We start from the raw sequence: 54,932 nt of genomic DNA, 5'->3' as shown, positions 1-54,932 counted from the left end.
GTCGACCTCGTGGACGGTCAGCAGGTCGCCCTCGCGGATGTAGCCCAGCGCGTTCAGGAGGTCTGGCCGGTCGTCGGTGGCGAGCTTGCCGCTGGTCTTCTCCTCGAAGACCTTCAGGCAGATCGGGCCGAGGGCGTCGTGCTGCCGCTGCGTGTTCTGCTTGTCGGTGCTGACTCGGACCAGGCCGATGAGCGCCATCAAGAGCGCCTTTCGTTCATCAACATGACGTGTGAGATAGCTGAACACTACTGGAAGATGAACGGCCAGATGAACGATTCTGCGAGACGGGCGGCTCTCTCGGACGTGCTGTCGCCTGCGTTCGCCAGACGTTTTCGTTAGATGAACGCCCGGGAGCGCCGTTGGCGGGTCATGTTTTCGTCGGCGTCCTCGGCGGCGTCCGGGTCGCGGAGTTCGCGGATGGTGCCCGGGGCGGTGGCGCAATTGAGGACAAGTCCGAGCACTCCGAGTTGGTTCTCCAGTCCGCGTGCGTAGCCGCGTGTATAAGCAGGATCTTCCGTACAGGACCACGACGTGCTTATGTGATCGTCTCGTCCAGGGTCTGGTGGCGGCCGGCGGTGTATTCAGTGGTGAAGATCTCTTCGCCCAGGATCTGGCGACAGGTTGCGGCGATTCTGTCGGCGTCGGCACGTTCCGCTGGGGACTGCGGGAGGGCGGTGGCCTCGCGGGACGCAGCCGCCGCACCGAGGAGCCGGGCGGCGTGGGCGTGGGCGCCCGCGAGGGCCACGGCCCCGGCCAGGCCCTCCGCGGCGGCGACCGCGCCGTGCGGGGCGTCGAGCTTGCGTGCCGCGCTGTACGCCTCCAGGTGCAGGGCGCGGGCGGCCTCGGCGTCGCCGCGTTCCTCGGCGGTGAAGCCCAGTTCGACCAGGACCATCGAGAGGTACAGGGGCTCGGCGCCGCCTCCTGACTTCGCCCGCCGTACCAGGTTGCCGAGGTGTTCCTCGGCGAGATCGAGCTCGCCCTGCCTGCGGGCGGCGTAGCCGAGGCCGATCTCGGCGAGGATCTCGCCGCCGGCGTAGTCCTGTTCCGTGGCGAGGCGGAGGGCGCGCTCGCACAGCTTCCAGGCCTTCGCGTAGTCGCCCAGTTGCACGTGGGTCCAGCCGAGCCAGGCGAGTTGACCGCTGACCTCCGGCCACAGGCCCAGCTCCTCCGCCATGTGCACACCTTCCTCGTGCAGCCTGGCGGCGCGGTCGTTGTCGCCGGTCAGTTCTGCCAGGCCGCCCAGCCAGCCCGATGCCTGCAGTTGACCCCATCGGTCGCCGAGCTCGGCGAACAGCTCCGCGCTTCTGGTCGCTGCCCGCTCGAGTACGGTCAGGTCGCCGCGTACGTGCGCGAACTGGGCGCGAGTGCTCAGCGCCGCCGCCTCGCCCCACCGGTCGCCCGCGACGCGCAGGGCCTCCAGAGCCCTGTCGAGCAGGTCTTCAGCGGCTTCCATCTCACCCAGGTTCACCAGCGCGAAGGCCAGGAACCACGCGGCCCTGGCCCGCTCGCCCAGCTCTCCGGCGAACACCTCCGCTGCCTGCTCCCGGCGTGCCACCCACTCGGCACTCCCGCCCTTCAGAACGGAGATGCCCATAAGCCACGCCATCGCCACAGACCGCACCCCGCCACCCGCTGCGGTGAGGGCGGTTTCGAGTGAGCGACTGGCTTCGGTCAGGCGGCCGCGGAGGTACCAGTACCAGGTGAGGGCATTGGCGAGACGGAGGGTCAGCTCCGGGTGAGCGCCGTCCACGACGGCGCGGAGGTTGGCGGCCTCCGCGTCGAGCAGGCCAAGCCACTGGCGCTGGTTGGGGCCGTAGAGGTGGGGGGCGGCTCGTTCAGCGAGATCGGTGTAATAAGCATGGTGGCGGTGCCGTACCTCATTCAGGTCGCCCGCCTCTCGCATGCGTTCCACGCAGTAGGCGGCGACGGACTCCAGCAGGCGGAAGCGGTTTCCCGCCCTGGTCACCAGCGACCTGTCGACGAGACGGGCGAGCAGGTCGAGGACGTCATCGGCGGCCACGCCGTCGCCGGGGCACACGGCCTCGACCGCCTCCAGGATGCACCCGTCGGCGTGTACGGCCAGGCGGCGCAGCACGAGCCGCTCCTGCTCGGTCAGCAGCTCCCAGCTCCAGTCGATCATGGCGGTCAGCGTCTTCTGGCGGGGAGGCGCACCCCGATGCCCGGTCGCCAGCAGCCTGAAGCGGTCGTCCAGCCGGTCCACCAGGCCGTCCACGCCCAGCGCCCGCACCCTGGTGGCGGCCAGCTCCAGCGCCAGCGGGATCCCGTCCAGCCGCCTGCACAGCAACGAGACGGCGGGGGCGGTCGAGTCGTCGAGCCGGAAATCGCTCTGCGCGGCCGCCGCCCTGGCCGCGAACAACCGGACCGCGCTGTCCTGCTCCAGCGGCGGCACGTTCCACACCACCTCGCCAGGCAGCGCCAGCGGCTCCCTGCTCGTCGCCAGGATCCGGAGTTCCGGCGCGGCCCGCAGCAACGCCTCCGCCAGGTCCGCCACCTGTTCCACGACGTGCTCGCAGTTGTCCAGCACCAGCAGCACCCGCCGGTTGCGCAGCGCACGCGCCAGCCGGTCGCGTGCCGAGAGCGGCTCGCCGCCCGGGTCGCGGATCTCCATGACCGCCATCACGAGCTCGGCCACCTCGCCGGACCGGGGCATGGAGGCCAGCTCGACCAGCCAGACACCGTCGGCGTGGGCGGAGACCAGCCGGCCCGCCGTCTCCACGGCCAGCCGCGTCTTGCCCACCCCGCCGGACCCGCAGAGCGTCACCAGCCGATTCGTCCCGAGCTGTGCGGATACCGCGGCCAATGACTCGTCCCGTCCGATCAGCTCGGTGAGCGGAGCGGGCAGGTTGGTGGCGTGCCGTACCGCTGGAGCGAGGTCAGGGTCCTGGGCGAGGATGGCCCGCTGCAACTCGGCCAGCTCGGGGCTGGGGTCCAGGCCGAGCTCCTCGCCGAGCCGTTCGCGCAGGTCGGCGTAGCTGTCCAGCGCCTCGCTCTGCCGTCCGGCCCGATACAGGGCCTTCAGGTGTACGGCACGCAGCCGCTCACGCAGCGGATGCCGTGCCACCAGGTCGGCCAGCTCCCCGGCGAGCAGGGCGTGTTCTCCCAGCTGCAGCCGGGCCTCGGCGTGCGCTTCCACGGCGGTCAGGCGCTGCTCCTCCAGCCGGGCGATCGCCGCCCTGGCGAACTCCTCGTCGGCGAAATCGGCGAACGCCGGGCCCCGCCACAGGGCCAGCGCGTCGGCCAGCAGCGCGGCCCGCGTTCCCGGGTCTTTCGCCGCTTGGGCCTGCTTGGTGAGCTCGGTGAACCGGCGCGCGTCCACGGCGTCCGCCTCCACCTGCAGCAGGTAGCCCGCGGGCCGGTGCGCCACCAGATTCCGATCGCCCAGCGCCTTGCGCAGCTGCGAGACCCTGACGTGCAGCGTGGCCGATGGCTTGGCGGGGGCGTCGTCTCCCCACAGGTCGTCGACCAGCCGGTCGGCCGACACCGGGCGGCCCTCGTGCAGGAGCAGGTCGGCCAGGAGCGCGCGGACCTTCAGCCCACGGATCGTGACGGGCACGCCGTCCGCGTCCCACACCATCAGCGGGCCAAGCACCCCAAACCGCATGACCGTCACCCTATGCCGGAGCGGTAGGTGCGGTGGAAGGAAACGGTAAGGGCCGCCCAGCACAGTAGTCACATGGCAAGCAACGAACGGCTGCGGGTGGCGGTGATCATCGGTAGCACCAGAAGCGGCAGGTTCGGCCCGACGGTGGCCGAGTGGTTCGCCGCCCAGGCCCGCAGGCGAAGGGAGCTGGAGGTCGACGTCGTCGATCTGGCCGAGGCGCGGCTGCCCGAGGTCCTCACCGACGAGGACGAGGAGCTGCCTGCCGAGGTGCGGGCGCTGGCTCCGCGGCTGGCCGCGGCGGACGGCTTCGTGGTGGTGACCCCCGAGTACAACCACAGCTTCCCCGCACCGCTCAAGACCGCCATCGACTGGTACTACGCGGAGTGGCAGGCCAAACCGGTCGCCTTCGTGTCGTACGGCAGAGAGTCGGGCGGCCTGCACGCGGTCGCCCAGCTCCGTGAGATCTTCGCCGTGCTGCGGGCGGTGGCCGTCACCGAGGCGGTCAGCCTGCCCTGCTACTGGGATCTCTTCGACGCCGACGGCTCCTGGCCCAAACGGGGCGCGAGCTGCCATGCGGCGGCCGGAATCACGCTTGACCAGCTGTCATGGTGGGCCCGTACGCTGCGTGACGCCAGAAACGATTACCAATGGAGACAACAATGAGGAAAGTCATCGCTTCGACCTACACCACGCTCGACGGCTACATCGACGAGCCGCAGAACTGGTCGTTCGACTACCGGACGGACGATGCCACCCAGTACGCCCTGGACCTGATGCGCAGGTCGGACGCCCTGCTGGCGGGGCGGGTCACCTACGAGGGGTTCGCGTCGGTCTGGCCGACCAGGCCCAGCGACGAGTTCTCCGACCGGATCAACGGCATGCACCATTACGTGGTCAGCGACACCCTGGAGAAGGCCGACGTCTGGGGCACCTCCACCATCATCAGGGGCGAGAACCTCGTCGAGGAGGTCACCAAGCTCAAGCAGCAGCCGGGCGGCGACATCATCATCTACGGCAACGGGCAGCTGACCGACGCGATGTCGCAGGCCGGGCTGCTCGACGAGTACCACCTGTGGGTGCACCCCCTCATCCTCGGTGAGGGGGAGCCGCTGTTCAGGCGTGAGTCGAAGGCGAAGCTGAAGCTGCTGGAGAACAAGACGTTCAGCTCCGGCCTGGTCATCCTGGTCTACCAGCCCGAGCAGTAGACCAGGATGACCGTTGCGAACCCGCCTCGGTTAGCGGAATCCGCCGAAGGCCACCGCTGTCGTGGAGGGTAATCGAGGCCCGCCCGCTGGGGTGACGGTCAGATGCCGGACCAAGAAACGCTGGGCGGCCCCCTGCGTCCCGGCCGGCCTCGAGCGCCGCCGCGAGACTCCGGACGAGACCAAGGCCGTGGCCAAGACCACCCTGCACCGGCTGCTGTCGCGCCGCGACATCCCGCTGCGGGAGAAGACTCTGTGGCGGATGCTCTACGAAACGGCGGCCAGGGCCGCAGAGATCCTCGCGCTCAACACCGAGGTTCTGGCACCTCACCGCCGTACCCACTAATCAACCGAGTGGCGGCTCGCCGCAGCTATAGGAGTTCCGGGCCAGGTACGCGGCCGGCGGTGCACACTGGTGGGCATGGCGACGGCGGAATTCGGGCGGGCGGTGCGCCGCTGGCGCGACCGGGTCTCACCCGAGGCCGCCGGACTGCCCGCCGGCGGGCACCGGCGCGCGGCCGGGCTGCGCCGTGAGGAGCTGGCCCTGCTGGCCGGGATCTCCGTCGACTACGTCACCCGCCTCGAACAGGGCCGCGCGTCCAACCCCTCAGCGCAGGTCGTCGAGGCCCTGGCCAGGGCGCTGCGGCTGTCGCCGGCCGAGCGGGCGCACCTGTTCAGGCTGGCCGGGCTGGCGCCGCCGGGCCCGGAGACGGTGCCCGCGTACATCACCCCGAGTGTCCAGCGGCTGCTGGACCGGCTGACCGGGACACCTGTCGCGGTCTATGACGCGTCCTGGACGCTGCTCACGGCCAACCCGCCGTACGCGGCCTTGATGGGCGATCCGTCCGGATGGCGGGGCAACCAGCGCAACGGCGTGTGGCGGAATTTTCTGGGCGAGGGCAGCCGGGTCCGGCAGACGCCGCAGTCCCGGCGCGCGTTCGAGGCCGCGCTGGTGGCCGACCTGCGTGTGGCCGCCGGCCGTTATCCGGCCGATCAGCGGCTGCGGCGGCTGGTCGCGGAACTGCGCGCCGGCAGTGACCGGTTCGCCGAGCTGTGGGATTCCGGCGCCGTCGGCCGCCACGAGGCCGCGCGCAAGACCATCGATCATCCGCTCGTGGGCCCGCTGACGCTGGACTGCGACGTGCTCACCGTGGCGGGCAGCGACCTGCGCATCATGATCTACACGGCCGAGCCCGGCACCGGGGACGCCGAACGCCTCGCCCTGCTGACCGTGCTCGGCACCCAGGCACTCAGTGGAACGGCTTGAAAACGCTGTCGAATGCGTGTTCCATTGGGTGTTGTGGGTTGGGACGCGCTTTCGCTTGTTGACGCCGCCGACGAGCGTCCGCTGATCGAGCGGCGTGCGGTGGCGCGTGATGGCTTCTTTGAGCTGCAGGCCCGCACGATGATCGAGCGGGTGCCGCAGGCCGCGGGCATCGCCCAGCGGTGGGCCGTCTCCCCCTACCGTGGCTGCGCCCATGCCTGCCGCGGCTGCGGCGCCCGCGCCGGGCATCGGCGGCTCGGGCTGGACGCCGGGCGTGATTTCGACACCGCGATCGTGGTCAAGCCGAACGCGGTGACCAGGTTGCGGGCGGAGCTGGCCCGCTGGGACGGCCAGGAGCTGGCTGTGGGGGTCAGCGGCGACTGCTATCAGGCGGCCGAGGAGACCTACCGGCTGATGCCGGGGATCGTCGCGGCGCTGGGTGAGGCGGCGGTGCCGTTCACCGTCTACACCAAGAGCGCGCTGGTGTTGCGTGACGCCGGTCTGCTGGTGCGGGCGGGGGCGCGGGTGGCGGTGTCGATCGCGTTCGTCGACGAGCGGATCCGGCGGGCGGTGGAGCCGGGCGCGCCCGGTGCGCAGGCGCGGCTGGAGCTGGTGTCGGCGCTGGTGGAGGCCGGGGTGGAGTGCCGGGTGCTGATGGCGCCGGTGCTGCCGCTGCTCAGTGACGCCGCCGACCAGCTGTCGGCGACCGTGCGCCGCATCGCGGCGGCGGGGGCGCGGGCGGTGGAGCCGGTGGTGCTGCGGCTGCCGCCGGGCACCCGCCAGTGGTATGAGCAGTGGCTGGCGCAGGCGCATCCGCATCTGGTGGAGCGCTATGAGGAGCTGTACGACCGGGCGGGGCTGCCCTCCCCCGGCTACGAGCAGCGCATCACCGGGCAGATCGCGCAGCTGTGCCAGGTGTACGGGATGGGGTGCGGGGCGCCGGTCGCCGAGCCCCGGGAGCCGCGAGCCGCGCAGCTCGCCCTGGTCTGACGGCCCCGAAAGCGCCCAGAAAGCGGCCACGGAAAACGGGTGGACGGCGCTGCTAGCGTGCCGTTCATGAACGTGATCGATGTCGATGCCTTCGTGGCCGACGGGTTCGCCAAGGTGGAGGCGGTGGTGCCGCGCGAGGTCGGGGACGCGGCCAGGGCGTTGTTGTGGCAGCGGATCGGCCTGTCCCCCGACGACCCCTCGGGGTGGAGGCAGCCGGTGGTGTGGACCGCCGATCTGACGGGTGAGGGGCCGTTCGGGCAGATCATGGGCAGTGCGCGGCTGCGCGCGGCGCTGGATGCGGTGGCCGGCGCCGGAGGGTGGGTGCCGCGCGGCAGCCTGGGCAACATCCCGGTGCGTTTCCCGCGGGTGCCTCCGGCCGACGATCGCGGCTGGCACATCGACGCCAGCACCGCCCGTCCGGACGGCACGTTCGGGGCGAGCGGGCGGCCGCAGGCGTTGCTGCTACTGGTGCTGCTGTCCGACGTGGGGCCGGACGACGCGCCGACGCGGGTGCGGGCCGGGTCGCAGCGTGATGTGGCGCCGCTGCTGGACGAGCGCGTGCTCGATGTGATGCGGCTGGGGCCGCTGTTCGACGGGGCGGGGCGGGATCGGCCGGTGGCGCTGGCCACGGGGGTGCCCGGTGACGCGTATGTGGTGCATCCGTTCACCGTGCACGCCGCACAGGAGCATCGGGGTGGCGAGCCACGGTTCATGGCGCAGATGCCGGTGTTCCTCACCCGGCCGCTGGCGCCCGGTGACGGCACGCCGCTGGGACGGGCCGCCGGGTTCTCCTGAACTGCGTCGCGTACGACCAGGTGCCCACGTACCGGCTGGTCAACGAACAGACCCGCACGTGCAGCGAGCCCCGGGACGGCGGCACCGGCAGCGGGAGAATCCTGGTCCAGTGGGACTGCCGGGCCGGTACTCGGCGGCAGGACTGGATTCCCATCTGATGGGATGGGCGCCTGCATTCGCGGGCGCGGTGCAAGGTGACGGCTCGCCACGACCCGCTGCTGCGGCGGCGCGGCGAGCCGTCCGCCCTTTGCCCGGCGTCCGGCCCGGTTCGGGCGGCTGCGGCTTGCCGCAGAGCCGGGACTGGATTGGGCGGGGCTCTCAGGCCCGCATGGCCGCCATGGCCTTGCACGCGTCGGCGCAGGCCCTGCACTTGTCGGCACAGCCCTTCATCGTCGCGTCACCGCTCATGGCCATGCACGCCTCGGCGCACTTGGCGGCCACCTGAGCACACATCCGGGCCATCTCCATCGCCATCGGCGACCGGCGCATCGTCATGTCCGCACACAGGCGGGTGATGTCCGAACAGTCCATGAGCGCGCCCATCATCGCCATGTCGACATGCCGGCCACCCTGCTGCAGGCAGTAGCTCATGGTCTGCTCGCAGGAGCTGTGACTCTCCATGCACGCGTCGATGCACCGCTGCATCTCAGGACTCAGCTGTCCCTCGGTTCGCATTGTTCCTCCCGTATCGACGACCGCTCCCGTGCCGGGCCGCGGTCTGGTCGTCGGATACCCCAATACGGACAGAAAGGACTCAAAGGTCAGAAGCTTTGGCGCACGATGACGCGTTCGTGAAGCAACCGGACGGGCGGCTGCTTCCAGCGAGACGGAGCGGGCGACCAAGGAGCCCTAGGACCAGCGGAGTCGCAAGGGCGGACCGATGACGGCACCGCCGTTGCGGCACCGGGGCGGGTGCGCGTGTCAGGCTTTGCCGTTCAGGGCGCTGCCCTTCTTCCACTGGGAGAACGACATCTGCCAGTAGCCCCAGCCGTTGTTCCACTCCAGTTCGCGGTTGGTGCCCTTGATGTCGACGACGTCGCCGCGCTGGAAGTTGTTGTAGAACCATTTGGCCTGGTCGGGGCGGGAGTTGATGCAGCCGTGGCTGACGTTGCGCACGCCCTGGGCCCAGACGTTGTCCTTGGCGTGGACGTACTCGCCGGAGTTGGAGATCCGCACCGCGTGGCCGATCATGACGTCGTAGTAGCCGGGGTCGCCCTTCTTGCGGCCGGGGGAGATCATGCGGACGGGGTTGCCGCGTTCCATGGTGAGGTGGACGCCGGAGGTGGTGGTGTATTCGCGGGTGGTGGCCATGCCGGCGCTGATGCGCATGGTCTGCACGCGCTTGCCGTCCTTGTAGACGTACATCATGTGCTTGGCGGCGTCGATCTTGCTGATCTGCTTGGCGCCGATCTTCAGGGTGGCCGAGTAGTCCTCGGTCCCGTACAGGCCCTTGCCGCCCTTGATGCCGGTGATGCGGGCGCTGAACTTCACCTTCTGGTGGGCGGGCCAGTATTTGGCGGTGCGGTAGATGGCGACGGTGTCGTTGATCCACCGCCAGGCGCCGTCGACGGGCTTTTCCGCCTCGACCTCCAGGGCGCTTTCGATGGTGGCCTTGTTGGTGACCGGCTGGTTGAAGGTGACGATGATGGGCGCGCCGACGCCGACGGTCTCGCCCTTGGCGTTGGGGGTCACGTCGGCGATCTGCAGGGCGCGTTCGGGCTTGACGGTGGTGAAGGTGCTGGTCTGGGTGGTGGCGCCGGCCGTGGCGGAGACGTCGTAGCTGGTGGAGGGCTTGAGCGGGGTCTTGGACACCCACCTGGTCTTGTCGGTGTTGTAGGCGCCGTCGAGCTGCTCGCCGTCGGCCTGCACGTTCACGTCCTGCAGGGCGCCGCCGGCGGCGGTGACCACGACCTTCTTCTCAGGGCTGACCTTCGCGCTGCCCTCGGCCGGGCTGATCTTGATGGTGGGGGCCTGGGGGGTGGCCGTGGCGGTGGCTTCGGGCGCGCCCGGGCCGGCGGCCGGGGTGCCGCTTGAGCACGAGGCCGTCAGGGTTGCCGCCGCGAGGAGCGCGGCTGCGGTGGCGGGCTTCCGCCAAGCGGGCGCAACGTTCAAGGCTGTCCTTTCCCCCTTGGGTACCACAGGCACCCCAAAAACCTTAATGCTCCTGCATGTAAGACGAGGAATCATTTGGGAGAGTTCGGTCACATTTCCATCACTTGTACCTGGGAGCCAGAGCCGCAGGTCAGTGCGCCGAGAGGCGGTGGGTGAGGCTGGTGTGGCGGCGGCCCGCGCCGCGGGTGCGCACCGCCTGGGCCAGCGCCCGCCGTGAGCCGACGATCACCACGAGCGTGCGGGCGCGGGTGATGGCGGTGTAGAGCAGGTTGCGCTGCAGCATCATCCAGGCGCTGGTGGCCAGCGGGATGACGACCGCGGGGTATTCGCTGCCCTGGGAGCGGTGGATGGACACCGCGTAGGCGTGGGCCAGCTCGTCGAGCTCGTCGAAGGCGTACTCGACCGTCTCGTCCTCGTCCGTCAGGATGGTGAGTTTGTGCTCGTCGGGCCGGATGTCGGTGACGATCCCGACGGTGCCGTTGAACACCCCCGCGGCGCCCTTGTCGTAGTTGTTGCGCAGCTGGGTGACCTTGTCGCCGACGCGGAAGACGCGCCCGCCGTAGCGGCGTTCCGGCATGCCCTCGCGGGCCGGGGTGAGGGCCTCCTGCAGGGCGGTGTTGAGCGCGCCCGCGCCGGCCGCGCCGCGGTGCATGGGGGCCAGCACCTGTACGTCGCGGCGCGGGTCGAGGCGGAACCTGGCGGGGATGCGGCGGGCCACGACGTCGACGGTCAGGGTGGCGATCTCCTCCGGCTCCTCGCACGGGAACAGGAAGAAGTCCTTCATCCCGTCCAGCACCGGGTGGTGGCCGGTGTTGACGCGGTGGGCGTTGACCACGACGCCGGACTCCTGTGCCTGGCGGAAGATCTGCGTCAGCCGTACCCGGGGGACGTCGTCGGCCGCCAGCAGGTCCTTGAGCACCTCGCCCGCGCCGACCGACGGAAGCTGGTCCACGTCCCCCACGAACAGCAGGTGCGCGCCGGGGGCGACGGCCTTGACGAGCTTGTTGGCCAGCAGCAGGTCCAGCATCGAGGCCTCGTCGACGACCACGAGGTCGGCGTCCAGGGGGTTGTCGCGGTCGAAGGTGGCCTCGCCGCCGGGCCGCAGCTGCAGCAGCCGGTGCACGGTGGTGGCCTCGTGGCCGGTCAGCTCGGCCAGCCGTTTGGCGGCCCGGCCGGTCGGGGCGGCCAGGATGACGCGGGCCCGCTTGGCGCGCGCCAGCAACACGATGGAGCGCACGGTGAAACTCTTGCCGCAGCCGGGCCCGCCGGTCAGCACCGCCACCTTCTCCGTCAGCGCCAGGCGCACGGCCTGGCGCTGCTCGGCCGCCAGCTCGGCGCCGGTCTGGCCGTGCAGCCACGCCTCCGCCCTGGCCCAGTCGACGTCGGCGAAGGTCTTGAGGCGGTCGTGGCCGGAGCGCAGCAGCGAGAGCAGGCCGGAGGCCAGCGACAGCTCGGCGCGGTGGAAGGGCGGCAGGTAGACGGCCGGTACGACGTTCTCGCCCGCCGGGATGGGCTCGCGCACGACCCCCTGCTCGGTCACGAGTTCTTCCAGGCAGGTGCCGATGAGCTCGGCGGGCACCTCGAGGATCTTGACGGCGTCGCCGACCAGGTTGGGGGCCGGCAGGTAGCAGTGGCCGTCGTCGGCCGCCTGCGACAGGGTGTAGCGCAGCCCGGCCTTGACGCGTTCGGGGCTGTCGTGCGGGATGCCGACCGCCTGGGCGATGGTGTCGGCCGTCTTGAATCCGATCCCCCACACGTCGTCGGCCAGCTGGTACGGCCGGCTCCTGACGACGGAGATCGACGACTCGCCGTACTGCTTGAAGATGCGCACCGCGATCGAGGTGGACACGCCGACACCCTGCAGGAAGATCATCACCTCTTTGATGATCTTCTGTTCGTCCCAGGCGGCGGCGATCATCTTCGTCCGCTTCGGGCCCAGCCCCGGCACCTCGGCCAGGCGCTGCGGCTCCTGCTCGATGACCTCCAGGGTGGCGGTGCCGAAGTGGTCGACGATCCGCTCGGCCATCTTCGGGCCGATGCCCTTGATCAGGCCGGAGCCGAGGTAGCGGCGGATGCCCTGCACGGTGGCCGGCAGCACCGTGGTGTAGGACCACACCTCGAACTGGCGGCCGTAGCGGGGATGGGAGGCCCAGCGGCCGCGCAGCCGCAACGACTCGCCGACCTGGGCGCCCAGCAGGGGGCCGACGACCGTCAGCAGCTCGGGGCCGGAACGTTCGGTGGCCACCCGGGCGATCGTGTAGCCCGTCTCCTCGTTGGCGTAGGTGACGCGTTCAAGTGTTGCGCTCAAATAAGTAGCAACATTTTCTGCATCCGCGTCCGGGCTCACCTCGGGCCTCCCCACACCGATGAGACTAGGGCAGATCTTCATCACCGCGACACCGGCCGCGAAGCTGAGCCAGCGATCTATCATCAACACGTGACCACTCCTCCTCTTTCCGAATCCATTCCGGCCCGCACCTCGCGAGCAAAAGCGCTGGCATCAGCCGGTTGCCTCTTGGCCCACGCTCGTGCTGAACGCGACGCCCTCTCCCCTGCCGAAGCGGCCAGGCGCGCACACCGGCCGGGACGCACCTCCCTGGAGGACCTGGAGGCTTCGATTCGCGCCCAGCGCGAGCGAGCACGGACCACCACGGCTACCTCTGCGGCTTAAAGCCAGCTATTCCGCTTGCATTAGTTGCCCTGCGCCACCCCTACAGGAACCGCCTCGCAGGGGTGGCGCCACAGTGAAGCGCCTCAGCACTTCTGGCAGTAGCAGCGCAACGGAGCGCAGTACCCGCCACCAGGCTCCGGCAGCCCAGCCAACGCGGACGGAGTGTGATCGGCGCAGCGCCACCCCTGCAGGTAGAACCTCGCAGGAGTGGCGCCACAGTGACGCGTCTCAGCGCCTGTCCAGAGTGAGCAGGGCTTCACATCACCTCTTCGCCGCTTGCAACGATCAGCGACGCCGCCATCGGCGCCAGCGCACCCCCGAACAGGTCGAGCTGGTCGACCGCGGCGGCCTGGCCCTCGTCGCCCGGCAGGATCGCGGTCGCGTCGACAGTGCAGCAGCGCCGGGGCTTATCCAGCGGACAACAGCGCTTGGCATGGTTCACGCAGCACGACCCCAGGTGATACTGGCACCCGTCCGCCAGCCGACCACCTGCCCGACGCGCGACGTACCATCCGTAGTCGTGCCGCGCGGCCAGCTCGCGGGCTTCCGCGCTGCTGTCGGCCTCCAGCACGATGCGCCGCAGACACCCGCCCAGCTCACACGTGATCGCGATGACGGCGCGTTTCCCGGACGCTGCCGGGAAACGTGCGGCGTGGAGCGTCAACGCGGCGGCCACGGTCTCCACCGCGTACCAAGCGTCGTCGGCGCACGTGGCCAACGTCGGATGCTCTGTGCACGTCACCAGGACGCGGGCGGTCATCAGCTAACCCCCGTGATGTCGCGCCACCCCTTGACCTCACGCGCGCCGAGGCCCGGCATGCGCGACTCGACAACCTGCAGGGCCAGGTGAGCGGCCTGGAACTCCGCAGCCGCGATGCCCGCGCAAGCCGAAGCCTGCGCGGAGTACGCCGCTCTGGATTCCCAGCTGCTGGCCTGGTCCGCGTACTTCGCGAGCGTCTTCGCTTCTGCGAGCGCTTCCAGAGCAGCCTGGGCGTGCTCCGGGCCGGTCATTTTCCTGGGCATTTTGCCTCCTTGGGGTGTGAGATTACGCCAGCAGAAGAGCTTGCAGAATGGGACTCGTTGTGGCAGTCGTGGCCGCACCGGTTGTACCTGCAGCCGCCGCAGCGTCCACGGCTGCACGGGTCGGACAGGCTGGTCTGCCATGCGCGCGGGACGAACGTCAGGTTCTCAGTGTTCGGCATCATCGGCCCCTCCTCGGGCCTGGCTGAACGGCGTGAACGGGAAGCAGCACCAGGGCGGCGATGGTCGACACGACCAGGGCCACGCCGCCGACCTCACCCCACACGGCCACGGCGAGAACCGCCGCGCTGAACAGCGCCAGCGACCCGCCGACCGGACGGCCGAACAGGATGACCACCGCGACCGCCACAGCGACGACCACCGGCACCAGCACCTCGGTACCCGGCGTCGGCCGACACAGCAACGCTGTCGCCAGCACAACCGCCAGCCACGACAACGTCACGGCCGTCACCCGCAATGCGCTGTCGAACCACCCGGTGGACGGAGCGGGAACAACACTCATCACTGGACCTCCTTCACAAGCTGATACGAGTCGCCAGACTTCCGCACCCGGCCCGTCTTCTCCAACGCCCGCAACGCGGCCGGAACCTCACCGAGCGGCACGTCACCAAGCCGCCCCCGCGCCGCGACGCAGACCGCGCCGATCTCCTTCGGGCCGCTGATCAGCGCATGCTCGACCACGGCCTCCACGTCCCCCGACGACCACTGCGGCGTCGCGACCGTCGCCGGCGTCGCGGCGGCCGGGTCGCGCGGGTCTATGCCGCGCCGCACCAGGTCGCGGTACTCCTCGTAGAAGCTGAGGGTCATCTCGTCGAGTTGCGCGGCCGCGGGGGTGGACGAGATCCCGAACAGGTCACGCGAGATCGACGCCCGCCACTTGCCGCCGGGCCGGTTGTCGATGCCCTTGGTGTAGCCGAGGCCGCGGGTCTTCTGCGTCGTGCCCTCCCAGAACTCGGGCAGCTTCGACGGGTCGGAGGTGAGGCCGACCATGTTGTAGTCGACGCTGGAGCCCGTTCTGAAGGCCGCGACGGAGCCGCCGCCGGAGAGATTCGAGCGGAGGGAGTTGGAGATCGGCTTGCCGCCGAAGTTCTCCAGGCCCAGATTCTGCAGGAACACGTCGATAGCGCCGCCGGGCTTGCGCCACGTCTTCGCGGCCGAGGCCAGCAGCTCGGTCGCGTCCGCGCCGTACACGTCGTCCTTGAGCAGCATGGACAGCTCTTCGACCACGACATACATGAGCTTGAGGCCCTGCATGTCCGGGTCGCCCGGCACGAAGAACGGCTTGCCCCGCCGCTCGCGCCCCTGGTCGTCGACCCAGGGGACGTGCGCGACGAAGTGGGCGCGGCGGCCCATGACGTAGTCGAGCGCCAGCAGCTCCTCCCAGCACGCCTGCACGCCCTCACGGCTGATCGCGGTGCGGCCGTTGAACTCCGGCTGCGAGCTTCCGTCCTGGTTGTCCAGCAGCACCGTCACAGCGAGGGGACACTGATGCACCAGCGCGATCTTCGTGCCGCCGAACGCGGACTTGCCCGTGCCGGTCGAGCCAGCGTTGATGCCCATCTGCGCGCCCGCGTCCGTCGTCCAGAAACTCCAGTGGGTGGGCTTGAGGTCGAAGAACCACCCGACCTGCGCCGTGCCGGTCCTCAGGTCGATCGCCGCGGCGTAGTCCTCGATGTGACGGACCTGCCGCAGGTTGTCCCCGCGCTCAACCACCGTGACCCGGGCGCCGGAGTAGTCGCCGCCCGGCGCCGGCCCGAGCTCGATCTGGTCCAGGGGGACGCGGCGGCCGGACGCGATGGTGCCCTTGGCCTTGTCCATCTTGTCGAACTCGGTCTTGCCGGGCACGCCGACGACGACGGCAGTGAACCCGCCCGGGACGGGCCCCGGAACGGCGAGACGGGTACCGGCGAACGCCACATGGTTCGGGACGACGGTCTCGTCCCACCACCCTTGGACACCCGACACGGTGCTCTTCGGCAGGGCCTTCGGCCGGGCGGCCGGGCGGCCCACCGACCGGTACAGGCCGTACCAGTAGGGCACCGACACGATCACGCCGACGACCCACAGCACCAGCGCAATCAGCCCGTACGGGCCGACGAACGTGGCGACCAGCAGCCACAGACACGCCGCCGCCGTCCGCTTCATGGCGGGCTTCTGGCCGCGCCGCCTCGCCTTGACCAGGGTCGTCGCTGCGGCGAGGACGACGGCCGGCCCGGTGACCGTCAGGCCGAGGCCGGTCGCGTCGGCCAGGACGGCGGTCGTCTGGATGGTGGCCAGCCACACCACCGGCCGAGCGAACGCCATGCGCCCGCGCTGCCGGTGCTTGATGCGTCGGATGGCCCGGCGCACCTTCCGCGGTGCAGGCTGCTCCGTCTCGGGTTCGATCTTCTTGGCGGCGATGGCGGCCATGAGGGGGTGCTCCCTTCCGAGCGTCGGGTTGGTCGCTCTGCTCTGGGCACCCGCCACGACCGTGCAGCCGTGGCGGGCACCCGCAACCTCAGCGGTCACGCGGTGGCGACAGCCGCCGCGTCCTTCGCGATCTGCGCCGCGATGCTGGCGGCCTGGTTCAACAGGTCCTGCAGGACGGCGGCGTTGCCGATCAGGTTCGAGTGCTGGGCGATGGTGTCGCCCATGGAGGCGACGAGGTTGTTGCTGGTGACGCTGAGGGCATTCAGCTGCTGTGCGATCTGCTCGTGAGCCTGCGAGTAGCTGGTCAGGCCGGTTGCTTCCTGGGCTGCCATGTCGGTTCCTTCCGGTTGCGGCGCCTGCTCGGCGCCGGGGTTGTCGGTTGCTGCTTGCGTTTGTGCTTGCGTGTTGGCTTCGGCGGGGGCGGCCCGGGAGAAGCGCAGCTCCTGGCCGCAATCGCACTTGGTCACGGCGCTGTTCTGGCCCGCCTGGATCATGACGGAGTGCTTGGCGCCGCACTTCTCGCACTCAGTGGTCGCGATGATGATCGTGTTCGTGAGCAGCTTGGTCCCGTCCGCCACGGGCGGCGCTACATAGGTCTGATCGTCGGTGTGCACGACCTCGTCGATGACCTCAGCTTCGACCTCGAGCGTCTTGTACGCGTCGCGGCCGCCCTTGGCGGCTTCGACGATGATGCGCTGGGTCGCGCCGATGGTCTTGGCCGCGCCGTACACCGCCCCGCCCGCCGTCACCACCGTCACGCCCAGCAACTCCAGCACGGCCGACATGGCGCGGGCGCGCTTGGTGCCGCGCTGCTGCAGCGCCTTCTGCGCCCGGTCGTACGCCTGCCGGGTCGCTTTGTAGCCGTTGCGGAACTCGGTCGCGGCCTGCTTGCGGCCTGCCTTCCACGCGCCGGCGGCGACAGCGCGGGCGTCCGGCCGACGCCACAGGATGACGCCAGCGATGAGCGCGGCGACCACCAGGGCGAGGATGACCATCATCATTTCGACCCCTCCACCTGCGTCTTGAGGGTGTTGGCGTTGGAGGTGAACTGCGAGCTGACGTAGTCCCACGTCGGACCGGACGTCATCACGACAACCGTGATCAGCGCGGGCAGGGCGAACAGGCCATACTGCGACGGCCTACCGATGTCCCAGTCGGAGACGCCGATCAGGACGCCGATGAAGACGACCACCAGGCCGAGGAACCCGGGGACGCCGATCCACACCGTCAGGCCCCAGTCAGCGCCAAGGCGGACCAGCCACGCGACGACGCCGATGAGGCCTACCCCGCCGAGGACCATGAAGATGGCGACGATGAAGTGGATCTTCCTGAACAGCTTGCTGTGGTGCATGACCACGATGGCCGGGCCTGCGAACATGAGGCACACCACGAGGCCGCCGAAGACTACGGCAACGGAGATTTCCATGAGGGGTTTGCCTTTCAGACGAGGATGAACGTGACGAGATACACGACCGCGCCGACGACCACCACGGCGGCCAGCAGCGTCGGGTACCGGATGATCAGGAGGAGGGTCTGCACGGTGACGTTCGCCAGGACGACCGGCACCCCGTACAGGCCGTAGAGCACCCGCAGGGCGATGGCCTCGCGGACGAACTCCGGCGGGGAGATCCAGTACTGCCGGGCCAGCGTCGCGATCGACGCGGGCCGCTGCCCGAACAGGCCGTCACCCACCACCATGTCGTCGAGCAGCTTCTCCAGGCGGGGCAGCAGCTCGGCGGCGGTGGAGACCAGTGACCGGCCGGGCTCGGCGTCGTCGTCCGGCTCGGCGGGGGTGGCGTCGTCGGCTGGCGCGGGGAACGGGCCGATGACCACGTTGTCCTTCGGCTCGTCGCTGTCGTCGGCAGGCAGGCTCAGCTCATACACGGGCGCTTCCCCCCTTTCGGGCCTTGAGGTGGTCGGCGTGCTTGGTGTTCAGGTCGTCGGCGATGGCCTTCATCTGCTTGGCCAGGTGCAGGCTGTCCGCGTGGGCCTTGGCCGGGTCACGCTTGGCGAACTGGGTCAGCTCAGCCGCGACCCAGCACGCGGCGAACCAGAAGCGGCGCACGCCGTTCCGCTCGCCGTCGATTCGGCCGGTGTGGAAGGCTCTGCGCTCTTCCGGGCCGGTGCGATTCCTGGCCAACTTGCTTCTCCTCCTGCTTACGGGCTGTGATCTTTGGTAGGCTGCGCCTCGCGCGCGTGCATGCGCAGGCGTGCGCGCTGCGCAGCGCGGGTGCGCGTTGGGCCGTCCGCGACGCTGCCGGTCAGAGCCGGGCGGGCGTCGGATCGACCCTGCAGCCGAGTCACGGAACGTCACCTTCCTGGGCTTCCTCGAACAGCTCCGCGATCTCGGCGTCCCAGTTGATCCGGGACTCTTCGGCGCCGGACGGCACGAGCTTCAACGTCTCGGCCAGGTACGCGCGGACGTTGGCGGTCGGCACGCGGAACGTCAGCGGCTCCTCGGGGTTCCACCGCAGCGTCCACAGCGTCCACATCGGCTCGCCGGACGGCTGGACCTTCAGGTCGTCGCAGGCGGCCAGTTCGTTCAGGCCCTTCGTGAGGACGTCGCGGGGCACGTCCAGCGCGACGACGCCGCCGCTGACGTACACGCTCACGAACCACGGGTCGGCCGGGCTGTAGTGGAGCCACGCGGTGAGGAAGCGGGAGTCGTTGTCGGCCTGCCACATCGGCAGGCACGTGCTGAGCTTGATGAGGTTCGCCTCGGGGTCCATGTCGTGTCCTTCGCGGTGCCGGGTTGGTTGGGGTGTCGTGTCATGCCGCGTTGGGCGCGGCGCCGGATGCCGTGTCACCGGGCGTGTCACCGGGTGTGTCACTAGCTGCGCCAGCCGTGCCATCAGGTGTGCCACCGTCTGTGCCATCGGCCGTGCCACGCGGTGCCAGTCCGGCCTGTTCGATGTAGCGGTACGCGGTGCGCCTGCTGACGCCGTACTCCTCAATGGCCTTGTCACGTAGGTCCGTGACATCCATGCCGGGGTTGGTCTTGGCGAGGTCGTGCAACCACTCGATGCGCCGCTCAAGCTCCTCGCTGCTGGGCTGCGCAGGTGTGCCATGACGCGAGCCATTCGGCTTGCGTGGCACGTCCTTCGGGGCACGTGACACGGTCGGTCGGGGGCGTGTCGCAGGGGGCGATGGCACAGCCGGTGCCGTGCCACCAGGCGTGCCACCGGCTGTGTCACGGGGCGTGCCACCGGCTGTGTCACGGGGCGTGCCACCGGCTGTGTCACTCCCGCTGTCGATCGGCGCAGCGCCGTTGAGGTGAGCAATAGCGCTTGCGTCAGGCGGCGGCAGGATTCGACCCCTGCTGAAGTCGCGCAGCTCCGCCATGGCGTCCGCGGCGACACGGTCCCGCTCCTCCCGCGCCGCGGTGTCGTCGGCGAGCTGCTGCCAGAACGAGCGCGGCCGGAGCTCGGTGAGCTGCGCCGTGTTGTAGAGCGCGCCGATCTGAGCGAGCATCTGTTCCTGCTTGGCCTTGTCCTGCACCAGGCCCGTGTGCTCGACCGCGCGATCCATCGCCTTGTCGAGCTGGGCCAGCGCGCGGCGCTGCTTGCGGGCAGAGGCGCCGGCCTCGCGCAGCGCCCGGGCGCGCTTCGCCGTGAGGGCGACGCGGGTGAGACGGCGGTGGGTGTCGACCTCGGTCGCGGTGCGGTCGGATGACTCGGCCAGGCCGACCCGGACGAGCACACGCTCAGGGGTGAGCCGCCAGTTGATCCGGGTCCGGCCGGTGAGCCGCTGCCGCTCGATCGACATGCCGCGCTCCCACAGCCACGCCGCGACGAGCGGCGCGGCCAGGCGGAACACGGCCTCGGGGAAGCTGGCCGAGTCCATCGCCGACAGGACGGCCGACAGGCCGGTCAGCGCCCACACGGCCAGGCCGTCGACGCCTGCCTTGTGGTTCTCCCGCATGTTCCGGCGGGCCCGCACCGCAGAGGTCACCATCGCGACCTCGATGAACGCGAACAGCAGGAACCGGAGCGGGCCGTCGAAGCCGAGCACGTCGCCGGAGAACCGCCACATGCCTTGCGCGGAGACGCCGGTCGCGATGGACGCGGCGACGATGGTCATGGCGTCCTCGGTCGGGCGCGTCGTCCACCAGTGGCGGGCGATCCGGATGAGGGCGCGACCGCCCAGGAACGCCAGCACCAGGACCGCCAGCGCGACGGCGACGATGACGGCCGAACTGATCGGGTTGTCGGTGGCGTAGCCGAACACGTCGGCGGCGTAGTCGAACAGCGTGGAGGGGTTCACGCGGCTTCCTCTGCGTCGGTGCCAGCACTACCGCTAGCAACAAGAAGATGGAGGCGCATCCAGGGCGCGAGTCCGGCCCGGATGCCGTGCGGCTCGTAGCCGTGCTCCAGGAGGAGGCTGCCCTCCTCGGCCAGGGTCACCTCCAGGCACTCGTTGAGGGTCGGGCAGCCGAAGCAGCGGGCGGCGGCGGCCTGCTCGTAGAAGCGGCGCTGAGTCGTGGCGTTACCAGCGGGTTCGACGTCGGGGAACCAGTGGTCGGGATTTGCGCCGGTCGTGGTGCATAGACCTGACTCGTCGATCAGGTCAGTCAGGGAGCGGAGTCGTGCGGCAAGATTCGGCGCGGGGGGCTTGGTGCATGTCATACTTCTCACAGACCTTTCAAGGGTCGTGTTCTCCTGATCGGGTTGGTTGGGAGTCGGGGCGGCCTCCGGTGCGGGATGGGTACCCGCAGTGTTCCGGGGGCCGCTTTCTTTCGCGTTCATCACGCTCTGTTATTCAGATAACATCGCGTACTGAGAGCATGATTAACTACGACACGATCAATTGTCAAACGCGTTGTGGCAGCATCCTGTGATCGAGGCACAACACCAGCAGGAGAGGGCGCACCGTGACATCAAGGCGCGAAGAGATCGCGAACGACCTTCGCGAGCTCATCAACAACGGCACCTACGCGCCCGGTGACGTGCTGCCCAACCAAGCCGCCATGATGGCCAACTACGACGCCTCATCGGCCACCGTCAGCGCCGCCGTGAAGGCCCTCCGCGACGAGGGCTCCGTCTGGCGCAAGGCCAACCGCGGCCTCATCGTCCAGGACACCCGGCCCCTCTACATCCACCTCAGCATGACCACCCCGCCCAGCAACGGACTCGGCCCCTGGGAAACCGCCTGCCGCAACGCCGGACGCACCGGCAACATGCAGCTCATCTCCGTCACCCGCGTGCCAGCCGACGCTGACGTCGCCCGAGCCCTGCAACTCAGCGTCGGCGCGACCGTCGTCCGCCGCGACCGGCACGCGCTCGTCGACGGCCAGGCCGTCATGCTCGACACGGCGTACTACCCGCTCGCCGTCGTCGACGACACCCCCGTGGCCGGCAGCGGCAAGGTCGACGGCGGCATATTGGCCGCGCTCATCGCCTTCGGCGTGCTCGACCCCGCGACCGCCCGAGTCCGCGAACTCATCGGGGCCCGTACCGCGACGAAAGACGAAGCCGACACGCTACGGCTCCGGCCCGGCGTGTCCGTCCTGACCGCTGAGCGCGTCACCCGAGACGGGGAAGCCCAGCCGGTGGAGCTGCTGCACCGGGCGGCGAACGAGAGGCGGATCCGGTTCCAGACCGACGACCTGCCGCTGAGGAGCATCTGACCTACGCCGCCACGCCCCGATAGGTCTGCCACATGCAGGCGGCCTCCGCCATCCCGGCAGTCCAGGACGTCGAGGCCGCCCCTTCGATCTCCTGCCACAGGCGCACGCTCGCGGCCGAGAACACGTCAAGTCCCTCGACCGGCGCCCCCTCCCACGCGGGCAGGCCCGATACGGCGCGCTCCGCCTGCTCGGCAGTGTGCCCACCCGCGATGAGCCGGATCACGAGACAGGCCGGGTCGATCCACCCCGCACCCTTCGTGGGCCACGCCCAGTCGATCAGCAGCGCCCGCCTTCCGCTGATGAGCACGTTCAGCGGGTTGTAGTCGGTGTGCAGGAGCCGACCCCCGACGAACCACGAGGCTTGCTCAGGCTCGGTGACGTACGGCCCCCATCGGTCCTCGGCCGTCTTCAGCGGAAGGTCCGGGCACTGCATCTTCCCAAGCGCCGCCATGGTGTGCATGAGCCGGGGTAGGTCCGCCGAGTCAGGCTCGTACACCGCGTGACGACCCTCGACGGCCTCGAACCCGAGCAGGTCCCATTCCTCCTCGATGCGCCACAGCACGCGCGGCGCAACCCCGGTCACGTACGGGTTGACCATCCATTCCATGTCCTGAGTCCACCGCCGCGGATAGGCGCGGCGCAGGCCCTTGACGAACACGGGCCCAACCTCGGTGGACAGCAGCATCGCCACCGACGAGTTGAGACCCTCCGACACCGTCCGCGCCGACCGGACTCGCCCGGTGTGCTTCTCGATGGCGCCCCGGGTGGCAGCGGGCAGGTCCTCCCAGTCGACTCGCGTCAACGCCATGGGTTCTCCGTTCTCGCGCAAGGGGCCGCCCCACGATAGCCCGTAGGGCGGCCCTCACCTGCGCACCTTTCCTAGTAGGGCTGATCGTCGCTCGACGAGCACGAGCACTTCTGCGGGGCCAGGAGCATCTCCAGGTCCGTGATGATCTCGACCTCAGGCTGAGGCGCGGGCCGCGGGATGAGATCGACGAGCACGGCTGTCATGTGGCTGTCACCTCCTCTCGCTCTCGGTGCTGGCAGTAGTTCGCCAGCGGCGATTTCGCCTTGCGGTAGAGCTGCACGAGCGGCATGCACGTGCCGCACGTGCCCTGCAGGGTGCAGCCCGTGCAGCCGCCCTGCCGCAGCAGCAGCGAGTCGGCGATGTCGCCGAGCCGGGCCAGCCCGGCGGCGCCCTCCTCGACCAGGCGCACGTTCGGCTCCCGCCCGATCTTGCAGATGGACGCGATCCCGTGCGGGTCGACGTGGAAGAACGTGTGCCCGGCGTTGCAGCCGGTGAACGGCTTGCGCTTACGCAGGTGCTCCACCGACTGTGAGGGCAGCGTCTCCGCGCCGCCGTAGATGGTCGGCGACATGTTGACGAACGTCACGTACGGGACGCCCCATCCGTTCGCGAGGGCCTCCATCTGCGCCACCTCGTCGGCGCTGTGGTTGGTGACGATCAGCGAGAACTTGAGCGGCAGCCCGGCCTCGACGGCGGCACTGACACCCTTATGGAACTTCCGGAACGAGCCCGGCCGCCGAGTCAGGCCGTCGTAGCTCGCCTCCGTCGCGCCGTACACGCTGACCGTGATCTCGTGCGGCCGGTGCGTGGTGAGCAGGTCCAGCACCTTCGGCTCGTGCAGCTTGGACCCGTTCGACAGGATGGACAGCATCATGCCCAGGTCGTAGGCCAGGCCGTACGTCTCGCGAAACAGCTTGTCGATCGTCGGCTCGCCGCCGGTGAGCTGCAGCCACAGCACGCCGACGTCCCGCAGGATGTGGAGCATCTTCTCCCGGTCGGGCCAGGTCAGGCCCTTGAATTCCTTGATGCCGAGGTAGCAGTGCTCGCAGTCGTAATTGCAGCCCAGGTTGAGCTCGTACGTCGCGCGCACGTACTCGTAGCCGGTCACTGGCCGGACCAGCACCGCGTCACCGAACGGGTGCAGGGGCATGTCCCGCCCCCACAGGGTGGTCACCGCGTCGGCGAACCACGCGGGCGGGTCGCCTGCCTCGGCTAGCTCCTGGTACTTGCCTTGAGAGATCCGCAGTCCGCCCCCACGGCCGGGGCAGAGCACCAGGTGTTCGCCGTCGAGGTAGGGGCTCACGATGAGGTTGTGCATCGGCGCTCCAATCGTGGATGGTCAGGTGGCGTTCATGACGCCCGGCTCTTGTGCTGGTGGCCTGCGGCGAGGTCGTGCCACACCGCGTAGGCGCGAGCGAACACGCCCCTGGCGGTCTCTTCCTGTTTCTCGCCGTCGCCGGTCCAGCGCAGGACGAAGTACTCGCCTCCCTCGGAGGCCAGCTCGTATTCGCCGCAGCATGACGTCTCGTCGACGCGTAGGCGCGGCGCGCGTGGGATGTGCGGTTCCCAGTCGTACATGGTGGATCCTTCCGGGTGGCGCGGCGGTGGACCTGGTGGTGTGGTTGAGGGCCCTCACCGCCGCGCCTGCTTGTGTGGTGGCCCCGCCGCGGAGGATTCGCCCGTGGGTGTGGGGCGGGGGCTGCGGGGCCACCCGCCCGGCCTGTCGCCATCTCGCAGGCGGCGGGCCGGGCCGCTCATGTCGGCCATGGGGAGCGGTGGACCAGGGCGGACTGCCAGGCAAGGGTGGACGACAGCTCTACGGCGTCGCTCCGCCGGATCCTCTTGACGACCCCGGCGTCCACCAACTCCTGTGTCAGCGGTTGTCTCAGCTCGGCGGCCCCCCACTCGCCGCCCATGAAGTCGCGCTCGCGGTCGATGTCCCAGCCCGGGTAGGTGGTGCGCAGCTGGTCCAGCTCGTCGTCCGTCACGGTTCCCACCGGTACATGTCGATCACCTTCGTCGCTGGGGAAGCTTCAGGCCGCGTCCGGACCCAACAGGCCCTCTTGCGTGCGCAGCCGCCCAGCCAGGGCCGCGGCGTCGTCAGCGGCCACCGTTTGAGCGAGGCCGGCGTCTATCTCGGCGGCGTGGAGCCTACGGCGGCGGGTCGCGTAGCACGCACCGGTGTTGCTTCGCCAGAGAGTCCAGTCGCCGCTATAGGCGGCACGCAGATTGGCCAGGATGTCGCCAGTGACGCTGCTCATGGACGCAGCATCGTGCGTAACCGCTGGACAGCGCGCCGTCACCCCTAGACACCTAGGGACATCTTGCAGTCAACTAGATGCCCACGGATGTCCTAAGGCAGGATGCCGCCATGGTGAACGAACGCCTACGCCGGACCATGCTCCGTGCGGGGCTCGACCCCCAACAACTCGCCGACCTAGCCGAGGTCAGCGTCAAGTCAGTCGAGCGCTGGCTCCACGGGACAGTGGTCCCGTACCCCAAAACCCGGTACCGGGTCGCCGCCATCCTCGAAGAGGACGAGTCGTATCTGTGGCCGGACGCCATCGACAAGGCGTCACTCGTGGGCGCCGAAGTGATCGCCTCCTATCCACGTCGCAACGACGTACCCCGCCATCTGTGGACGGAGACGCTCCGCAACGCCGAACGCAACGTCGACCTGCTGGCGTTCGCCGGTCTGTTCCTGACGGAGGAACACCCCGACTGGCTGCCCACGCTGGCAGGCAAGGCAAAAGCCGGTGTGCGGGTGCGGCTGCTGCTCGGCGACCCGCACGGCGCGCAACTCGCCTCCCGCGACAGTGAGCACCAGATCGGCGGCGGTGTTGCCGGGCGGGTCACGTCGGTACTCGCCTACTACGGGCAGCGCATGCCGCCGAGCGTGCAGATCCGGCTACACGACACGCCCCTGTACAACAGCATCTACCGGTTCGACGACGAGATGCTGGTGAACGTCCACGTGTACGGGCTGCTCGCCGCCTACACGCCCACGATCCATCTGCGCAGGATGGACGGGGCGTGGTTCAACACCTACCTGGAGTCGTACGAGCGGGTATGGGCGTCGGCCCGGCCGTGGGAACGAGGTGAGGCGGCGTGACGAAGAAGACGAGGCGTGTCGACTACTGGCAGGATCCCGACGCTCCCAAGCCGACCAGCCGTAAGGCGTCCGCGTCGGTGTTCGTCCGCGACGAGGCGGGCCGTCTGCTGCTGCTGCGCCGTGTGGACAACGACTTGTGGACGATCCCCACGGGCGGCGTGAAGAAAGGCGAGACGGTCGCGCAGGCCGGGGTGCGGGAGTGCCGGGAGGAGACGGGCCTCGACGTCGAGGTGACCGGCCTCGTCGGCGTGTTCTCCACCCCGGACCACGTCATCGTGTACCTGCACGGAGACAAGGTGGACGAGGTGCGGCAGCCCATCAACATCTGCTTGCGTGCCCGTGTCGTGAGCGGCGAGGTGCGGCCGGAGCCGGCCGAGGCGCGCGAGGTTCGCTGGGTCGAGCCGGGCGCCCTCGACGACTACCCAATCCATCCGGCGATCCGGCTACGGATAGACGGCGGTCTTGAGGACGCGGAACCGTACATCGGCTAGCCTCCGCGCGGCAGGCTCTACCGCCGCGCCTCATCGACCACTTCCTCGGCGGGGTGGACCCGGAGCAGAGCTGAGGCGCGGGCTCTCCCCTTCTAGCCGTCCCGTTGACGCTAGCGGTAGTGCATGCGGCAAGATGAAGCGATCACACGCCTCACCTGGGAGATTCCATGACGCAGAGCGCACCAGAAGAACTCAAGACCGAGATGGTCCGCATGTACGGCGAAGGCATGAGCATCCGCGCCATCGGCCTGGCAACCGGCAGGAGCTACGGATGCGTCCACAAGGTCCTGGAGGACAGAGGCGTCACCTTCCGGTCGCGCGGCGGCAACCGGAAGAAGACGCCCGCAGCAGCAGAAGTGAGCGGCAACTAGCTGCTGAAACACGGAAAAACGCCCCGCTCCTCCACAAGGGAGGAGCGGGGCGTTCCCGTTCGATCACGGCTACCGCTGCGCCGAAGGCAGGTCCGGCCGCGGCGTGTGCCGGGCCTTGAAGCCGGCCACGGCCGCCAGCGCGGTCGGCACCAGCGGCAGGACGATGGCCTCCACCCAGTCAGGCAGCCACGAGATGAGCGACGGATCAGCAGAGACCACCTGCAGAACCGCCATACCGGCCACACCGGACAGGTACGCGGTCAGGGTCATGGCCTTGACCTTGGTCTCGACCGGCCGGGAGTACGTGGGCTCCGGATCAGCATGCATGCGCCCCTCCTCAGGGACAGGCCCGCCACCACGGCGGGACGAATCGATAGATGCCAGCTGTAGGGCTAGCGTCAAGCCGGGGACTTACGGATGGGAAGTGCGGCCCGGACGAAACAGTCCTTGGCCTCCAGGAGCTTGCGCAGCCCCACCGTCAGCTCCGTCCCGTCCGGCAGCGCGTCGATCATCGACTGGGCCAGATCCGCAGCCGGTTTGGCCACCGCTGGAGAAACGGCGGCAGGTGGTCGTACTCGAAATATCTGGCGATGGCCACCGTGGCGGGGTGGCGTCCTGCGACGTTCATGAACTCTCCTCAGGGGATTAAGCCAGCAATACCGCTCGCGTCAGGTGAGCGCGGCCTCCCAGCAGGCGGCGTCCCAGACCAGCGGGTCCGAGCCGGACGGGATCTTCTTCGCCGCCTTGAACTGCTTGACCTTTTCGATCAGGTCGGTGTCATGCGGGTCGTAGGTCATGCTGTGAAGGTTCGACGGCTCGTACCCCCTCGCGAAGAGAAGACCGCGCATCGTCTTCACGTGCCGGTTCTCGTCGCCGGGCTTCAGGACGGGCAGGTTCTTCACCAGGGCCTCCGTAGTCAGGGTCTTGCTCGGGATTTGCGGGGTCGGCTTCGGAGCGGCCGAGGCGGGACGGGGGGCGCCCTTCTTCACCCAGGCGTACAGCGGCGCGCCCGGGCAGCTCGTCGCGAAGCCGTCCCTGTGGCCCTTGATCTCGTTGCCCGCGTTGCCCTCATCGCGCAGGTACTCGATCGCGTCCCGGATACCGTGCAGCAGCAGGTCGTTCGGCTTCGTGAAGCCCGACGAACCGACCAGAGCGAGGACGGCGTAATGCGCCGTATTCAGGCCAGCGCCGTTGGCGGCCGGCAGGTGGTACGGGCCGCGGCCGACGAACACCCGGCGATGCGGACAGGCGATCATCGAATAGCCGATGTCCATGTACGGCATTTCGCGCGCACCGGCCATGTGCTCGGCCTGGATCTGCTGGACGAGCTTGCCGCAAATCTCGTGGTCGTCCACGATCTTCGGGTCGACGTGCCCGCCCGTGTAATGGACCTTCACACCCTCGGTGCCGGGGATTCTGGTGTAGGCCGCCGTGGGGGTTCTCGCTCCCCACGTGCGGCGGCTGACGAGCTTGATGCTCACGGGTACCGCCCTTCTTGGTTGGTGTCTCCTGGCTGGTCAGCTCCGGGTGAGCTGGATCAGCGCGATCACCGCGCCCGCCACGGCGACCAGGACAGTGACGACGGCGATGATCTGCCGGGTGCGGTCGGTGAGCTGTGAGCGCGTCACCGCCTCACGCTCGACCACGTCCAGACGTGCCTCCATCGCGACGTACCGAGCTTCAGCAGCGGCGCGGTCCTGCTCGACGCGCTTGGCCAGCTCGGCGTGCCTGTCGTCCACCTGGTCCAGGCGCTGCAAGATGAGCGCTGTGCTGCCGTTGGTCTTCTCGAACCCGACCTCGACGAGGCGCCGCAACGTCTCCAACGCGAGTGCCAGGTTCGGCACCTCCTCACTCACACAGCACCGCCCGTAGGCTGCATACCCATGAACGCCGTCGCCGGCTTGGCGAAGAAGTCCGGCTTCTGACCGGTCTGGCGCTGCCACTTCACCGCCATGCGCCGCGACTCCACCCGGATCGGGTCCAACCTCGCGGCGCGGATCGGATCGAGCGGATGCGGCGGCGCGACACGGTCGGAGCCGACATAGACGAGCGCGGCCTGCCGGTCGGCGGAGGGCGCATTCTCGAGCCGGACGCGGTGCCGCTTGACCGCCTGCATCCTGGCCAGGTGCGCCTGCAGCCGCTCAGCGTCCGGCACGCCGGGCGTCCAGCACGTCGGCAGCCCCCGCACCTCGGCGAGCAGCTTGGACGTGGCCGGGTCGATCTGCGCCAGCGGGTCATCCTCGTTCGGCAGGTACGGCTCGTGCAGGATGACGTCCAGCAGCGTGTCGGAGTCCGCCGGGTCGATGCCGTACTCGGCGGCCCGCCACTCCAGCGTCGAGTGGGGGAAGGTGTGCAGGATCCGGCCGCCGTCCGGCCGGACCGTGGCCACCCCCCATAGCGGTTCGGCACCCTGCGGGTTGGTGCGGTCCACGTCCCGCTTGATGAAATGCATGGGGCTGTAGCCCAACTCGGCGTCCCACACTGTCCAGATCTGTGCCATCACGCGTTCCCGTCATGTCGGAATGACCACCAATAGATCGCCTTGCCGGAACGCACGCCGCCGCCCTCGGACCAGGAGATGGTGAACGAGGTCTGGCCGGATGCCTCGATGCACCAGTAGAAGTTCGGGTCGAGGCCCGGGTTGCCGATCATCGCGCCGTCGCGCACCACGGCGACGGGGCCCATGTTGCCCTGCATAGTCGGGCCGTAGTTGATCACCATGCCGGTCCAGCCCGAGTCGGAGATCCTCGAACCAGAGTGGATGCCCCACGTGTTCACCGCGAACGAGCTGTCCCACCACTTGCCGTAGTGGGTGGTCCGCCCGGACCCGTCGAACCACAGGAATTGGTTGTCCGATGTGTCGTTGTCGTAGCCGATGCGCGAGTAGTCCTCGGCCGATTCCAGGAACCCGCCGTTATCAAGGCCGGTTGCGGGATCGCGAACGTACAGGCCAGTCCAGCCGGCCGCCACCGTGAGATACGACTGAGCGGATCCGCCGCTGTTGGTACCCGACGTGACCTGGAAAGTAGCCTCGCCCGGAAATACGTCATCCCGAGTGAAGATCCGGGAGTAGTTACTGTTGCCGTCTGGGTAGAACCGCATGTCCAGCGTCGTCGGGTCGATGACGATGCGCTGGCCGGTCGCCCCCGTGCGGATGACCGACCCGGTGATCGTCTTGCCGTTGATCGCGTCCGCGGCGATCTTCGCCGCTGTGATCGCGTTCGCGGCTATCTTGTCGGCCGTGACCGCGTTCGCCGAGATGTGCGCCGCCTCGATCGCCCCGGCCTTGATCTTGTCCGCCTCGATCGCGTTCGCCTGGATGTGGCCAGCCTGGATCGCCAGCGCCTGAATCAGAGCCCCAGTGATCGTATTCGCGGTGATCTTTGCGTCGCCCGGGATCGTCCCGTCGATGATGTGCTCGGCCCCGTTGATGACCTCGCCGATCACGTCGGTGTCCACCAGCGGCACCGTGGCGATCACCCCGGACGGAGTGGCCGCCGACTCGTTACCCGACCGGTCGACCGCGGTCAGCCACACCTCGCGCGGCTCGCCGTACGGCTGATCCGGGATCACCACGACACCGGCCGCTGTCAGATACCCGACCTCGGCCGCGCCCGGCGCGAGCGGGTCCTGCATCCACACGCGGACCCGCTCGAAGTCGGCCGGCATCGTCGCGTCGCCAACGCCCAGGCCGTCCCACGCGACATGGATCACGCCGAGTCGGGTCGTCAGCGTCGGCGCAGACGGCACCGGAGGAGGTGTCCCGTCGTTCGGGACGACCACGGCGACCGGCTGGCTGAACACGCCCTTCGTGCCGTCGTTACCGACGCCGCGCACCTTGAACGCGTACTTGGAGTCCACGTTCAGCGGAGACACGCTAGCCGACAGGTCGCCGGACGCGGTCTGCGCCACCAGGTACCACAGCTCACCCTCAGCGTTGGGGCGGGCGTACACCTCGTAGCCGTCGACGTCGAGCGCGACCCCGTTGACGTCCACGATCACCGGACCCCACGTCACCACCGCGAGGCCCTGCGCGTACCCGGCCGTGTCCAGATACGCGACCGGTTCCACGATCAGGCCCGGCGGCGCGGCCGGGACACGGCCGCTGGAATCCGGGGCCGGCGTCGCGCCCGACCCGCCCGACGACACCCCGCCCGCGAGGATGCCCGCACTCCTGCGGGCAAGCTTGATGTCGTCTTCCAGGAACCGGTCATTCAGCACCAGGTTGCCGCTGAGCTTGCCGTCGCCGCCACGGGACAACGTGATCTGCCTGATCCGCAGCGGGGCCATGGCCCCGCCGTCGCCCGGCGCGAGCACCTGGTCCCCCGGCGCATAGTCGACCCACGGAAGCCACCGGGCAGCGTCGAACACCACCGATCGGGTGATCTGCACCCGCTCTCCCGACGCGCGGCCCAGAGCGGCCTGTCCGAGCGCGGTGGCCGTCCCTACGTCGGACACCCCGCCCTGCTGCTGGTAGGTCTCCCAGCGGCCCCACGGCGCCGCGGCGGTGGGGTTGGGGACCTCGTGCGTGAACCCGTTCTCGCCAGCGATAAGGATGGCGGTAGAGAGATCCTCCAGCGTGGCGTCATCCGGGGCCTGGTCGACGTCCCGGCCGAGTCGCAGGTCGATCAGCGTCGGGCCGGACGACCGGTCCACGGCCATCACGCCGCCCTCGTTGAACACCTCCAATGTGCGGCCGCGCATCCGCCAGTCGATCAGACCCTGATCCGACAGGTTGAGCAGCAGCGTCAGCAGGTCGACGCCGGGCTCCAGCGCGAGAGTCAGGGTGGCCGACCACGTCTGGCCGCTGCTGTCGGAGCTGCTGGTGAACCCGGCGGTCATGCCGTCCAGCCCACCGCGACCCTTCGCCTCATCGATGAGGGTCCGCAGCACCGCCCCCACCGGCACGGCGTTGAACTGGCGCTTCCCGTCGACGAGCGTGCCGTTCGGGTACAGCACGGCCTTCTTGAACTGCCAGGCGTAGCCGGGGCAGGTGTAGCTCCGCTTCCCGGCCTGGTCGGTGACGTCGGAACCGCGTTTGATCCGCAGGAACCGGCCGCCGGACGGCTCGACCCACTCGCCGTCCATCGCGTACTCCAGCGCGATCTCGCACGGCTGCGCGAGCAGGTCCTCGCCGGTCGCGTGCGACGTGTAGTCCAGCCGCAGCGACGACACGTCGTTCAGCGGATGCCCGGCCTCGAACGACAGCGGAAGCGGCAGCAAGCCAAGCCGCGGCCCGTTCGGCGCGTACGCCACCAGCCGCAGCCCGTACCGCATCGGCTCACCCGGAACGATCACCTGCACGCGCTGTCCCCCCTTGTTGCTTGAGCTGCGTCTGGAGCTGGTCGACGGCAACGGCCAGGACCGCGTTCTCGTACGTCAGCTCGCCGATCCGCTGGCGCAGGACCGCCACCACTGCGTTGGGATCCACGTGCAGGTCCACATGCAGGTCCTCGGTCACGCGCCCCCCTGAGGCTGAGACAGCAGATGCCGGTCGATCTCCAGCCGGATCGTGGCCACCCGCACCTTGTCGACCCGGACGCGGTCGCGCAGGGCCTGGAGCGGATCAGCGGCGCGGGCTAGGCCATTCGCTGGGGCGGCGGTCACCTCGCCGTACCGCTCCTTGCACGCGGCGACCTGGCTGAGTACCCGGGACCGCGCGGTGGCGGCGTCGCCCTCCAGGACCGGCATCACGTCGGGGTGGCCGTCCGCGTGCATCGCGTGCAGCAGCGGCGTATACAGCAGGACCTCGATCGCCTCGTCGAGCGAGTCAAGGCCGTGTTCGGCCATGCGGATCTCGAACGCTTCCTTCGGGAACGAGGCCGCGAACGCCTCCCCGCCGCCGTCGACGGGCTCATAGTGGATGAGCCACGTCTGCGGCCCTTCGGTCACACTGGTGATCCGCCACCGGGCTACTGCCATCAGGTCACTCCATGCTGTCGCCAGGCCCACACGTGGACCAGCACGTTGAAGGGCGTCGGGGTGGTCGTCTCGCTCGACCGGAGCGTGAACCCGCCCGGGCCCGGCGACGCGATGTGGAACGCCAGCCTGGCCGGGTTCGGACTGTCGGCCGTGATGTTGAGGCGCGGGGTCGACTGCATCGTCACCGCGAAAGCCACGAAGTACGACGCCGCAGCCCCGCCCGACTCGGGCAGGCTCCGCGCGAACATGATCAGTCCCGCACCGGCCTCGAAGGAGAACGTGCCCCGGAACGTGGTGTAGCCGGTTGCGGACGCGCCGCCGTTGTTGAACAGCCACCTGTTCAGGCGGCCCGAGGTGTCGTTGTAGCCCACCTCCAGCTGGGACGGCTGCGCGAACATGTAGCCGCCGCCGGCGAGCCCGTTAGCGGTTTGCACCATGTGCATGCGCCACTCATCGCCACGCTGGATCACCTCGCTGCGGCGGGTACCGTCCGGACTGTTGCCGGAGTACAGGCGGATCGCGGCGTCGGTGTCGGTCCAGATGCGGGCGTAGTTGACGCCCGCGCCCGGGTAGAAGCGGATCTCAGGATCGGCCGCGCCCGCAGGGTTGACGACGATCCGCCGTCCGAGGACGCCGGTGGAGAGTTGCCCCACGATGCTGACTGCGCCGGACGCCGAGGAGATGGCCACGGTCTGCACGCTGGAGGCGTTGTACGCCTCCAGCCCACTCCCGTTCAACTCCACGCGGGCTCCGGCCGGAGCACCGGCCACGATCCGCGTCGAGAGGGTCAGCACCGCCTCCAGCTTGGCCGCCGTCACCTGGTTGGCGGCGATGTGCCCGGCCAGGATCTGACCGGCGGCGATCTTCGCGGAGGTGACCGCGTTCGCCACGATCGCGCCCGTGGTGATCGACTCGTCGGCGGCGTCGCCCTGGACGAGCTGCACCGCGGCGATCGTCGCCGTCGAGCTCCGCGCCGAGGTGTTGCCCGACCGGTCGACCGCCGTGAACGAGAACTCCCGATCCTGCGCGTACGGCAGGCCCGGCACCACCAGCGACCCAGCCGCGTTGAAATAGCCGATCTCCTCCCAGCCGGGAGCGAGCGGATTCTGCATCCACACCAGCACCCGCAGCAGATCGGACGGCATCAAGACCGGGCCGACCCCTTGCCCGTCCCAGGTGACGTGCACGACGCCGAGCCGGGATTCGAGTGTCGGAGCGGTCGGAACCGGCGGCGCGTACGGGTCGTCCGGGATGGTGACGGCCACGGTCGTCGAGAACGGGCCTCGCGCGCCGAGGTTCACGGCGCGGACCTTGAACTGGTACTGCTGCCCGACCACCAGCGGCGAGAACGTCGCGTTGGTGTCGGCCGCCTCCGTCGAGGCGATGAGGAACCACGGCGCTCCGGCCTCGTTGATGCGCATGAACAGCTCGTAGCCGCCGATGTTGAGCGCGACCCCGGCCACGTCCAAGGTGACCGCGCCCCACGTGGCGGTCACCTGCCCGCGCGGCATCCCGTGCTCGTCGACGTACGCGACCGGGTTCACGATCAGGCCGGACGGCGCAGCCGGGGTGCGCGGGGCCGGGGCCTCCGGAGCGGGCCGAGCCCCCGACCCGCCATCAGCTGTCGAGCCGCCGACTATGCCGACCGTGCGGCGCGCGAGACGGATCGACTGCTCCAAGAAGCGGTCGTTGAGGACGACGTTGCCGCCGACCACGCCCTTGGCGTCTTTGGTGAGGGTGATCTGCCGGACCCGCAAGGGAGCCAGCGTGCCGCCGCTCGCGGGCGCGATGATCTTGTCTCCCGGCTGGTAGTCCTTCCACGGTAGCCACCGCGCCCCAGTCGGCGTGATCTCGCGGGTGTGCTGCACCCGCTCTCCAGAGGCGCGCAGCAGCGACGACTCAGCAAGCAGGAACGCGGTCCCCGCGTCGGAAACACCGCCCTGCCCGATGTAGTTCTCCCACCGGCCCCACGGCAGGACCGCGCTGGAGCTGTACGACTGGCGGAACCCGTCGTCACCGACGACTAGCACAGCGGACGCGGCATCCTCCAGGGTGCCCGTGTCGGGAGCGTCGAGCACGTCACGGCCGAGCCGCAGGTCTACGCGGGGCGCGGCCGTCAGGTCGCGCGCCAGCTTGGTGTCCGCGTTGTAGACGTGCAGGGTCCGCCCCTGCATCCGGAAGTCGATGACGGACTGCTCGGACAGGTTGATCAGCGTCGTGAGCGCGTCCAGGCCAGGCTGGTAGTAGATCGTCAGGATCTTCGCCCACGGCTTGCCATCGCTGTCTTCGTTCGTGTCGAACGCCCAGTCGAGCACGGGTAGCGCGCCGCGCGCCTGCGCCTCAGCGAGGAACGTCTGCAGGATCGCCCCCGGCGTCGCGCTGAGGAACGCCCGCTTGCCGTCGACCAGCGGCACGGGCCCCGGGTAGAGCACGACCTTGCGCAGCTGCCAGCCGTAGCCGGGCAGCTCGAACGTCTCGACCCCGGTCTCGTCGGTGACGTCCGTTCCGCGCTTGACCCGCAGGAACCGCGAGTCCGGGGGTTCGGTCCAGGTCTGCCCGTCTTCCGACCATTCCACGGCGACCTCGCACGGCTGGGCGAGCAGGCCGGCGCCGAGGGCGTGACGGCTGTACCGCAGCGTCATCGCGGGCACGTCGTTCAGCGGGTGTCCGGCCTGGAAGGTCAGCGGATGCGGCAGCAGGCCCAGCCTGTCGCCGTTGGGGGCGTAGGCGATGAGACGGACATCGAACACCTGGTCGCCCTCCTTCCGGGTATGGTCCGGCACCGTCACACGCCGAATCGAGTGGCCGGACCCCGAGGAAGTTCGCGTGCGCCTGGTCGAGCAGATCGAGGCGGCCCGAGCGAACGGAACTGGGGGCCGCGCCTGACCCCCGCGTCCCCGATGATGAACCTCATGGACTACGAGACGACCCGAGCCGACGTCGCCGCCGTCAACCGCCTGGTTTCAGCCTCTGCTGCCGCTCCTTCGAACCCAGAGGAAGACCCAGACCTCACCGGACTGATCGGTGAGGTCGTCACTGCCATTCCGCCTGAGCGCCTGGTCGTGGCCTTCACGATCGTTCTGCGGGAGACGCTCCACGAACTAGCGGAGGCGACCGGGCAGCCGATGGACGAGGTCTGGCAGCGCATTGCGCTCCGTTTCGCGGCACAAGTTGATGATGAGACGTAACCGCAGCTCAGTTCCTGTAGCGCCTTCAAGCGCGCAAGCGGGCGCAATGTGACTTTGCGGAGGCATGATGCATATGTGACCTCCACTCTTCTCATGGCAAATCCCGAGCCGGACTGGGTTGCCCGAATCATTGCTGCTCTGGGCATCGCAATCGCTGGAATCAGCGCTTACGTCGCCAGTCGCAGCATGCGGGTAGCACGAGCCGCGTACGAGCGCAGCGGCTATGAGATCACATGTTCCACTGAGATCTTTGTAGACGACCTCCCACCTATCGGTGACGACGTCATGGTGCGGCGCACTGCCCTCAGGGCCACCGTCCGCAATCGCCGCATGGGGAAGGTGCAGCTCACACGGCTCCACGGCGAGATCGAGGGACATCCGCCATACGAGATCGGGATCATCGGCCCGAAGCTTGGATTCACATTCGATGGAATCCAGAAGGAAGAGTGGAGCATCGCGCATCACGAGAAATGCACGATCGGCACCCCTCTATCCCCGCCGGTTCGGATCCGAGTAGGAGCCGAGTTGGCCAACGCTGAGACCATCTGGAGCGAGTGGGTTGAGGTCGAATCGTCGGTAGCCGACAAAGTCCTTCCCGCAAGGCGGGACTAGGCCATCGGCCTTAGCTTGACACTGAGCCTGTGGATAGTGGATAACCGTGCTCGGGAGAAGGCCGCCGAGCCGTCTACAGGTAGGAGCGGCGCGACTGGATCTTGAGAGCTGACGCGCCCGAGGTGCCGGATGCGGTTGTGTCGACCAGGACGGCGCGCGAGTGCGGGTCACCCACCGCCATCGCGGGCGTCAGGTGTAGCCAGCGGGACGCGCTGCCGGGGCCGGTCGCGTTGATGTCGCCCGTCACGTCCGTCCCAGCGTCCAGGTCCCACGTGTCCGTCGTGACGATCGCCGCCGTCAACCGGCCGCAGTCGACCAGCAGGTGTTGGCCGGCCTGCACCGTGTCCGTGTAGGACACCGCCCCGCCGGTCGCCACGTCCGTCACTGATGGGTGGATGGCCGGGCCGGTGACCCGCAGCAACGCGTCCACGATCGGGCCGGTGCTGCCCGCCAGCGGAGTGACGATCTGGCCCGCGCCCGGCAGCGTCCCAGTCCACGTCGAGTCAGCCTCGTCGCGCCAGTACACCCCAGGCACCTTCACCACGGCGGTCAGCCGGGCCATCGCCGCGCCCGCGAAGTACTCCGGTTCCGAGGTCGCCTCCACGGTCACCCCGGCGACGCGGACGATCGCCCCTGTCACCCACTTGAGCGTCATGAGCCGGTGCCGGACGCCGAGCAGCGCGCCCAACGCTTCGAGGTTCGTTTCCATCTGCTCGCCCCCGCCGTCCGCGCCGGACGGCGTGCAGGAGTAGACGGTGAACGCGAGTCCGAACGTCGTCGCCTCATGGTCCAGGCCCAGGACCGGCAGGTCACCCGACCGGCCGGGCACGGACAGGTTCACCGTCCGCACCCCCGGCAGCGGCCGACGCTGGGTGCCCTTCTTCAGCCGCCAACACCCCGCCGGATGGTCCAGGGGAACACCGTCCAGGAAGTACGTCGCGGACATCACACCACCCCCATAGCACCGGCCATCTGCAGGCCGCGGTTAATCGTCTGCGATGACGGTTCAGCCACCGGGTTGATCGAGGTCAGGTTGATGACCACTCCCCCGCTCCGGCCCGACCCGCCGCCCACGGCCGCGCCCGGACTGACCGACGCGGCCAGATCCGGGGTGAACGCCGCGGTGAGTTGCCCGGCGATGCTGCGGGCCGTGCGCAGCACCTTGCCGGCCGACCCTTGCATGCCCTGCGCCATGCCGAGCATCGTGAATCCGCCGATCTGCGCGAATACCCTGCTTGGGCTGGAGATGCCGAGGGCCTGCCGCACCCAGTCCGGCATGATCGACGAGAAGAACCCGAGGATGGAATTCCGGAACCAGTCCCACATGGACACGATGCCGGACCACAAGCCGCTGATCATGGCCATGCCGATGTTGCCCATCACCGCGCCGATGTTTCCGACCGCGTTCACGATCTGGCCGGGCAAGTCGGCGAAGAACTTGACCAGGGTGCCGCCGATCCACTGGCCGATCCCGGTCACCAGGTCCGGGATGATGCTGTGGCCGATCAACACGTCGTACAGCCAGCCGAACAGCTGGACGACGCTCTGCACCATCGTGGCCACGACGGTCGTGATCATCTGGAACGCGGGGCCCAGCAGAGACGACAGGCCCTGCGCGAGCAGAGACACCAGCGTGACGACCTGCGGCAGCACCGCGCCCGACAGCTGCACCAGAGACGGCAGGAGCGGCATGACCGCCTGGAGAATCTGGATGAACCCCGCCGCGAGCTGCATCAGCAGCGGAGCCAGCGCCAAGGTGAGCTGTACGGCCTGCGGCAGGATCGACGCTCCGAGCTGCAGCAGCAGAGGCAGGATCGGCGCCACAGCGGGCAGCAGCGCAGAGAACGTCTGAACGATCTGCAGCAGCACGGGCGACAGGGTGAGCAGCGCTTGCATGATCTGCACGCCGAACAGGACCAGTGCTTGCGACAGCAGCGGCAGAATCGGCGTGACGGCCTGGACGAGCACGCCGAGGGCCTGCACCAGGACGCCGCCGAGGACCGCCGCGACCTGCCCGGCGAGCGGCAGAAGAGGAGCCAGAGCCGGAACCAGGGCCATGGCGATCTGCGCCACCAGGTCCGTCAGCGGGCCAACCAGCGGCACCACAGCGAGCAGGAACTGACCGAACGCCGCCGCGATCTGGCCGACGACCGGCTGAAGCCGCACCAGCACCGGCACTAGCGCGCCAGAGATGATCGACACGGCCTGCACCACCGCCGGCATCAACGCCGTGGCGAACACCGCCACGAGCTGCACCAGCGGAGGCAGCAGCGGCGCCACCGCGGCGACCAGCTGACCGACGCTCACCAGCAGCAGCGAGATAGCCGGAGTAACCTGCACAATCGCGGACAGCAGCGCCCCGGCGAGGGCCTGCACGACCAGCTGCAGGGCGCCCAGGACCGGGCCGAGGAGTTGCGCCCCGACCTGCACCAGCCCGGCGATGAACGGGCCGAGGATCTGCAGAAGCGAGCCGACGCCGAGGACGAACTGAGCGAGCAGGCCGGAGTTCGCCGCGAGCACCGCCGTGATCGGAGCGAGGAACGAGGCGACCTGCCCGGCGAAGACGCCCATCACGCCGGCCAGCTGCGACAGCATGGGCACGACAGCCGCGATAATCTGCCGCACCGCTGGCAGGATCGGCACCAGAACCTGCACCAGCGCCGTGGTGAACTGGCCGATCAACGGCGAAATCTGCTGGAACATGGCAGCCAGCTGCGGGGCGATCATCTGCGTGAAGATCGTCTGCAGGTTCCCTGCGAGCTGCCTCAGCGGCTCCTCGAACGTGGCAGCCGCAGCCTTCAGCTGCGCCGTGACGTTGCTCGCCATCGAGGAGAACGCCCCTTTGACGCCGTCAGCGGTCGCGGCTGCGGCGATGCCGATCGCGGCGATCCCGGCGACAACACCGAGGAAGGAACCGGCGACTCCCACAGCGGTCGCGGACGCGGCCACGCCGAGCGACGCGAGTGCCGCGCTGGCCAACGACGAAGCGAGAGAGATCGCAGCGCCGGTTTTCGCTATCTGGGCTGCCCCGTCGTCGAACCGGCCTGCCATGGTGCGCAGCGCGACGACCGCCCGGCCCAGGCCGGGGGTGAGGTTGTCCCTCAGGGAGATCGTGGCGAACAAGTCGCCGACGTTGAGCGCCACGCCTCACCTCCCGCGAGCGTCCGTTGGTGGGGAGAGGAGTCAGGAGAGAAGGCCGACCGCCGCGGCGTACTGCAAGCCGCGGTTCATGCTTTTGCTGGTGGGTTCGGCCTGCGGGTAGTGGTTGTTGATCACCATGTGGATTTGGCGGCCGTCGCCGCCGCCGGGACTCGCCGGCACGGCGAGGGGCGGGGGCGGCGGTTGGCTGATCTGGGAGGCGTAGGTCAGCGGCCCGGGTGCCGAGCGCTGCAGAGTGCTGGACAGCCTGGTGGCCATGCTCTGCAGGTTCTTCTGTTTGGCGGCCATGCCGTTGATCAAGCCCTGCACGTTCTGACGGCCGATCTCGGCGAACACCTTGGACGGGCTGGAGATGCCGAAGATGCCCTTGACCAGGTCGACCGCACCGCTGGCGAGGTTCTTGATCGTGTTGACGAAGGCGTCCCAGGCTTTCGCGAAGCCGTCCTTGATCCCATTGACGAGCTCGGTGCCCAAGCTCCACAGCTTCTTGAAGGCCCCGGTGATCGTGTTGCCGAAGGTGATGACCCCGTTCTTGATCGTGTCGAACGCGCCCGAGAAATCCCCGGTCAGGAGCTTGGCCAGGGCGGTCACGATGCTGATCACCAGCGGCAGGATGCTGGTCGAGAGCTGGATCAAGGGCGGAAGGAAGGGGGTCAGGGCGCCGACGACCTTGGCGAAGACCGTCGCGAGGAGCTGCAAGATCGGGTTCAGGGCCGTGATCAGCTGCAGGATGGGCGGCAGCAGCGACTGACCCAATTGGGTAAAAACGGGAAGAATTGGAGTGAACGCGGTCAAAATGGTTGAAATGGCCTGGACTAGGGCACCGCCCAAGGCCGCGACGAGCTGTCCCACGAGGGGCAGAATCGGCGTTATCGCAGGTATCAGGGCCGTTGCCAGGGTGCCGACGAGCTGGGCGATCGGCGGCAGCAGGGGTAGCACGGCCGTGATCACCTGGCCGAAGGCGGTCGCCAACTGGCCGATGACCGGCTGTAGCTGAGTTAGTACGGGCTGCAGTGATGCGGCGATCGTCTGAGCCACCTGTACCAAAACCGGCATGAAGGCCGACGCCAGAGTGCCCACGAGCTGCAGAATCGGCGGCAGCAGCGGAATCAGCGCGGCCACGATCCCCGCGAAACCCGTGAGCAGCTGACCGATCAGCGGGCCCAGCTGCACCAGGACGGGAGCCAGCTGCGCGGCCAGAGTGGACGCGATCAACTGGAGCCCGGACATCAGCGGACCGGCCACGGACCCGGCGAGCTGCACCAGAGCGGCCAGCAGCGGACCGAGCGCCGCAAGAACACCGCCGATCCCCGTGACCAAGGTCGCCAAGAGGCCGCTGTTCTGCGACAACGCAGCAGCCACCGGCGCCAGGAACGCAGCGAGTTGGCCGCCGAACTGCCCGAGACTCCCGGCCAGCTGGCTGAGCAGCGGAGTGGCCGCGCCCACGATCCCCTGGATGGCGGGCAGCAGGGGCGTGAGCAGCTGCCCGAGCCCGCCCGTGAACTGGCCGATCAAGGGCGTGATCTGCGTGAACATGCCCGTCAGCGCCGGAGCGATCTGCGAGCCGAACATGCCCTTGAGCTGGCCCGCCGCCGCGATCAGCGGCCCCTGGAACACCGTCGCAGCGTCCGCGAGCTGACCCTTGACCGACGCGCCCAGGTCAGCGAACGCCGACTTCACGGCCGGTGCGGCGGCGGCCGCGGTGATGCCGATCTTGGCGATGCTGAGCGTCACGCCCGCGAACACCGCCGCCAGGCCGCCGCCCACCGCGACGCCGGCCGCGCCCACCCCGGCCAGCAGCCCGCTGCTCTTCACACCAGCTGAGGCGAGGGCCTGCCCCGACTTGACGACGGTGCTCGACATGCGCGTGGCCGCCATACCAGCGGTGACCATGGCGGCCTCGATGCCGGAGGCGTGAACCTTGATGCCTGCGGTGGCCCTGCCGAGCGGACCCGACATCTGGTCGCGCAGGCTCAGGGTCGCGTACAGATCACCGATCGACAAAGCCATGGTTCACCTCCCCGGGTGGTCGTTGTCGCTGGTCAGTCGTGAGCGCGGCCACGCGCACGGCTGGCCGTCTTGTCGGGGGGTGGCGCGAACTGGCGAGCGAGCCGGGTATCAGCCGTCAGCAGGCCGAGAATCCTGGTGCGGAGCCACCGCCAGGAGCGGCCCGTCAGCAGACCGGGCTCCTCGAGGTCGATCCCGTAGTGGCTGTGCAGGTCGGCCTCGACCAGGTCCCAGTGGCTCAGGAGGCTTTCCCACGTGAGCTCTGCGCCTTCCGGGACCGGGTCGTACCACTCGTAGAGCCCCGTGACCGGGTCGTACTCGCCGCCGCCTCGGAGGCGGCCCGGTCCGGGGCGAGGGCTTCCGGGTTGCCACCGGCGTCCCAGAACTTCATCGCGGCGTCGACGTCGACCGCGATCCACAGGAACGCGGTGACGCCGCAGTGCTTCAGCACCGGCCACGACACCTTGGCGGCGATCAGCTCGTCATAGACCGGGCCGAGACACCGCTTGTAGAGGTCGGTCTCCTGGTCGTCGTCCAGGTCCGCCAGGTCCGTCAGGTCCGTTTCCTTGCCGGACGCGGCGGCGACACCGGCCTGCATGAGCCTCTGGCACAGCAGGCCGGTTTCCGCAGTCGGCGCGGGAACGGTGTAGTCCGTGCCGCCGACCGGCAAGGTGAGCGTGTCGTCGAAGAACTCGTCGAGGGCCTTGAGCTTCGCCATCAGCTACGCCGCCACCGGGTTCTCGATGGCGACGGGCTTGCCCTGGCCGAGGAGCTCCACCTCGAACGGCTCAAGGTCGGTGGTCTCGCCACCTGCGCCCTTGTAGTCGACGGCGGCGCGGCCCTCGTAGGCGTCCGGGGAGCCGTCACGCCTGTACCAGCGGGTGTGCACATTCGCGCCGGGGCCGACAACGTGGCCGGCCTGCCGCAGGAACTCCTGGCCGGGGTCGGGGACGAAGGTGGCCGCCTCGTTGTCCCGCTTGCGGTTGCCGTTGCAGGTCAGGGTCCAGCCGCGCTGGGTGACGACGCTGGAGGCCCAGCCGTCGCCGTCGAAGTCGCTGTCGTCCTCGGTTTCGGTGTTGATCTCCTCCGAGAACTCGGTCAGGCCCTTGACGGGCGTCCAGGTCGGCAAGGCTGTGGCGCCGGTGTTCACCTCGACAACCCAGTCCTTGGCGAGCAGGCTGCGCAGCGTCATCTCTTCTCCTTGTGAGCGCATGCCGAAGCCGCCAGCACAACTGCTAGCGGCAGATGAAAAAGGGGATGGTCAGTCCCGGTAGGTGGAAGGCCGGACGCACAACAACTCGTAGCTGTCCGCCCGCTCCACCCGGCCCGAACCGTCCCGCGTGTGCGGGGCGACGATTCGCCGCTGGGCCAGCAGCACGAACACGCCGGTGGACAACCGGCGGTTACTCAGGCCGTGCACCGCGCCGAACACGGCGTCGGCCAGGTCGTCGGCCACGCGCGGGTCCGGGCCGCCCCGCATCCTGAACTGCACCAACACGCTGGAGTCGGTCTGCTCGACGTCGTCGCCGGCCTGGCCGAGGCCGTACGTCGCCAGCGAGATGGCCAGATCCGGAGCGGACGGCAGCCCACCGAGCGTGATGGCGGTCTGATCGGCGGTGTAGATGCCCTCGGGGGACCAATCGCCCGCGCCAGCGTCCTCCAGAAGCTGGCCAAGACCCGCCAGCAGCAGCCGAGTCCACCCCTGCGGCGGCGTCACCGGAACAGCTCCTTGAGCTGCTGCGCGATCATCGCCTGCACCGCGGCGGCCTCCTCTTCCAGCGCCGTCTCCAGGTACTTCGCTTCGCGACCGGGCGCGTGCTTCCAGTCGAGGTTTTCGTGCTGAGCCACCGCGTACGGCTGGCTGTAGCTGATGGAGGCCCGCATCTCATCGCGGTCGACCGCCGTGTCACCCGAGTTCTGCAGGTGACCCTCCTGCAGCGGCACTCGCATGTTCGACACCTGCAGGACGTGCAGCGCCGCGTCCTTGAGCACCCGGGCAACCACCGTCTTGGTCTCCTCGTTGAAGGCCGCGGGGTTGAGGTGCATGTCCAGCTTGACGTCGATGCTGTCCTTCACTTGAGGGCCACCTCCACATGATCGGGTGTGGGCAGGCCGCCTCCGTCGCGGACGAGAGACGTGATGGCCGTGGTCGACCGGCCGTTGACCGTGACCCGGCTGCCGGGCGGGCACACGACGCCGGGCTTGAAGTAGACCGTCGTGTCGGACACGATCTCCAGGCCGTTGGCGTCCCGCACGAGCTGCCGCTTGTCGTCGGCCAGGCACGGCTCGGTCGTCTCCGGCCCGTACACGGGCCCGTACGCTCCCTCACCGATCAGCGGCTCGATCGTCGCCGTGTGCCGGAACATGAAGCTCGGGATGGCGGTCACCAGGTCATCACCGCGATCAGGAACCCGGCCCGGAGCAGGATCGACACGGCGTCCTGCGCGTAGCGGGGCGCGTTGCCGTCCTTGCTGTCCACCCGCGCGAGGCGGACGGAGCCCATCGACACGTCCTTGAAGGCCGACGCCGTGCCGAACTCGTCGCCCACGGTGAGCGTCCAGGCAGCCTGCACGCAGGTCGCCTGCATCATCGCCTTCTTGAGCTTCGGGTCGAGGGCGAACTCCTGGTCGTCGACCTCGTAAATGGCGTCGGCCAGCAGCTCGTCAACGCGTTCCGACGCCCGCGCGAGCCGCCGGTCAATGTCGGCCGGGCCCGACTGCCCGGTGTAGTCGAGATACTCCTGCGCCGTGGCGTAGGTCGGCATGGCTACCCCGCTGGCAGTTCGAGGACGTGGACCGTCAGCCCGGCCGGGTCCGAGTAGTCCAGGTAGACCTTGCCGTCGGCCTGGTTGTAGATCGCGGGCAGCGGCGGGATCAGCACGTCCCCGTCATTCGCCGGGATCGTGTACGGCTTGTCGGCCAGGGGCTGCCCCTCGACCTCGCCGGGGATCTGCACCGTCACCGTACGGGGCGCGGCGTTGGTGTTCTTCACGCGGATCGCGCGCCTGCTGTTGTTGACGAACGCGTGCCCGTCAATGGCTGCGGGCGTGGGCAGCGCAGACGCCAGGTTATGACCGGCGCGGGTGATCTTCGTGATTGGCAGGTCGGTTCTAGGCATCGTCGTCCTCCTCCTCCTGGCCGAACTCCTTCACCAGCGAGGCTTTGCTGAGGGCGCGAGCGTCCCTCCCGGCCATGCCTCTGGAGATCGCGTATTCGACCCACGCGGCCCTGTTGTCGGTGTCGAGCGGGCGCGACGGCCGAGCCGGGGGGACGGGCACCGGCTCGGCCAGCTGCTCGTTCGGCTGCTCGTCCGCGGCGTCGATCAGCAGCCAGTTCGGCAGAGCGTCCAGCCGGGCCGACCGCTGCGGCGTCTCGTAGATGTCGCCGTTGTTGCTGTTGCGGTACACGTACACGCGCGCCGCCTTAGGGATTCACTCGGAAGTCGACCTGCACGATCACCTCGGCCGGGCTACCGGCCGGAGCGGCGGTGACCATCGACAGGGTGTCGCCAGCGGCGAACGTGGCGTTCTGCAGGTGCGTCCAGCCCGTCCACGAGTCGGTGGCGGTGGCCAGGTTCTCCGCGAGCATGTCGCCGCCGTTGCGCTGCGCGTTCACGGTGCCGCCCGTCCCGCCTGCCCGGTAGGCGCGCACGGCGATAGCCGTGCAGGCGACCGGGAGCCTGGTCACCATGTACGTGCTGGCCTTGCCCGCGGGGACGCGGTACTCCTTGGTGAAGGTGCGGACGGCGGACAGGTCGACGTCGCCGCCCTTGCCGTCCACGGTGTTGACCTTGTGGCCCATCAGTGGCCCCTCCTGAGGCTGGGAGATGGAAGGCCCGCCCGTGGTGCGGGCGGGCCTTGGGGCTGCCTGCTAGCAAAGTGCTAGCAGGAGGGGTTACGCGACGTCGGCGTCCTTGATCAGTACGGCGCGGTCCTCGTCCAGGGTCTTGGTGCCGTACAGGCAGTCGATCGAGACGACGTCCTGCTTCTTGTCGATGTCGTAATCCATCACAACCCTCAACCCAAAACCCTTGTAGCTCGCAACGGCGGCATTGGCCGCGCCCTGCGGCAGCACCAGGGGGCGCGTCACCAGGGCAAACGCGGTCCGGTGGAAGGCGACGCCGACTTCGCTCTTGCTGTTGCCGGTCGTCTGCGCCGGGACCTTGATGTTCTGGGTCTGGTACGGGTCGAAGCCGAAAACCCTCCGACCCAGCGACGCCTCACGCAGGCCGTCCGTGTCGCCACGGGCGTCGGCGCGGTTGAACAGGTCGTCCTGGAGCCACAGCGCCTCGATCTCCGGGCCGACCACCATGTAACGGTCAGCGGCGGGCACGTTCTGCTGGTTCAGCACGCGCCTGGCATCGATCGCGGTACGCGGGTCGCTGAAGGGCTTGACGTTCGCGCCCGGCGGGTTCGCAGGGAACTGGCCGACCACGCCGACCTCCTGCAGGACGTCGTCACGCAGCGCCAGGATGTCCCGGTCGATCTTCTGCGCGATGGCCTCCATCGCCGGGTTGAGGAGCTGCGTGCCGAAGTCCTCGATCTTCAGCGTCAACTCTTCCGTGGTCACCGCGAAGGAGACGTCGGCGAAGTGGTTCAGGCGGACCGGGATGCTAGTCTCCTGCGCGTTCTGGATCTGGATGCCGTTCGCGCGGACGTACTCGTTCGCCTGGAAGACCGCCGGCTTGCGGACGTTCACGGTGTCGCCGATGCGCGCCGCGAACTCCTCCTCGTAGTCGCGGTGCACAAGCATCGCCATCACGGTCGTCTCGTACAGCGTGGCCAGCGCAGCGCGGGCGATCACGGTCGGGGTCAGAAAGATGTTAGCCATGTGGGCCTACTCCTTGGCAGTGGACTTCGAGGCGCGTCGCGCCTTCCGGAAGTCGTCGGTGGTCATCTGGTCGGGATCGCTGGATCGGCCACCGGGCCCACCGGTGAACTCCCCTCCGGATCGGGCAGGCGGCCCCGCCAGGGATGCCGCCTTGAATTTCGGGTTGTCCTCAACCGCCTGCGTGATCCGCTCGGCCAGGACGGTCGAGAAGTCCTCCGCATCGGGGTCGAGGTCCTTGATACTGCGCAGGAACGAGCGGCTGTCGAGCAACGCGTCCCCGTCCGCGCCCTGCTTGAGCGCGGTTCGGTGCACTCCCAGCTCGGTCAGCGCGCGGCGGTGCAGCTCCCGCTCGGAGTCGCGTTCCTTCGCCGTGCTGTCCCGCTCGGTGGTGAGGCGGTCGATCATGTCCTTCGGATCGACGGGCTTCTCCTCCTCGGCGACGATGCCGAGGGCCTTACCGATCTGCTGTGCCAGCTCAGACTTCGCCTGCGCCGCGACGTCCTCAGGGGACGGCCCGGCCTGCTGTTCGGCCTGCTTCTCCTGGAGCTGCGTGCGGTACTTGACTGCGTCGTTGCGGGCTCGCCGCAGCTCGGCCTGCGCCCACGCGGGAAGATCGGTGATCTTCCGCGCGTCCGGCTTGGCCTTGTCGTCCTCGGCGGCCGGGGCCTGCTCGGGGACGGTGTCGCCCACCACTTCCGGCGCGGGGGCGGCCTGGCCGGCCGGGTCGGCGGTGGAGGCGACCTCGATCTCGTCGTCTGGCATGGCTGACTCCTTGAATCGGTGATGTGCCGCCCGACCTGCGGGCTGTCGCACGCCGCCCGACCTGCGGGCGGACATGAAAAAGGCGCACCTGGTGGGGTGCGCCTGGAAATGCGAAAGGCCCGCGCCGGGCGGGCCTTTCACACGGAGTATGAGGGGTGAGCTAGTCGACGACCAGCTCAAACTCTGGGGCGTACAGGGCGGGGTCGAGGACGTCGCTGGCGGGTCTGCCCGCATCGTAGGCGCCCTTGAGGATGCTCCACAGGCGCGGGCCCGCCGCGATGGCGGGCCTGCCCGCGTCCTCGTTCTTGACGAACCCGGCCGCGTCCTTGCCGTCCGTCCACACGTAGCCGAGGACCATGCCGTCCGGCTCCTTCAGCTGCGCGCGGCGCACGTCGGCCGGGTCGGCGGCCTTGCGGCTGTAGGTCCCAGCCGACTTGCCGACCACTGTGACGGTCTCTGAGAACCGTGGATGTACGGATTCCTGTTCCTCTGCCATCCCGCCATCCTCCTACTGGTCGCTGTATCCCGTGTCAACGTCGTTCAACGGATCGGGCCGCCAGTCGGCTGGTGGCCCGTGATCAAACCAATCGTCAGGAACGACTTCGACTTCGACAAACCATTTATTTCTTGCTTTATACACCGAATGGACGACATATGTCGTATTGCGACGCAAAAGCAATTCACGCTCACCGGGATGGGTCGTAAGGCCATCCACATTCAGCGCGTTATGGCCAGCGGGAACACGCACCGCCAGGGCAATAGGATTGCTGGCAAACGCGGCTTTCCTGCCGACGCTGGTACTCATGTACGCCTTGTCCCGCAGGACCCGGCCGACCATCCCTTCCATCTCCTCCGGGGACCCAAGGTCCACGCCGTTTGCCTTGGTGAAGCCCGAATCAACGCCTCGATGCACGATAACCGGCTCAGGAACCGTCTGCCGACTCATCGCCTTATCGAGATCATCGATCAGCTTGCGGGTCCCAGGGCTGCCGGCGCCTTCAGGCCCCCTCAGAGCCGCGTTCATCGGGCCATGCGAGTCGCCCGTGTACGCCCGGATTGCCCGCAGTTCGTCCCCAGCCCAGCCACTCTTGGGGATCGCGGGCATCTTGGCCTTGAGCCACTCGAACCCCTCGGTATTCAACCGGTGGCGGGCAGCGTCTCGCATCGACGACATACGGCCGCCGGTCGTGGGCCGAGTAGTTGCAAGCGGTTTTGCTTGCATGGAAGACGCCGGACTGGCCGGTGTCGTCTTGGACTTCGCCGAGCTCGGCGCCGGGCCGGCCGGTGCTGGCTTCGGATTAGGTGTCGACTTCGGCTTCAACGACGGGTGGAGGTCCGGAGACGTCGTCTCATCAGGGCGGACCCGCTCACGAGACGACTGCCGCAGCAGCCCCGTCTTGTCCAGGTGCTCCTTCATCTGCGCCTGGTACGCCTTGGTGCGCTGATCCGCGATCTTCTTCTCCGGGCTGCCCGCGGGGGCCGCCGCCGCGCGCCGCTTCCACCCCCGGATCTGCCGTTCGAGATAACGCTGTTGCTGCGTGTCCTCGTAGTCGCCCTTCGCTTCCACCTTCGGCTGCGGCTTCGTCAGCCCCGGCAGGTACACGCCGAAGGTGTGCTTGCAGTTCGGATGCTGCAGGCCCGCCGCCCTGGCCTCGGCCACGGTGCCCGCGACCTGCACGGTGATGGTCTCGCCCGTCAGGACGTTCTTCTCCTGCCGCTCGCCGACCGCGCTCGACTGGCTGAGCACCTTGGCTTCCCACGGGTCGCACAGCGGGCACGTGTACGGCGCCCGCGACACCATCACCAGGTCACGGCCATTCTCGGCCAGCGTCTGCAGGTGCCCTTCGTTCGCTGCCCGCGCCATCGCTGTTCGGGCCGCCATCTCCGCGTACGAAGAGATCGACCAGGTGCGGCTCTTCCCGTCGAAGAACGTGATGCCTTTCGCGGCGAACCTCTGCAGCACCTGGGTTGTCGCCTGCTCCCGCGTCATCGCTCCGGTCAACGCCAGCGGCGTCGTCTCAGCGATCACCTGCCGGTAGATGTCGTTGACCATCCGCAACGCCCCCGTGGTGAGGGGCGGCAGCAGGCCCAGCGCCTCCTTCAGCAGCTGCGCCAGACCCTTCCCGGGAGTGATGCCCTGGTCCTCGCCCAGGTGCTCCAGCTCCTGGCTCGCCCGCACGAAGCCGTCCTGCCACGCCTTCGTGACGCCGTCCTCAAGGGCCTTGGACGCGAGCGCTTCCAGGTCTTTGAGGACCTTCTCAGCCTGCAGGCCGAGCGCCTGGATCTCGGCAAGCCGGGCGTGAGCCTGCTGCGCCGTGCCGCCCTTGGCCAACGCCTTGGCGATGACCTCGAACAGGTGCTCCTCAGCCTCGGCGTACCTGTAAGAGATCGCGGCGGCGAGCGCGATACGCTCGTCCACCGCCTCCATCAGGTCAGCCATCGAGGTCGTCAGTGGCGTCGGGGATGATCTGGTCGGAGAACGAGTCCGGGTCCTTCACGTTCAGGCCCATCTCGTCCCGCAGCCGCGTCTTCTCCGCCGACACCTGGTCGTCGTCCCAGTCCGGATGCACCATGCGGACACGGGTGTCGATGCTCGCAGACTGCGCCCTGTTCAGCAGCTCCACGGTGCGGGCCACGGACTCGGTCTCCAGGAACACCCCGTCCGGCCACTCAATCTGCGGACGCTCCGCCGTGACCTTCGACTTGTAGATGTAGTGGTCCACCGACAGCAGGCAGTCGCCCAACCAGGCCAGGGCGGGCGTCCAATAGCCGACCTTCCGGCCTCGGGTGGTGAGGGACTGCCGCTCACGGGAGTGAATCTCCGTCGCGGTCGCCTCCACGCCCTCCCCGGCCTCGCCGAAGGACTGCACGGAGTACCCGGCGCCCCGGAGGATCTGCGCGACCAGGGACTTGGCGGTCTGCTGGTGCTCCTCCACGCGGATCTTGAACTGGCTTTCGGTGATCATGTTGCCGCCGCCGTTCGCTGGCGGCAGCATGCCGAGCCCGCTGTAGATCTCCCGGTCCGGGTCCCAGTACGAGCCCCGGCCGCGGCCCGTGTTCTGCAAGAACACCTCAGGCACGATGATCCGCGCCTTGCCGAGCCGCAGGTCCCGCATCCACGACGTCCATGTCTCATCCAGGGCGTCCATCAGCGGCTCGACCCCGGCGTAGTCGGAGCGGCCCAGCGCCGTGCCCCGCAGCGTGCGGTGCGGGCGCATGTTCGGCACGTAGTAGACGAGCAAGCCCTTTTGATAGCCGGACTCGAAGCCGCCGTCCGCGTCGACGATCTCCGCGAACCCGGCGGTCGCAGGGTGGTCCTGCAGCGGCACCGGATGGCCCAGCCGAGCATCGTCGCCCTGGAAAAGTCCGTGGTAGACACGGCCGCGCTCGTGGCGTTCCAGGTGCCGCCAGACGACTTTCTGATCCTCGCCCACGACCCGCCAGAACGTCACCGCCGACAGCCTGCCCGAGTGGAACTCCGGCACCGCGCTGTCGGCCGGGACCGAGTCGACCACCGGATGGTCAGCCATCTCGGTATCCCAGCCCACCCGCAGGTAGACGCCCCCGTACGCGCTGTCCAGCTCGCCGGCCTCCAACAGCCCGGCGTAGACGGAGCCCTCGTTCATGATCTGGTCGAGCCGCTTCTGCGTCTTCTTACCGACGGCCCGCAGAGTCGGCGGCTCGCTGAACATCAAGTCCGCGGACTTGGCCGCGATGTCCGCCGCCAGCGGGACGTGCAACTTCGTCGACCTCGACTGCCCGGCCGGGATCGGGCTGCCCCAGAACCAGCGGGCGACACGGCCGACAGCACCGCCAGCGAACTGCAACGGCCTGTCCCAGCCTTTGAGGTCCAAACCCAGGCCCGGCGTCACCGCCCCGTTGCCGTACACCTCGGCGAGCCGGTCAGGGTCACCGCTGTACCAGGCCCCATGCTGCCGGTACAGGCGCATCTCAGCACGCATGTGCGGGGGCGGCCACTCCTGGTCTTCAGTGGGGAGCGGCATCACACCACCTCTCGTTCACGGTCGTTCATCAGGTGATGGGGACGAGCCCGGCAGACAGCACGGGCCGCTCATCGACAGCGGTCACACGGACCCACGCGCGGTACGTGCCTTCGGACAGCACCGCAATACCGTCCGGGCCGACGAGGATCTTCGCGTCAGCCCCTTCCGGCGACGGCGGCTCCCACTCGGCCGTGCGCCAGTCGTCGTCGACCGGTTTCGCGTCCGGGTTCGTGAAGGCCATCTCCACGACCTCGCCACCGGTCGCCCCCTCGACGAAGACGTACAGAAACTCCCTGGATAGGGAGGACATGGGTTCCACTGGGCACCTCCCTACGTGTGGGGCGAATCCGCCCGCCAGGCCCCACGCGGCTTTCCAGCGGCCCAGCGGCGGTGTGGTGAATGGGCAGACCAGCTGCGGCGGACGATCCCGACTCCGACGATGTCCCGCCCGATGTCGGCCACCTCGGCGTGCTCGACAAGCACCGCCGCGTCGGTGGAGAACTTGGGGGCCGCCGCCGCAGCCGCTTCGGCCAGGGACGCGCTGTCGGTGGCCGCGATGACCGCGTCGACGGCGGCGGATTCGATGAGCACCGCGGCGTCGGACGTGTCCAGGCCGGTCGAGACTGACTCGACGAGCTGCCCGGAGTCGCTGGCCACCTTGACGACCGTCACCACAGCCGCTTCGGCCAGCGTGCCGATGTCGGAGGCCGCCGCCTGCACCTCCACTGTTGCGGCCTCGGTCAGCGCTGCGTGGTCGCTGGAGATGGGGCCGATCGTCTCGGCGATGTCCACCGTCTCAGCCAGCGCGCCACTGTCGATGCTGGTGGCCTGCGCGTCCACCTGGACGCTCTCGGCCAAGCGCGCCTGATCGGCGCTTCCTTGGCCGAGCTCCAGCAGCGACGTTTCGGCCAGCGTCGCTTGGTCGGCGCTGCCCGGCCCGGCGTCGATGGCCGCGGCCTCGCCCAGCGTGGTCCCATCGGACGATGTGACGTCGGCCGTGGCCGCTGCTGTCTCGGTCAGGGTTCCGGTGTCGTTGGCCGACTTGGAGACCCCGTCCGACTGGACGACGACCGTGGACGACTCGACCACGGCGGCCGCGTCGGAGCCCGTCTTGGTTTCCTGCGGAGACCCCGTGACTGCCGGGGTAATGGCCAGGGTGAAGCCGGCCCGCCACTCGATCGCGGTAGTGGAGGCGACGAAGTCCGCCGGGGCAGTTGCCGCATTGGACTGCAACCCCCGCGCCGCCGCCGCCACAACGGTGTAGAGCCGCGACTGGACGCGGTTCAGCGCGGTGAACCCGGCCGGTGTGGTGAAGGTGACGGCAACATTTGGCGGGCGGACCACGGGGATTCGGATCTCCAGGTCGCTACCCGACGACGGGACGATGCCTGGAGTGGTGACGTTGGCGCCGGTGCCCGCCGTCGAACGCATGATCAGCGGGATCGCCGACCGGGACGCGTCCTTAACCGCGATGATCAGGCAGACGCCGTCCGTTGATGGGGGCTGTTTGAACGTGTACGAGCCCGGCTCGGACAATCCAGCACGCTTCCACCACACCCGGATCGTCTGGGCGACCCCGAATTCGGAGATCCCGTCCAGGGAGTCCAGCAGTTGCCAGGTGGTGCCGCCAGTCGGCGTCGTCATTGCCGCCGTGGACGCGCGGTCCGCTGCCTGGATCCCGATCAGCACGTCATCGGCGACGACACCGGCAGGCGCGTTGATGGGGTAGCTCGACGAGCCGGTTGACGCCGTTGACGTCGAACGAATCGACGGCGGCGTGCTGGAAGCCTGCGGCTCGTTCACCCAGCGCGTCTCGACCAGACGCCCGCTGTCGCTGCTGGCCTTGGCGATCTCCGGCGCCTGGACGATGGTGGTCGTCTCGGCCAGCGTGCCGCTGTCGGTGGCGCTCTTGGACTCTCCGGGGACGGTGAACTCGATCTGGTCAACCCAGGCCGCGTCCGCCCCGCTGGGGAACGACTCGTCCTTGGTGTAGGAGAACGTCACCTGCGACTTGCCGGTCACGTTGAATGTGGCCGGGGTCCAGTCGATCTCGCCCGATTGGGTGAGCACTTCCACGCCGTCGATCAGGACGTGGAACTTGTCGAAGTCCTCCTCGGACGACACCCGGTAGGAGAAGGTCAGCGACGTGGCCCCGGTCGGGACGGTGACCACGGCATTCGTCGCCTGGAGATCGGTGATGGTAGCGCTTTTCAGCGACGAGGTGCCGACAGCGGCGAAGTCGGAAGCCCGCGCCCAGGTCCCCGTGATGGTGAGGTTGAGGGTTGCGTCCTCGAAGTCCTCCAGGATGGCCGCCACGACGCGGGCCCTCCCCTCAGGCAGTCACGTGGTGGCTCAGACCAGGGAGAGCTGGACCGTGAAGACCCAGCTCGCTGCGCTGGTCTTCGTCCCGAGGTTCTCCACCTTGCGGTTGAGCATCCGGCCGCCGGCCGCGGCGTTGAAGATGCCCCACTCGGCCCACGCGAAGTTCGCTTCGGCGGTCGAGAACGTCGAGCGGAACGACAGCGGGACGGCGGTGGCGCCGGTGCCGTCCGTGTGCAGCGGATAGGTCGCGTCCATGCCCTTGCGGAGCTTGTTCGCGCCCTGCAGGTCGGTCTGCACCGCGTCCGCCGTGGCGGTGCTGTCGCCGACACCGATCCTCGCGTTGGCCGCGTCGAACGCTGCGACGGTGGTTCCGCCGATGAGGCGGTGCCACAGGGCTCCCACCCCGCCGTACATAAGCAGGTTGCCCTCACGCTCGATCACCTCGAACGGTGTCGCGGCCGGGCTGGTGTCGTCGCCGTGGAACTTCTCCAGCTTCCACTTGCACCGCCACTTGACCACGTCCTGGCGGCCCACACCGGCGTCCAGGTGTCGGCCCTCGGTCAGTCGCGCGTTGTCCCGCATCGTGTGCCCTCCCGGACATGCAGAAGGGCCACCCGGTCGGATGGCCCTGACGTTTGTTGGTTGGGGGTGCGGCCCTGGCCCCGCGCCGCCCCTCAACGGCAGGGGCCGGGGCCGCACCGGCTCGACGCACGCACCCCCGGGGGTGCGTCGAGCGGCCCACGCCTGCGAGGCGGTGGGCGTCGGTAGCGCCAGCCTTACGACTTGCGCCAGTAGTCGGGCACGCGCTCCATCAGCGACATCCAGGCCGCCTGCGTGGTGTGCAGGATGTACCGTCCGGCGTCGATGCTGTGGTCGTCGACCTTCACTGGGGCGTCGTCGCCTTTCTCGGCTTTCCGGTCGTCCCAGGAGTAGGAGCCGACCTCGCCGAGCCAGCCGTGGCAGGAGCGATGCACCCTCAGCAGGTCACCAGCGATCAGGTTGCTGACGGTGCGGATGCCGTCGAGCACGGCGTTGTCGCCGAGCTGCGGCAGCAGCCCGTCGTGGTGGAGCTGGGTGACGAAGCTGGCCGCGCTGGGGTCGACGATGATCCAGTCGGGCCGGAGACCTCGCGTGCCGGGGCCGTAGGTGTCCGGCACGTCGTCTAGCCAGTCGGTGATCTTCGCCGAGTACTCCGCGTCGGTCAGCTGCCGGCGTTCGAGGCGGGAGTCCCATCGCCACTCGCTGGCCAGGTAGATGCGCCGCTGTCCGTCCGCGTCCGGGGTGGACACCCCGGCGAGTAGGGCCGAAAACGGATTGACGGTGCCGTAGTCGATGCCCACGCCCAGCCACCGCTCCATGAGCGGTAGCTCGTCGACGATGTGCCGGTCGGGGTCCCACATATCAAAGATCGCACCTTCGGCCATGCACCACTCGCCGAGGATGTAGCGGCGGTACCACAGGCCCGTGTACTCGGCCTTGAGGTTGGCGACGTACACCGGGTCGAGCGACGGGTTGTCGTCCAGCGTGAAGTGCCACCACTTCAGGTCCAGCTCATGGGCTCTGAGCAGGAACCGCTTGCGTAGCCAATGGTTGGGCGCGTCCGGGTTCGTCGT

64 protein-coding genes (1 of these 64 cut by a window edge) are annotated in these 54,932 nt (G+C 69.0%); 12 read left to right on the top strand and 52 right to left on the bottom strand.

Features of this window, described 5'->3' with window-relative positions; translation table 11 throughout:
• From ACFLIM_RS39455 to ACFLIM_RS39445, 3 genes are all read right to left on the bottom strand, one after another.
• Positions 1-198: recombinase family protein (locus ACFLIM_RS39455; protein WP_393173915.1), on the bottom strand; the 198-nt coding region annotated here is incomplete at its 3' end.
• Positions 199-335: 137 nt separating this feature from the next.
• Positions 336-461: a hypothetical protein gene (locus tag ACFLIM_RS39450; protein ID WP_393173913.1), complete on the bottom strand. Its 126-nt coding sequence runs from the start codon at positions 459-461 to the stop codon at positions 336-338.
• A gap of 74 nt (positions 462-535) precedes the next feature.
• Positions 536-3,622 carry a BTAD domain-containing putative transcriptional regulator gene (locus ACFLIM_RS39445; protein ID WP_393173911.1) on the bottom strand — a complete coding sequence of 1,029 codons (3,087 nt, stop codon included), beginning with the start codon at positions 3,620-3,622 and terminating at the stop codon, positions 536-538.
• Positions 3,623-3,694: 72 nt separating this feature from the next.
• On the opposite strand from ACFLIM_RS39445, the gene ACFLIM_RS39440 reads away from it, so the two are divergent.
• The 6 genes from ACFLIM_RS39440 (at position 3,695) to ACFLIM_RS39415 (ending at position 7,873) form a co-directional block, all read left to right on the top strand.
• Positions 3,695-4,285 carry an NADPH-dependent FMN reductase gene (locus tag ACFLIM_RS39440; protein ID WP_393173909.1) on the top strand — a complete coding sequence of 197 codons (591 nt, stop codon included), beginning with the start codon at positions 3,695-3,697 and terminating at the stop codon, positions 4,283-4,285.
• Positions 4,282-4,827, top strand: a complete 546-nt coding sequence (locus ACFLIM_RS39435) for a dihydrofolate reductase family protein (protein ID WP_393173907.1) — start codon at positions 4,282-4,284, stop codon at positions 4,825-4,827. Before ACFLIM_RS39440 ends, ACFLIM_RS39435 begins: the two co-directional genes overlap by 4 nt.
• Positions 4,828-4,918: 91 nt before the next feature.
• Positions 4,919-5,170 (top strand): hypothetical protein, encoded by a 252-nt coding sequence (locus tag ACFLIM_RS39430; protein ID WP_393173905.1) that lies wholly within the window; start codon positions 4,919-4,921, stop codon positions 5,168-5,170.
• A 75-nt stretch (positions 5,171-5,245) separates the two neighbouring features.
• Complete coding sequence (locus tag ACFLIM_RS39425; protein WP_393173903.1) at positions 5,246-6,091, top strand: helix-turn-helix transcriptional regulator; 846 nt, start codon at positions 5,246-5,248, stop codon at positions 6,089-6,091.
• 33 nt (positions 6,092-6,124) lie between these two features.
• Entirely contained in the window at positions 6,125-7,078 is a 954-nt protein-coding gene (locus ACFLIM_RS39420) for a radical SAM protein (RefSeq protein WP_393173901.1), read from the top strand.
• Positions 7,079-7,144: 66 nt separating this feature from the next.
• Positions 7,145-7,873 carry a phytanoyl-CoA dioxygenase gene (locus ACFLIM_RS39415; RefSeq protein WP_393173899.1) on the top strand — a complete coding sequence of 243 codons (729 nt, stop codon included), beginning with the start codon at positions 7,145-7,147 and terminating at the stop codon, positions 7,871-7,873.
• Positions 7,874-8,191: 318 nt separating this feature from the next.
• On the opposite strand, the gene ACFLIM_RS39410 is transcribed toward ACFLIM_RS39415, so the two are convergent.
• The 14 genes from ACFLIM_RS39410 to ACFLIM_RS39345 all read right to left on the bottom strand — a co-directional run bounded on the left by ACFLIM_RS39410 (position 8,192) and on the right by ACFLIM_RS39345 (position 20,731).
• Complete coding sequence (locus tag ACFLIM_RS39410) at positions 8,192-8,494, bottom strand: hypothetical protein (RefSeq protein WP_393173897.1); 303 nt, start codon at positions 8,492-8,494, stop codon at positions 8,192-8,194.
• A gap of 300 nt (positions 8,495-8,794) precedes the next feature.
• On the bottom strand, positions 8,795-9,985 hold the full coding sequence (locus tag ACFLIM_RS39405; protein ID WP_393173895.1) for a L,D-transpeptidase: 1,191 nt from the start codon (positions 9,983-9,985) through the stop codon (positions 8,795-8,797).
• A 130-nt stretch (positions 9,986-10,115) separates the two neighbouring features.
• Positions 10,116-12,374: an SF1B family DNA helicase RecD2 gene (recD2, locus tag ACFLIM_RS39400; protein WP_393173893.1), complete on the bottom strand. Its 2,259-nt coding sequence runs from the start codon at positions 12,372-12,374 to the stop codon at positions 10,116-10,118.
• A gap of 538 nt (positions 12,375-12,912) precedes the next feature.
• The gene (locus tag ACFLIM_RS39395) at positions 12,913-13,416 is read right to left on the bottom strand and encodes a hypothetical protein (RefSeq protein WP_393173891.1); all 504 of its coding nucleotides are present in this window, start codon (positions 13,414-13,416) and stop codon (positions 12,913-12,915) included.
• Positions 13,416-13,679, bottom strand: coding sequence for a hypothetical protein (locus ACFLIM_RS39390; protein WP_393173889.1), 264 nt, complete (start codon positions 13,677-13,679; stop codon positions 13,416-13,418). Before ACFLIM_RS39390 ends, ACFLIM_RS39395 begins: the two co-directional genes overlap by 1 nt.
• Positions 13,680-13,857: 178 nt before the next feature.
• Positions 13,858-14,199, bottom strand: a complete 342-nt coding sequence (locus tag ACFLIM_RS39385) for a hypothetical protein (protein ID WP_393173887.1) — start codon at positions 14,197-14,199, stop codon at positions 13,858-13,860.
• Positions 14,199-16,205 (bottom strand): hypothetical protein, encoded by a 2,007-nt coding sequence (locus ACFLIM_RS39380; RefSeq protein ID WP_393173885.1) that lies wholly within the window; start codon positions 16,203-16,205, stop codon positions 14,199-14,201. The genes ACFLIM_RS39385 and ACFLIM_RS39380 overlap by 1 nt, the downstream gene beginning before the upstream one ends.
• The gene (locus ACFLIM_RS39375) at positions 16,202-17,107 is read right to left on the bottom strand and encodes a hypothetical protein (protein WP_393173883.1); all 906 of its coding nucleotides are present in this window, start codon (positions 17,105-17,107) and stop codon (positions 16,202-16,204) included. The genes ACFLIM_RS39380 and ACFLIM_RS39375 overlap by 4 nt, the downstream gene beginning before the upstream one ends.
• Positions 17,104-17,532, bottom strand: coding sequence for a hypothetical protein (locus ACFLIM_RS39370; protein WP_393173881.1), 429 nt, complete (start codon positions 17,530-17,532; stop codon positions 17,104-17,106). Before ACFLIM_RS39370 ends, ACFLIM_RS39375 begins: the two co-directional genes overlap by 4 nt.
• Before the next feature lie 14 nt (positions 17,533-17,546).
• Positions 17,547-17,990 (bottom strand): hypothetical protein, encoded by a 444-nt coding sequence (locus ACFLIM_RS39365; RefSeq protein WP_393173879.1) that lies wholly within the window; start codon positions 17,988-17,990, stop codon positions 17,547-17,549.
• Complete coding sequence (locus ACFLIM_RS39360) at positions 17,983-18,246, bottom strand: hypothetical protein (RefSeq protein ID WP_393173877.1); 264 nt, start codon at positions 18,244-18,246, stop codon at positions 17,983-17,985. Before ACFLIM_RS39360 ends, ACFLIM_RS39365 begins: the two co-directional genes overlap by 8 nt.
• A gap of 160 nt (positions 18,247-18,406) precedes the next feature.
• A complete protein-coding gene (locus ACFLIM_RS39355) occupies positions 18,407-18,835 on the bottom strand; it encodes an SsgA family sporulation/cell division regulator (protein ID WP_393173875.1) in 429 nt (142 codons plus the stop codon).
• A 40-nt stretch (positions 18,836-18,875) separates the two neighbouring features.
• On the bottom strand, positions 18,876-20,369 hold the full coding sequence (locus ACFLIM_RS39350; protein WP_393173873.1) for a hypothetical protein: 1,494 nt from the start codon (positions 20,367-20,369) through the stop codon (positions 18,876-18,878).
• Entirely contained in the window at positions 20,366-20,731 is a 366-nt protein-coding gene (locus ACFLIM_RS39345; RefSeq protein ID WP_393173871.1) for a hypothetical protein, read from the bottom strand. Before ACFLIM_RS39345 ends, ACFLIM_RS39350 begins: the two co-directional genes overlap by 4 nt.
• Before the next feature lie 245 nt (positions 20,732-20,976).
• On the opposite strand from ACFLIM_RS39345, the gene ACFLIM_RS39340 reads away from it, so the two are divergent.
• Positions 20,977-21,732 carry a GntR family transcriptional regulator gene (locus ACFLIM_RS39340; protein ID WP_393173869.1) on the top strand — a complete coding sequence of 252 codons (756 nt, stop codon included), beginning with the start codon at positions 20,977-20,979 and terminating at the stop codon, positions 21,730-21,732.
• A 1-nt stretch (position 21,733) separates the two neighbouring features.
• On the opposite strand, the gene ACFLIM_RS39335 is transcribed toward ACFLIM_RS39340, so the two are convergent.
• From ACFLIM_RS39335 to ACFLIM_RS39310, 6 genes are all read right to left on the bottom strand, one after another.
• A complete protein-coding gene (locus ACFLIM_RS39335) occupies positions 21,734-22,540 on the bottom strand; it encodes a hypothetical protein (protein WP_393173867.1) in 807 nt (268 codons plus the stop codon).
• A gap of 71 nt (positions 22,541-22,611) precedes the next feature.
• A complete protein-coding gene (locus ACFLIM_RS39330; protein ID WP_393173865.1) occupies positions 22,612-22,743 on the bottom strand; it encodes a hypothetical protein in 132 nt (43 codons plus the stop codon).
• Positions 22,740-23,858 carry a radical SAM protein gene (locus ACFLIM_RS39325; protein ID WP_393173863.1) on the bottom strand — a complete coding sequence of 373 codons (1,119 nt, stop codon included), beginning with the start codon at positions 23,856-23,858 and terminating at the stop codon, positions 22,740-22,742. Before ACFLIM_RS39325 ends, ACFLIM_RS39330 begins: the two co-directional genes overlap by 4 nt.
• 32 nt (positions 23,859-23,890) lie before the next feature.
• Entirely contained in the window at positions 23,891-24,118 is a 228-nt protein-coding gene (locus ACFLIM_RS39320; RefSeq protein WP_393173861.1) for a hypothetical protein, read from the bottom strand.
• A gap of 176 nt (positions 24,119-24,294) precedes the next feature.
• The gene (locus ACFLIM_RS39315; protein WP_393173859.1) at positions 24,295-24,537 is read right to left on the bottom strand and encodes a hypothetical protein; all 243 of its coding nucleotides are present in this window, start codon (positions 24,535-24,537) and stop codon (positions 24,295-24,297) included.
• 36 nt (positions 24,538-24,573) lie between these two features.
• Complete coding sequence (locus ACFLIM_RS39310; RefSeq protein ID WP_393173857.1) at positions 24,574-24,801, bottom strand: hypothetical protein; 228 nt, start codon at positions 24,799-24,801, stop codon at positions 24,574-24,576.
• Positions 24,802-24,911: 110 nt separating this feature from the next.
• On the opposite strand from ACFLIM_RS39310, the gene ACFLIM_RS39305 reads away from it, so the two are divergent.
• The 3 genes from ACFLIM_RS39305 (at position 24,912) to ACFLIM_RS39295 (ending at position 26,514) form a co-directional block, all read left to right on the top strand.
• Positions 24,912-25,652, top strand: coding sequence for a helix-turn-helix domain-containing protein (locus ACFLIM_RS39305; protein ID WP_393173855.1), 741 nt, complete (start codon positions 24,912-24,914; stop codon positions 25,650-25,652).
• On the top strand, positions 25,649-26,143 hold the full coding sequence (locus ACFLIM_RS39300; RefSeq protein WP_393173853.1) for an NUDIX domain-containing protein: 495 nt from the start codon (positions 25,649-25,651) through the stop codon (positions 26,141-26,143). Before ACFLIM_RS39305 ends, ACFLIM_RS39300 begins: the two co-directional genes overlap by 4 nt.
• Before the next feature lie 167 nt (positions 26,144-26,310).
• On the top strand, positions 26,311-26,514 hold the full coding sequence (locus ACFLIM_RS39295; protein WP_393173851.1) for a helix-turn-helix domain-containing protein: 204 nt from the start codon (positions 26,311-26,313) through the stop codon (positions 26,512-26,514).
• Between the two features lie 69 nt (positions 26,515-26,583).
• Here ACFLIM_RS39295 and ACFLIM_RS39290 read toward each other — a convergent pair whose 3' ends face one another.
• The 8 genes from ACFLIM_RS39290 to ACFLIM_RS39255 all read right to left on the bottom strand — a co-directional run bounded on the left by ACFLIM_RS39290 (position 26,584) and on the right by ACFLIM_RS39255 (position 35,186).
• Positions 26,584-26,841: a hypothetical protein gene (locus ACFLIM_RS39290; RefSeq protein WP_393173849.1), complete on the bottom strand. Its 258-nt coding sequence runs from the start codon at positions 26,839-26,841 to the stop codon at positions 26,584-26,586.
• Between the two features lie 341 nt (positions 26,842-27,182).
• Positions 27,183-27,869, bottom strand: a complete 687-nt coding sequence (locus ACFLIM_RS39285; protein ID WP_393173847.1) for a hypothetical protein — start codon at positions 27,867-27,869, stop codon at positions 27,183-27,185.
• A gap of 162 nt (positions 27,870-28,031) precedes the next feature.
• The gene (locus tag ACFLIM_RS39280) at positions 28,032-28,370 is read right to left on the bottom strand and encodes a hypothetical protein (protein WP_393173845.1); all 339 of its coding nucleotides are present in this window, start codon (positions 28,368-28,370) and stop codon (positions 28,032-28,034) included.
• Positions 28,367-29,014 carry a hypothetical protein gene (locus ACFLIM_RS39275; RefSeq protein WP_393173843.1) on the bottom strand — a complete coding sequence of 216 codons (648 nt, stop codon included), beginning with the start codon at positions 29,012-29,014 and terminating at the stop codon, positions 28,367-28,369. Before ACFLIM_RS39275 ends, ACFLIM_RS39280 begins: the two co-directional genes overlap by 4 nt.
• Positions 29,014-31,818, bottom strand: a complete 2,805-nt coding sequence (locus tag ACFLIM_RS39270) for a hypothetical protein (protein WP_393173841.1) — start codon at positions 31,816-31,818, stop codon at positions 29,014-29,016. Before ACFLIM_RS39270 ends, ACFLIM_RS39275 begins: the two co-directional genes overlap by 1 nt.
• Positions 31,796-31,975 carry a hypothetical protein gene (locus tag ACFLIM_RS39265; protein WP_393173839.1) on the bottom strand — a complete coding sequence of 60 codons (180 nt, stop codon included), beginning with the start codon at positions 31,973-31,975 and terminating at the stop codon, positions 31,796-31,798. The genes ACFLIM_RS39270 and ACFLIM_RS39265 overlap by 23 nt, the downstream gene beginning before the upstream one ends.
• Entirely contained in the window at positions 31,972-32,436 is a 465-nt protein-coding gene (locus ACFLIM_RS39260) for a hypothetical protein (RefSeq protein ID WP_393173837.1), read from the bottom strand. The genes ACFLIM_RS39265 and ACFLIM_RS39260 overlap by 4 nt, the downstream gene beginning before the upstream one ends.
• Positions 32,436-35,186, bottom strand: coding sequence for a hypothetical protein (locus ACFLIM_RS39255; protein ID WP_393173835.1), 2,751 nt, complete (start codon positions 35,184-35,186; stop codon positions 32,436-32,438). Before ACFLIM_RS39255 ends, ACFLIM_RS39260 begins: the two co-directional genes overlap by 1 nt.
• Before the next feature lie 162 nt (positions 35,187-35,348).
• Between ACFLIM_RS39255 and ACFLIM_RS39250 the strand changes: the two genes are divergently transcribed.
• Together ACFLIM_RS39250 and ACFLIM_RS39245 are read left to right on the top strand one after the other, a co-directional pair.
• The gene (locus tag ACFLIM_RS39250; protein ID WP_393173833.1) at positions 35,349-35,624 is read left to right on the top strand and encodes a hypothetical protein; all 276 of its coding nucleotides are present in this window, start codon (positions 35,349-35,351) and stop codon (positions 35,622-35,624) included.
• Between the two features lie 75 nt (positions 35,625-35,699).
• Entirely contained in the window at positions 35,700-36,236 is a 537-nt protein-coding gene (locus ACFLIM_RS39245) for a hypothetical protein (protein ID WP_393173831.1), read from the top strand.
• Between the two features lie 73 nt (positions 36,237-36,309).
• Here the strand turns inward: ACFLIM_RS39245 and ACFLIM_RS39240 are convergent, their stop codons facing one another.
• The 21 genes from ACFLIM_RS39240 to ACFLIM_RS39140 all read right to left on the bottom strand — a co-directional run.
• On the bottom strand, positions 36,310-37,182 hold the full coding sequence (locus ACFLIM_RS39240) for a hypothetical protein (protein WP_393173829.1): 873 nt from the start codon (positions 37,180-37,182) through the stop codon (positions 36,310-36,312).
• Complete coding sequence (locus ACFLIM_RS39235; protein ID WP_393173827.1) at positions 37,182-39,380, bottom strand: phage tail protein; 2,199 nt, start codon at positions 39,378-39,380, stop codon at positions 37,182-37,184. The genes ACFLIM_RS39240 and ACFLIM_RS39235 overlap by 1 nt, the downstream gene beginning before the upstream one ends.
• A gap of 39 nt (positions 39,381-39,419) precedes the next feature.
• Positions 39,420-41,405 (bottom strand): phage tail protein, encoded by a 1,986-nt coding sequence (locus tag ACFLIM_RS39230; RefSeq protein ID WP_393173825.1) that lies wholly within the window; start codon positions 41,403-41,405, stop codon positions 39,420-39,422.
• Positions 41,406-41,640: 235 nt separating this feature from the next.
• Positions 41,641-42,120 carry a DUF7426 family protein gene (locus ACFLIM_RS39225; RefSeq protein WP_393173823.1) on the bottom strand — a complete coding sequence of 160 codons (480 nt, stop codon included), beginning with the start codon at positions 42,118-42,120 and terminating at the stop codon, positions 41,641-41,643.
• Positions 42,121-42,123: 3 nt separating this feature from the next.
• Positions 42,124-42,594, bottom strand: a complete 471-nt coding sequence (locus tag ACFLIM_RS39220) for a phage tail tube protein (protein ID WP_393173821.1) — start codon at positions 42,592-42,594, stop codon at positions 42,124-42,126.
• 69 nt (positions 42,595-42,663) lie between these two features.
• Positions 42,664-43,119, bottom strand: coding sequence for a minor capsid protein (locus ACFLIM_RS39215; RefSeq protein ID WP_393173819.1), 456 nt, complete (start codon positions 43,117-43,119; stop codon positions 42,664-42,666).
• The gene (locus ACFLIM_RS39210) at positions 43,116-43,478 is read right to left on the bottom strand and encodes a hypothetical protein (protein ID WP_393173817.1); all 363 of its coding nucleotides are present in this window, start codon (positions 43,476-43,478) and stop codon (positions 43,116-43,118) included. The genes ACFLIM_RS39215 and ACFLIM_RS39210 overlap by 4 nt, the downstream gene beginning before the upstream one ends.
• Positions 43,475-43,789, bottom strand: coding sequence for a hypothetical protein (locus ACFLIM_RS39205; protein ID WP_393173815.1), 315 nt, complete (start codon positions 43,787-43,789; stop codon positions 43,475-43,477). Before ACFLIM_RS39205 ends, ACFLIM_RS39210 begins: the two co-directional genes overlap by 4 nt.
• On the bottom strand, positions 43,786-44,166 hold the full coding sequence (locus ACFLIM_RS39200) for a hypothetical protein (RefSeq protein ID WP_393173813.1): 381 nt from the start codon (positions 44,164-44,166) through the stop codon (positions 43,786-43,788). Before ACFLIM_RS39200 ends, ACFLIM_RS39205 begins: the two co-directional genes overlap by 4 nt.
• A 2-nt stretch (positions 44,167-44,168) precedes the next feature.
• On the bottom strand, positions 44,169-44,519 hold the full coding sequence (locus ACFLIM_RS39195) for a hypothetical protein (protein ID WP_393173811.1): 351 nt from the start codon (positions 44,517-44,519) through the stop codon (positions 44,169-44,171).
• The gene (locus ACFLIM_RS39190; RefSeq protein ID WP_393173809.1) at positions 44,512-44,814 is read right to left on the bottom strand and encodes a hypothetical protein; all 303 of its coding nucleotides are present in this window, start codon (positions 44,812-44,814) and stop codon (positions 44,512-44,514) included. Before ACFLIM_RS39190 ends, ACFLIM_RS39195 begins: the two co-directional genes overlap by 8 nt.
• A gap of 10 nt (positions 44,815-44,824) precedes the next feature.
• Positions 44,825-45,202, bottom strand: a complete 378-nt coding sequence (locus ACFLIM_RS39185) for a hypothetical protein (RefSeq protein WP_393173807.1) — start codon at positions 45,200-45,202, stop codon at positions 44,825-44,827.
• Between the two features lie 93 nt (positions 45,203-45,295).
• Positions 45,296-46,231 (bottom strand): P22 phage major capsid protein family protein, encoded by a 936-nt coding sequence (locus tag ACFLIM_RS39180; RefSeq protein WP_393173805.1) that lies wholly within the window; start codon positions 46,229-46,231, stop codon positions 45,296-45,298.
• A gap of 6 nt (positions 46,232-46,237) precedes the next feature.
• The gene (locus ACFLIM_RS39175) at positions 46,238-46,993 is read right to left on the bottom strand and encodes a hypothetical protein (RefSeq protein ID WP_393173803.1); all 756 of its coding nucleotides are present in this window, start codon (positions 46,991-46,993) and stop codon (positions 46,238-46,240) included.
• Between the two features lie 160 nt (positions 46,994-47,153).
• Positions 47,154-47,489, bottom strand: a complete 336-nt coding sequence (locus ACFLIM_RS39170; protein ID WP_393173801.1) for a hypothetical protein — start codon at positions 47,487-47,489, stop codon at positions 47,154-47,156.
• A gap of 12 nt (positions 47,490-47,501) precedes the next feature.
• Positions 47,502-49,433 (bottom strand): phage minor capsid protein, encoded by a 1,932-nt coding sequence (locus ACFLIM_RS39165; RefSeq protein WP_393173799.1) that lies wholly within the window; start codon positions 49,431-49,433, stop codon positions 47,502-47,504.
• Positions 49,426-50,997 (bottom strand): phage portal protein, encoded by a 1,572-nt coding sequence (locus ACFLIM_RS39160; RefSeq protein WP_393173797.1) that lies wholly within the window; start codon positions 50,995-50,997, stop codon positions 49,426-49,428. The genes ACFLIM_RS39165 and ACFLIM_RS39160 overlap by 8 nt, the downstream gene beginning before the upstream one ends.
• 28 nt (positions 50,998-51,025) lie before the next feature.
• A complete protein-coding gene (locus tag ACFLIM_RS39155; protein ID WP_393173795.1) occupies positions 51,026-51,316 on the bottom strand; it encodes a hypothetical protein in 291 nt (96 codons plus the stop codon).
• 11 nt (positions 51,317-51,327) lie between these two features.
• Positions 51,328-53,313: a hypothetical protein gene (locus ACFLIM_RS39150; protein WP_393173793.1), complete on the bottom strand. Its 1,986-nt coding sequence runs from the start codon at positions 53,311-53,313 to the stop codon at positions 51,328-51,330.
• Positions 53,314-53,349: 36 nt separating this feature from the next.
• A complete protein-coding gene (locus tag ACFLIM_RS39145) occupies positions 53,350-53,901 on the bottom strand; it encodes a hypothetical protein (RefSeq protein ID WP_393173791.1) in 552 nt (183 codons plus the stop codon).
• 194 nt (positions 53,902-54,095) lie between these two features.
• Positions 54,096-54,932 carry the 3' portion of a PBSX family phage terminase large subunit gene (locus ACFLIM_RS39140; protein WP_393173789.1) on the bottom strand. It continues 459 nt past the right edge of the window, so only the last 837 of its 1,296 coding nucleotides appear in the window; its start codon lies beyond the right edge, outside the window; it ends in the stop codon at positions 54,096-54,098.

Origin of the sequence: Nonomuraea marmarensis (genome assembly GCF_043197025.1) — a bacterium.
Classification (GTDB): Bacteria; Actinomycetota; Actinomycetes; order Streptosporangiales; family Streptosporangiaceae; genus Nonomuraea; species Nonomuraea marmarensis.
This window is presented reverse-complemented; position numbering and strand designations above follow the sequence as displayed.

Coding starts and splice junctions, on each gene's coding strand:
- ACFLIM_RS39160 (WP_393173797.1), bottom strand. CDS start 50,997: ATGCCGCTCCCCACTGAAGACCAGGAGTGGCCGCCCCCGCACATGCGT.
- ACFLIM_RS39375 (WP_393173883.1), bottom strand. CDS start 17,107: ATGATGATGGTCATCCTCGCCCTGGTGGTCGCCGCGCTCATCGCTGGC.
- ACFLIM_RS39250 (WP_393173833.1), top strand. CDS start 35,349: ATGGACTACGAGACGACCCGAGCCGACGTCGCCGCCGTCAACCGCCTG.
- ACFLIM_RS39195 (WP_393173811.1), bottom strand. CDS start 44,519: ATGCCTAGAACCGACCTGCCAATCACGAAGATCACCCGCGCCGGTCAT.
- ACFLIM_RS39325 (WP_393173863.1), bottom strand. CDS start 23,858: ATGCACAACCTCATCGTGAGCCCCTACCTCGACGGCGAACACCTGGTG.
- ACFLIM_RS39440 (WP_393173909.1), top strand. CDS start 3,695: ATGGCAAGCAACGAACGGCTGCGGGTGGCGGTGATCATCGGTAGCACC.
- ACFLIM_RS39335 (WP_393173867.1), bottom strand. CDS start 22,540: ATGGCGTTGACGCGAGTCGACTGGGAGGACCTGCCCGCTGCCACCCGG.
- ACFLIM_RS39145 (WP_393173791.1), bottom strand. CDS start 53,901: ATGCGGGACAACGCGCGACTGACCGAGGGCCGACACCTGGACGCCGGT.
- ACFLIM_RS39320 (WP_393173861.1), bottom strand. CDS start 24,118: ATGTACGACTGGGAACCGCACATCCCACGCGCGCCGCGCCTACGCGTC.
- ACFLIM_RS39355 (WP_393173875.1), bottom strand. CDS start 18,835: ATGGACCCCGAGGCGAACCTCATCAAGCTCAGCACGTGCCTGCCGATG.
- ACFLIM_RS39330 (WP_393173865.1), bottom strand. CDS start 22,743: ATGACAGCCGTGCTCGTCGATCTCATCCCGCGGCCCGCGCCTCAGCCT.
- ACFLIM_RS39410 (WP_393173897.1), bottom strand. CDS start 8,494: ATGGAGAGTCACAGCTCCTGCGAGCAGACCATGAGCTACTGCCTGCAG.
- ACFLIM_RS39175 (WP_393173803.1), bottom strand. CDS start 46,993: ATGCCAGACGACGAGATCGAGGTCGCCTCCACCGCCGACCCGGCCGGC.
- ACFLIM_RS39295 (WP_393173851.1), top strand. CDS start 26,311: ATGACGCAGAGCGCACCAGAAGAACTCAAGACCGAGATGGTCCGCATG.
- ACFLIM_RS39445 (WP_393173911.1), bottom strand. CDS start 3,622: ATGCGGTTTGGGGTGCTTGGCCCGCTGATGGTGTGGGACGCGGACGGC.
- ACFLIM_RS39390 (WP_393173889.1), bottom strand. CDS start 13,679: ATGCCCAGGAAAATGACCGGCCCGGAGCACGCCCAGGCTGCTCTGGAA.
- ACFLIM_RS39170 (WP_393173801.1), bottom strand. CDS start 47,489: ATGGCAGAGGAACAGGAATCCGTACATCCACGGTTCTCAGAGACCGTC.
- ACFLIM_RS39385 (WP_393173887.1), bottom strand. CDS start 14,199: ATGAGTGTTGTTCCCGCTCCGTCCACCGGGTGGTTCGACAGCGCATTG.
- ACFLIM_RS39310 (WP_393173857.1), bottom strand. CDS start 24,801: ATGAGCAGCGTCACTGGCGACATCCTGGCCAATCTGCGTGCCGCCTAT.
- ACFLIM_RS39165 (WP_393173799.1), bottom strand. CDS start 49,433: ATGGCTGACCTGATGGAGGCGGTGGACGAGCGTATCGCGCTCGCCGCC.
- ACFLIM_RS39180 (WP_393173805.1), bottom strand. CDS start 46,231: ATGGCTAACATCTTTCTGACCCCGACCGTGATCGCCCGCGCTGCGCTG.
- recD2 (WP_393173893.1), bottom strand. CDS start 12,374: ATGAAGATCTGCCCTAGTCTCATCGGTGTGGGGAGGCCCGAGGTGAGC.
- ACFLIM_RS39185 (WP_393173807.1), bottom strand. CDS start 45,202: ATGGGCCACAAGGTCAACACCGTGGACGGCAAGGGCGGCGACGTCGAC.
- ACFLIM_RS39425 (WP_393173903.1), top strand. CDS start 5,246: ATGGCGACGGCGGAATTCGGGCGGGCGGTGCGCCGCTGGCGCGACCGG.
- ACFLIM_RS39240 (WP_393173829.1), bottom strand. CDS start 37,182: ATGTCCGCGACGTACTTCCTGGACGGTGTTCCCCTGGACCATCCGGCG.
- ACFLIM_RS39220 (WP_393173821.1), bottom strand. CDS start 42,594: ATGACGCTGCGCAGCCTGCTCGCCAAGGACTGGGTTGTCGAGGTGAAC.
- ACFLIM_RS39370 (WP_393173881.1), bottom strand. CDS start 17,532: ATGGAAATCTCCGTTGCCGTAGTCTTCGGCGGCCTCGTGGTGTGCCTC.
- ACFLIM_RS39395 (WP_393173891.1), bottom strand. CDS start 13,416: ATGACCGCCCGCGTCCTGGTGACGTGCACAGAGCATCCGACGTTGGCC.
- ACFLIM_RS39230 (WP_393173825.1), bottom strand. CDS start 41,405: ATGGCTTTGTCGATCGGTGATCTGTACGCGACCCTGAGCCTGCGCGAC.
- ACFLIM_RS39225 (WP_393173823.1), bottom strand. CDS start 42,120: ATGGCGAAGCTCAAGGCCCTCGACGAGTTCTTCGACGACACGCTCACC.
- ACFLIM_RS39305 (WP_393173855.1), top strand. CDS start 24,912: ATGGTGAACGAACGCCTACGCCGGACCATGCTCCGTGCGGGGCTCGAC.
- ACFLIM_RS39260 (WP_393173837.1), bottom strand. CDS start 32,436: ATGGCAGTAGCCCGGTGGCGGATCACCAGTGTGACCGAAGGGCCGCAG.
- ACFLIM_RS39200 (WP_393173813.1), bottom strand. CDS start 44,166: ATGCCGACCTACGCCACGGCGCAGGAGTATCTCGACTACACCGGGCAG.
- ACFLIM_RS39290 (WP_393173849.1), bottom strand. CDS start 26,841: ATGCATGCTGATCCGGAGCCCACGTACTCCCGGCCGGTCGAGACCAAG.
- ACFLIM_RS39275 (WP_393173843.1), bottom strand. CDS start 29,014: ATGGCACAGATCTGGACAGTGTGGGACGCCGAGTTGGGCTACAGCCCC.
- ACFLIM_RS39345 (WP_393173871.1), bottom strand. CDS start 20,731: ATGACATGCACCAAGCCCCCCGCGCCGAATCTTGCCGCACGACTCCGC.
- ACFLIM_RS39415 (WP_393173899.1), top strand. CDS start 7,145: ATGAACGTGATCGATGTCGATGCCTTCGTGGCCGACGGGTTCGCCAAG.
- ACFLIM_RS39435 (WP_393173907.1), top strand. CDS start 4,282: ATGAGGAAAGTCATCGCTTCGACCTACACCACGCTCGACGGCTACATC.